The organism is Stenotrophomonas sp. 2619 (assembly GCF_040548725.1).
Taxonomy (GTDB): domain Bacteria; phylum Pseudomonadota; class Gammaproteobacteria; order Xanthomonadales; family Xanthomonadaceae; genus Stenotrophomonas; species Stenotrophomonas maltophilia_AP.
Window position 1 is genome coordinate 54,281 of the sequence record NZ_JBEPSF010000017.1, and the last position, 55,261, is coordinate 109,541.

49 protein-coding genes, 12 tRNA genes and 1 other RNA gene (2 of these 62 cut by a window edge) are annotated in these 55,261 nt (G+C 67.7%); 38 read left to right on the forward strand and 24 right to left on the reverse strand.

Going from position 1 to position 55,261, the window contains the following annotated elements:
- On the reverse strand, positions 1-1,267 hold the 5' portion of the coding sequence (locus tag ABIA71_RS16490; protein ID WP_354286614.1) for a T6SS phospholipase effector Tle1-like catalytic domain-containing protein. 221 nt of this gene lie to the left of the window's left edge; the window shows 1,267 of its 1,488 coding nt (coding positions 1-1,267); its start codon is at positions 1,265-1,267; its stop codon lies beyond the left edge, outside the window.
- A 218-nt stretch (positions 1,268-1,485) separates the two neighbouring features.
- On the opposite strand from ABIA71_RS16490, the gene ABIA71_RS16495 reads away from it, so the two are divergent.
- Positions 1,486-2,739, forward strand: a complete 1,254-nt coding sequence (locus tag ABIA71_RS16495) for a M12 family metallo-peptidase (RefSeq protein WP_354286616.1) — start codon at positions 1,486-1,488, stop codon at positions 2,737-2,739.
- A gap of 57 nt (positions 2,740-2,796) precedes the next feature.
- On the opposite strand, the gene ABIA71_RS16500 is transcribed toward ABIA71_RS16495, so the two are convergent.
- From ABIA71_RS16500 to ABIA71_RS16545, 10 genes are all read right to left on the reverse strand, one after another.
- Positions 2,797-3,447 (reverse strand): hypothetical protein, encoded by a 651-nt coding sequence (locus tag ABIA71_RS16500; RefSeq protein WP_354286618.1) that lies wholly within the window; start codon positions 3,445-3,447, stop codon positions 2,797-2,799.
- A gap of 18 nt (positions 3,448-3,465) precedes the next feature.
- The gene (gene lpxH / locus ABIA71_RS16505) at positions 3,466-4,209 is read right to left on the reverse strand and encodes a UDP-2,3-diacylglucosamine diphosphatase (protein WP_128096640.1); all 744 of its coding nucleotides are present in this window, start codon (positions 4,207-4,209) and stop codon (positions 3,466-3,468) included.
- Between the two features lie 52 nt (positions 4,210-4,261).
- On the reverse strand, positions 4,262-4,801 hold the full coding sequence (locus ABIA71_RS16510; protein WP_128096641.1) for a phosphatase PAP2 family protein: 540 nt from the start codon (positions 4,799-4,801) through the stop codon (positions 4,262-4,264).
- Positions 4,782-5,921, reverse strand: coding sequence for a glycosyltransferase family 4 protein (locus ABIA71_RS16515; RefSeq protein WP_354286621.1), 1,140 nt, complete (start codon positions 5,919-5,921; stop codon positions 4,782-4,784). The genes ABIA71_RS16510 and ABIA71_RS16515 overlap by 20 nt, the downstream gene beginning before the upstream one ends.
- Positions 5,922-6,347: 426 nt before the next feature.
- Positions 6,348-9,281 (reverse strand): TonB-dependent receptor domain-containing protein, encoded by a 2,934-nt coding sequence (locus ABIA71_RS16520; RefSeq protein ID WP_354286623.1) that lies wholly within the window; start codon positions 9,279-9,281, stop codon positions 6,348-6,350.
- A 453-nt stretch (positions 9,282-9,734) separates the two neighbouring features.
- On the reverse strand, positions 9,735-11,261 hold the full coding sequence (gene ppx / locus ABIA71_RS16525; RefSeq protein WP_354286625.1) for an exopolyphosphatase: 1,527 nt from the start codon (positions 11,259-11,261) through the stop codon (positions 9,735-9,737).
- Between the two features lie 164 nt (positions 11,262-11,425).
- On the reverse strand, positions 11,426-13,507 hold the full coding sequence (ppk1, locus tag ABIA71_RS16530) for a polyphosphate kinase 1 (protein ID WP_354286627.1): 2,082 nt from the start codon (positions 13,505-13,507) through the stop codon (positions 11,426-11,428).
- Entirely contained in the window at positions 13,504-14,844 is a 1,341-nt protein-coding gene (phoR, locus tag ABIA71_RS16535; RefSeq protein WP_038690180.1) for a phosphate regulon sensor histidine kinase PhoR, read from the reverse strand. The genes ppk1 and phoR overlap by 4 nt, the downstream gene beginning before the upstream one ends.
- 277 nt (positions 14,845-15,121) lie before the next feature.
- Positions 15,122-15,811 (reverse strand): phosphate regulon transcriptional regulator PhoB, encoded by a 690-nt coding sequence (phoB, locus tag ABIA71_RS16540; RefSeq protein WP_038690178.1) that lies wholly within the window; start codon positions 15,809-15,811, stop codon positions 15,122-15,124.
- A gap of 135 nt (positions 15,812-15,946) precedes the next feature.
- Complete coding sequence (locus tag ABIA71_RS16545) at positions 15,947-17,587, reverse strand: M48 family metalloprotease (protein ID WP_354286630.1); 1,641 nt, start codon at positions 17,585-17,587, stop codon at positions 15,947-15,949.
- Positions 17,588-17,740: 153 nt separating this feature from the next.
- Between ABIA71_RS16545 and grxC the strand changes: the two genes are divergently transcribed.
- From grxC to ABIA71_RS16575, 6 genes are all read left to right on the forward strand, one after another.
- Entirely contained in the window at positions 17,741-18,040 is a 300-nt protein-coding gene (gene grxC / locus ABIA71_RS16550) for a glutaredoxin 3 (RefSeq protein ID WP_137190923.1), read from the forward strand.
- Complete coding sequence (locus tag ABIA71_RS16555) at positions 18,037-18,429, forward strand: carboxymuconolactone decarboxylase family protein (protein ID WP_038690172.1); 393 nt, start codon at positions 18,037-18,039, stop codon at positions 18,427-18,429. The genes grxC and ABIA71_RS16555 overlap by 4 nt, the downstream gene beginning before the upstream one ends.
- A 229-nt stretch (positions 18,430-18,658) precedes the next feature.
- Entirely contained in the window at positions 18,659-19,666 is a 1,008-nt protein-coding gene (locus ABIA71_RS16560; RefSeq protein ID WP_256776272.1) for an isocitrate dehydrogenase, read from the forward strand.
- Between the two features lie 200 nt (positions 19,667-19,866).
- On the forward strand, positions 19,867-20,610 hold the full coding sequence (locus ABIA71_RS16565) for a cysteine hydrolase family protein (RefSeq protein WP_354286632.1): 744 nt from the start codon (positions 19,867-19,869) through the stop codon (positions 20,608-20,610).
- Between the two features lie 55 nt (positions 20,611-20,665).
- On the forward strand, positions 20,666-21,574 hold the full coding sequence (locus ABIA71_RS16570; protein WP_354286634.1) for a LysR family transcriptional regulator: 909 nt from the start codon (positions 20,666-20,668) through the stop codon (positions 21,572-21,574).
- Positions 21,575-21,600: 26 nt separating this feature from the next.
- Positions 21,601-22,362 (forward strand): sulfite exporter TauE/SafE family protein, encoded by a 762-nt coding sequence (locus tag ABIA71_RS16575; RefSeq protein ID WP_354286635.1) that lies wholly within the window; start codon positions 21,601-21,603, stop codon positions 22,360-22,362.
- 45 nt (positions 22,363-22,407) lie between these two features.
- Here ABIA71_RS16575 and ABIA71_RS16580 read toward each other — a convergent pair whose 3' ends face one another.
- The gene (locus ABIA71_RS16580; protein WP_354286636.1) at positions 22,408-23,166 is read right to left on the reverse strand and encodes a Bax inhibitor-1/YccA family protein; all 759 of its coding nucleotides are present in this window, start codon (positions 23,164-23,166) and stop codon (positions 22,408-22,410) included.
- 174 nt (positions 23,167-23,340) lie between these two features.
- On the opposite strand from ABIA71_RS16580, the gene ABIA71_RS16585 reads away from it, so the two are divergent.
- From ABIA71_RS16585 to ABIA71_RS16665, 17 genes are all read left to right on the forward strand, one after another.
- A tRNA-Pro gene (locus ABIA71_RS16585) sits at positions 23,341-23,417 on the forward strand.
- Positions 23,418-23,459: 42 nt separating this feature from the next.
- Positions 23,460-23,536 (forward strand) — tRNA-Arg (locus ABIA71_RS16590).
- Between the two features lie 35 nt (positions 23,537-23,571).
- Positions 23,572-23,648, forward strand: a tRNA-His gene (locus tag ABIA71_RS16595).
- Positions 23,649-23,729: 81 nt separating this feature from the next.
- Positions 23,730-23,805 (forward strand) — tRNA-Lys (locus tag ABIA71_RS16600).
- Positions 23,806-24,250: 445 nt separating this feature from the next.
- A tRNA-Lys gene (locus ABIA71_RS16605) sits at positions 24,251-24,326 on the forward strand.
- A gap of 268 nt (positions 24,327-24,594) precedes the next feature.
- The gene (locus tag ABIA71_RS16610) at positions 24,595-24,858 is read left to right on the forward strand and encodes a hypothetical protein (RefSeq protein WP_354286638.1); all 264 of its coding nucleotides are present in this window, start codon (positions 24,595-24,597) and stop codon (positions 24,856-24,858) included.
- 256 nt (positions 24,859-25,114) lie between these two features.
- Positions 25,115-25,199: transfer RNA gene (locus ABIA71_RS16615), tRNA-Leu, on the forward strand.
- Between the two features lie 237 nt (positions 25,200-25,436).
- On the forward strand, positions 25,437-26,732 hold the full coding sequence (gene tig, locus ABIA71_RS16620; RefSeq protein WP_354286640.1) for a trigger factor: 1,296 nt from the start codon (positions 25,437-25,439) through the stop codon (positions 26,730-26,732).
- Between the two features lie 65 nt (positions 26,733-26,797).
- Positions 26,798-27,424, forward strand: coding sequence for an ATP-dependent Clp endopeptidase proteolytic subunit ClpP (gene clpP, locus ABIA71_RS16625; protein ID WP_038690153.1), 627 nt, complete (start codon positions 26,798-26,800; stop codon positions 27,422-27,424).
- 125 nt (positions 27,425-27,549) lie between these two features.
- A complete protein-coding gene (gene clpX, locus ABIA71_RS16630; RefSeq protein ID WP_038690151.1) occupies positions 27,550-28,839 on the forward strand; it encodes an ATP-dependent Clp protease ATP-binding subunit ClpX in 1,290 nt (429 codons plus the stop codon).
- Between the two features lie 143 nt (positions 28,840-28,982).
- Complete coding sequence (gene lon, locus ABIA71_RS16635; protein WP_354286642.1) at positions 28,983-31,448, forward strand: endopeptidase La; 2,466 nt, start codon at positions 28,983-28,985, stop codon at positions 31,446-31,448.
- A gap of 205 nt (positions 31,449-31,653) precedes the next feature.
- A complete protein-coding gene (gene hbs, locus ABIA71_RS16640; RefSeq protein WP_038690141.1) occupies positions 31,654-31,926 on the forward strand; it encodes a non-specific DNA-binding protein Hbs in 273 nt (90 codons plus the stop codon).
- A gap of 11 nt (positions 31,927-31,937) precedes the next feature.
- Positions 31,938-32,012, forward strand: a tRNA-Val gene (locus ABIA71_RS16645).
- Between the two features lie 27 nt (positions 32,013-32,039).
- Positions 32,040-32,116: transfer RNA gene (locus ABIA71_RS16650), tRNA-Asp, on the forward strand.
- Positions 32,117-32,223: 107 nt separating this feature from the next.
- Positions 32,224-32,300, forward strand: a tRNA-Asp gene (locus tag ABIA71_RS16655).
- 90 nt (positions 32,301-32,390) lie between these two features.
- Positions 32,391-32,467: transfer RNA gene (locus ABIA71_RS16660), tRNA-Asp, on the forward strand.
- A gap of 686 nt (positions 32,468-33,153) precedes the next feature.
- A complete protein-coding gene (locus ABIA71_RS16665; protein WP_354286644.1) occupies positions 33,154-35,127 on the forward strand; it encodes a peptidyl-prolyl cis-trans isomerase in 1,974 nt (657 codons plus the stop codon).
- Positions 35,128-35,489: 362 nt separating this feature from the next.
- Here the strand turns inward: ABIA71_RS16665 and ABIA71_RS16670 are convergent, their stop codons facing one another.
- Both ABIA71_RS16670 and gloB read right to left on the reverse strand, forming a co-directional pair.
- Positions 35,490-36,719: a lytic transglycosylase domain-containing protein gene (locus tag ABIA71_RS16670; RefSeq protein WP_354286646.1), complete on the reverse strand. Its 1,230-nt coding sequence runs from the start codon at positions 36,717-36,719 to the stop codon at positions 35,490-35,492.
- Entirely contained in the window at positions 36,716-37,483 is a 768-nt protein-coding gene (gloB, locus tag ABIA71_RS16675; protein ID WP_128096571.1) for a hydroxyacylglutathione hydrolase, read from the reverse strand. The genes ABIA71_RS16670 and gloB overlap by 4 nt, the downstream gene beginning before the upstream one ends.
- A gap of 11 nt (positions 37,484-37,494) precedes the next feature.
- Here gloB and ABIA71_RS16680 point away from each other — a divergent pair, with 11 nt between their 5' ends.
- The 3 genes from ABIA71_RS16680 to dnaQ are packed head-to-tail and all read left to right on the forward strand — an operon-like array spanning position 37,495 to position 39,333.
- Positions 37,495-38,139 carry a methyltransferase domain-containing protein gene (locus tag ABIA71_RS16680; RefSeq protein WP_128096570.1) on the forward strand — a complete coding sequence of 215 codons (645 nt, stop codon included), beginning with the start codon at positions 37,495-37,497 and terminating at the stop codon, positions 38,137-38,139.
- Between the two features lie 11 nt (positions 38,140-38,150).
- Positions 38,151-38,603, forward strand: a complete 453-nt coding sequence (gene rnhA / locus ABIA71_RS16685; RefSeq protein WP_128096569.1) for a ribonuclease HI — start codon at positions 38,151-38,153, stop codon at positions 38,601-38,603.
- Between the two features lie 4 nt (positions 38,604-38,607).
- Positions 38,608-39,333, forward strand: a complete 726-nt coding sequence (dnaQ, locus tag ABIA71_RS16690) for a DNA polymerase III subunit epsilon (RefSeq protein WP_354286649.1) — start codon at positions 38,608-38,610, stop codon at positions 39,331-39,333.
- A gap of 78 nt (positions 39,334-39,411) precedes the next feature.
- Here dnaQ and ABIA71_RS16695 read toward each other — a convergent pair whose 3' ends face one another.
- The gene (locus ABIA71_RS16695; protein WP_038690130.1) at positions 39,412-40,116 is read right to left on the reverse strand and encodes a PP2C family protein-serine/threonine phosphatase; all 705 of its coding nucleotides are present in this window, start codon (positions 40,114-40,116) and stop codon (positions 39,412-39,414) included.
- 169 nt (positions 40,117-40,285) lie between these two features.
- Here ABIA71_RS16695 and ABIA71_RS16700 point away from each other — a divergent pair.
- Together ABIA71_RS16700 and ABIA71_RS16705 are read left to right on the forward strand one after the other, a co-directional pair.
- Positions 40,286-40,376 (forward strand) — tRNA-Ser (locus tag ABIA71_RS16700).
- Positions 40,377-40,907: 531 nt separating this feature from the next.
- The gene (locus ABIA71_RS16705; protein ID WP_128096766.1) at positions 40,908-41,315 is read left to right on the forward strand and encodes a DUF6165 family protein; all 408 of its coding nucleotides are present in this window, start codon (positions 40,908-40,910) and stop codon (positions 41,313-41,315) included.
- 104 nt (positions 41,316-41,419) lie between these two features.
- Here ABIA71_RS16705 and ABIA71_RS16710 read toward each other — a convergent pair whose 3' ends face one another.
- Positions 41,420-42,469 carry a glycosyltransferase family 9 protein gene (locus ABIA71_RS16710; RefSeq protein WP_354286651.1) on the reverse strand — a complete coding sequence of 350 codons (1,050 nt, stop codon included), beginning with the start codon at positions 42,467-42,469 and terminating at the stop codon, positions 41,420-41,422.
- 21 nt (positions 42,470-42,490) lie between these two features.
- Here ABIA71_RS16710 and ABIA71_RS16715 point away from each other — a divergent pair, with 21 nt between their 5' ends.
- From ABIA71_RS16715 to ABIA71_RS16725, 3 genes are read left to right on the forward strand one after another with little or no spacing between them, the layout of a single operon-like run.
- A complete protein-coding gene (locus tag ABIA71_RS16715) occupies positions 42,491-43,240 on the forward strand; it encodes a 3-deoxy-D-manno-octulosonic acid kinase (protein WP_128096764.1) in 750 nt (249 codons plus the stop codon).
- The gene (locus ABIA71_RS16720; protein ID WP_354286653.1) at positions 43,240-44,007 is read left to right on the forward strand and encodes an MBL fold metallo-hydrolase; all 768 of its coding nucleotides are present in this window, start codon (positions 43,240-43,242) and stop codon (positions 44,005-44,007) included. The genes ABIA71_RS16715 and ABIA71_RS16720 overlap by 1 nt, the downstream gene beginning before the upstream one ends.
- Before the next feature lie 2 nt (positions 44,008-44,009).
- Complete coding sequence (locus tag ABIA71_RS16725) at positions 44,010-44,390, forward strand: nuclear transport factor 2 family protein (protein WP_354286655.1); 381 nt, start codon at positions 44,010-44,012, stop codon at positions 44,388-44,390.
- A gap of 103 nt (positions 44,391-44,493) precedes the next feature.
- Here the strand turns inward: ABIA71_RS16725 and ffs are convergent.
- Positions 44,494-44,590: signal recognition particle sRNA small type (gene ffs, locus ABIA71_RS16730), an RNA gene on the reverse strand.
- A 133-nt stretch (positions 44,591-44,723) separates the two neighbouring features.
- The gene (locus ABIA71_RS16735) at positions 44,724-45,116 is read right to left on the reverse strand and encodes a hypothetical protein (RefSeq protein WP_354286657.1); all 393 of its coding nucleotides are present in this window, start codon (positions 45,114-45,116) and stop codon (positions 44,724-44,726) included.
- Positions 45,117-45,334: 218 nt separating this feature from the next.
- Here ABIA71_RS16735 and ABIA71_RS16740 point away from each other — a divergent pair, with 218 nt between their 5' ends.
- The gene (locus ABIA71_RS16740) at positions 45,335-45,652 is read left to right on the forward strand and encodes a DMT family transporter (RefSeq protein ID WP_141059295.1); all 318 of its coding nucleotides are present in this window, start codon (positions 45,335-45,337) and stop codon (positions 45,650-45,652) included.
- Between the two features lie 12 nt (positions 45,653-45,664).
- Here the strand turns inward: ABIA71_RS16740 and ABIA71_RS16745 are convergent, their stop codons facing one another.
- Positions 45,665-46,117, reverse strand: a complete 453-nt coding sequence (locus tag ABIA71_RS16745; RefSeq protein ID WP_354286659.1) for a GNAT family N-acetyltransferase — start codon at positions 46,115-46,117, stop codon at positions 45,665-45,667.
- A gap of 99 nt (positions 46,118-46,216) precedes the next feature.
- On the opposite strand from ABIA71_RS16745, the gene ABIA71_RS16750 reads away from it, so the two are divergent.
- Positions 46,217-46,906, forward strand: a complete 690-nt coding sequence (locus ABIA71_RS16750) for a hypothetical protein (protein WP_354286661.1) — start codon at positions 46,217-46,219, stop codon at positions 46,904-46,906.
- Positions 46,907-47,111: 205 nt separating this feature from the next.
- Here the strand turns inward: ABIA71_RS16750 and ABIA71_RS16755 are convergent.
- Positions 47,112-47,204, reverse strand: a tRNA-Ser gene (locus ABIA71_RS16755).
- 136 nt (positions 47,205-47,340) lie between these two features.
- Here ABIA71_RS16755 and dnaX point away from each other — a divergent pair.
- The 4 genes from dnaX (at position 47,341) to ABIA71_RS16775 (ending at position 50,838) form a co-directional block, all read left to right on the forward strand.
- The gene (dnaX, locus tag ABIA71_RS16760) at positions 47,341-49,302 is read left to right on the forward strand and encodes a DNA polymerase III subunit gamma/tau (RefSeq protein WP_354286663.1); all 1,962 of its coding nucleotides are present in this window, start codon (positions 47,341-47,343) and stop codon (positions 49,300-49,302) included.
- A gap of 6 nt (positions 49,303-49,308) precedes the next feature.
- Positions 49,309-49,629: a YbaB/EbfC family nucleoid-associated protein gene (locus ABIA71_RS16765; protein WP_038690110.1), complete on the forward strand. Its 321-nt coding sequence runs from the start codon at positions 49,309-49,311 to the stop codon at positions 49,627-49,629.
- A 99-nt stretch (positions 49,630-49,728) separates the two neighbouring features.
- On the forward strand, positions 49,729-50,328 hold the full coding sequence (gene recR, locus ABIA71_RS16770) for a recombination mediator RecR (protein WP_038690108.1): 600 nt from the start codon (positions 49,729-49,731) through the stop codon (positions 50,326-50,328).
- 150 nt (positions 50,329-50,478) lie between these two features.
- The gene (locus ABIA71_RS16775; protein WP_354286665.1) at positions 50,479-50,838 is read left to right on the forward strand and encodes a histidine triad nucleotide-binding protein; all 360 of its coding nucleotides are present in this window, start codon (positions 50,479-50,481) and stop codon (positions 50,836-50,838) included.
- A gap of 179 nt (positions 50,839-51,017) precedes the next feature.
- Here the strand turns inward: ABIA71_RS16775 and ABIA71_RS16780 are convergent, their stop codons facing one another.
- The 4 genes in view from ABIA71_RS16780 to ABIA71_RS16795 are tightly spaced (at most 1 nt apart) and all read right to left on the reverse strand, a layout consistent with a single transcriptional unit that may run on beyond the window.
- Entirely contained in the window at positions 51,018-51,542 is a 525-nt protein-coding gene (locus ABIA71_RS16780; protein ID WP_128096756.1) for a Slp family lipoprotein, read from the reverse strand.
- Positions 51,539-53,488, reverse strand: coding sequence for a transglutaminase TgpA family protein (locus tag ABIA71_RS16785; RefSeq protein ID WP_354286667.1), 1,950 nt, complete (start codon positions 53,486-53,488; stop codon positions 51,539-51,541). The genes ABIA71_RS16780 and ABIA71_RS16785 overlap by 4 nt, the downstream gene beginning before the upstream one ends.
- Positions 53,481-54,437 carry a DUF58 domain-containing protein gene (locus ABIA71_RS16790; protein ID WP_354286669.1) on the reverse strand — a complete coding sequence of 319 codons (957 nt, stop codon included), beginning with the start codon at positions 54,435-54,437 and terminating at the stop codon, positions 53,481-53,483. The genes ABIA71_RS16785 and ABIA71_RS16790 overlap by 8 nt, the downstream gene beginning before the upstream one ends.
- Position 54,438: 1 nt before the next feature.
- On the reverse strand, positions 54,439-55,261 hold the 3' portion of the coding sequence (locus ABIA71_RS16795) for an AAA family ATPase (RefSeq protein ID WP_354286671.1). It continues 104 nt past the right edge of the window; only the last 823 of its 927 coding nucleotides appear in the window; the start codon falls outside the window, past its right edge; it ends in the stop codon at positions 54,439-54,441.

Consider the following 55,261-nt stretch of genomic DNA (forward strand, 5'->3'; position numbering starts at 1 on the left):
GCCGCGCGGCGATCGGCCGCAGCACGTCGGGCAGGGTGAGCTCGGCCACGTCGTCGGCATCGGCCAGCCAGCGCACGCCCGCCGCGGCTGCACGCTGCTGCATCAGCCGCAAGGCCACCCACTGGTAGCGCCCGTCGATGTTGCGTTTCAACACCACCGCAGCATGGGCATACAGCACCCACTGCGGCAGTACGCTGGCACTGCCGGCCACCCGCTGGGCCTGCCAACGGTGCCATACATCCACCCACACCGCGTCATCGCCCAAGCCCAGCTCGGCTTGCCAACGCTGGCACGCCGCCCGCGCCTGCCGGTACACCTGCGTGCCCTGCAGCAGGTGCAGCGGCGGCACCTCGGTGTCGGCCAGGCCGTGCCCGGCAACGCGCTGGCCGAGCGGGCGGGTCAACAGCTTGGGCCCTTCGATGCGCTGGTCGTAGCCGCCGCCGATGTTGGCGTGCACGCCGGGCAGGGCGATCTCTTCGTGCTGCGGTGCCACCGAGGTCAGCGCGAAGTGGTAACGGTGTTCGTCGCGCGCGGCAATCTGCACCACCTTGGCGGCGCACCCGGCCGGAAGCGCGACATCGGGCAGTTCGTCGCGCTGCTGCGGGTTGATCGCCACCACCGTGTCGAACAGACCGACAAAGCGCGCCGGACGTGCGGGCACGGCCGCCTCGTGGGCCAGCTGCCAGCCGGTGCGGTGCAGCTGCTCACGCAGCCACGCGCGGCCGTCGGCGCGGTTGAGCCGGGTGAGCGCGTCGCGTGCGGATGCGGCGCCGCGCGAGAAACCGAACAGGTCGATATGCAGCGTCTCCAGCACCGCCTGCGGATGGGTTCGCGCCAGCGCCCGCAGCGCATCGGGCAGCAGTTCGTCCAGCGCCCGCCGCGACTTGGCACGCACCCCGGTGCGCCCGATGCCGAAGGCCAGGCCCATCAGGTCGTCATCGGTGCCGGTGCGGGTGCCGGCGCCTTCGATGTAGATCGCCAGCGACACTGCCGGGCCGCGCACCGGCTGCGCACGGTCGTCGGGATACAACGCATGCAGCCGCGCGATGTTGGTCAGTCCGTTGCTGTAGCTGCTGGTCAGCCGGCTCTGGTAGGGCGAGGCGTCATCGGCCACCAGTGGCGCCGGTGGCCGTGCGGTGGGGGTGGTGCTGCCGGGTGGGCGTGAGGCGTGCAGCAGGTTGTCGGCGTTGTTGCGGGTGCCGTCGAAGAACAGGCCGATCTGCAGCGACAGGGTCGCCGTGGGTGCCGGAGGGGGCTGTCCTGCCATGGCCATCTGATCCCGAGAGATGTGCCCAAAGTAGCGCGAAAACGACACGAACGCGACGTGGCTGAACCAGCCGGTCGGCGGTCACAGTTCGGAAAAGTGATCGAGTTTGTCTATTGAATTCACGCGATCAAGTGGAGCCATATGGGCGGGCCCGCTCGCAGGGGCAGCACCGTAACCACGATGTCCACCCCGTTTTCCACTCAAAGAGAGACGACACGATGTCCAGATCGATGAGCAAGGCCGCAGGTGTGATCACGTTGTGCCTGGTCGCGGCTGGCGCGGCCAGCGCTGCCCCGCTGTTTGAACCGGTGACGGTGCTCAGCCGTGCCGGCAGCGCCAACCAGGCCGCTGCGCAGGCGGTGCTGTCGGCCGCCTCCACGGCGGCGGTGCAGGAGGTGCGGATCGATGCCGCCGCAGTCAATGCCGGCCAGCGCCAGCTGGAGTTCGAGCTGCTGGGTACGCCGGTGCAGGCGCTGCAGCAGCGCGTGGAGGCCCTGCCCGACGGCGGCAGCGTCTGGTACGGCCAACTGCAGGCGCGCAGCGCCAAGCTGGGCGCGCGGGCCGCCGCCAACGACCCGGCCAATTCGGTGATCCTGGTGCGCAACGGCGACACGGTTACCGGCTCCATCCGCAAGGATGGCCAGCTGTACCGCCTGCGCCCGCTCAGCGATGGGCGCCATGTGCTGGTGGAAGTGGACGAGTCGCGCATGCCGGCCGACCACCCGGCCGATTACAACAGCCTGCCGCGGATCGCGATGCCGGTCAGCGACCGCGCCGGCATCGCGGCGGCCTCATCGGGCACGCCGGCCACCATTCGCGTGCTGGTCGTAGCGACCAACGGCGCGGTGGCCGCATACGGCGGCAACATGCAGTCGCTGGTGCAGCTGGCGGTGGCCGAATCCAACCAGGGCTACGTCAACAGCAACGTGGGCATCACCCTGCAGCTGGCCGGTTACGAGACCACGCCCTACGTGGAGTCGAGCAGCTTCTCCACCGACCTGGCGCGCTTCCGCAGCACCAGCGACGGGGTGATGGACAGCATCCATACCAGCCGCAATACCACCCGCGCCGACGTCGCCGTGCTGGTGATCAACAACGCCAGCTCGTGCGGCCTGGCCTCGGGCATCGGCTCCACTGCGGCCACCGCGTTCGCTGCGGTGCATTGGGACTGCGCCACCGGCTATTACTCCTTCGCGCATGAAATCGGCCACCTGCAGAGCGCGCGCCACGACATCGCCACCGACCCGAGCACCTCGCCGTACGCCTATGGCCACGGCTATCGCTACGAGCCGGCCACCGGCGCGCGCTGGCGCACGATCATGGCCTACGCGTGCACGGCAGGTTGCCCGCGCCTGAACTTCTGGTCCAACCCGAACATCAACTACAACGGCGTGCCGATGGGCATTGCCAGCAGTGCCGACAACCAGCGCGTGCTGGTCAACACCAAGGCGGCGGTAGCCGCGTTCCGCTGAGTCTGGCCAACGCCCTGCCCGCGACCGCACGCTGCGTTCGCGGGCAGGGCGACGGGGTCAGGCAGGATCGGTCGCGTCCGGGCGGCAGCGCCGCAGGGCGGTCTGGCCGTCGCCGGGCTCGATCCGGCCGGGCGGTAGGTCGCCGCCGGCGGAGGTGCTGTCGGCGTCGATGAAGAGCAGCAGATTCACGATCGCGCTGGTGGCCACATAGGCGGTGTCGCCCTCGGCCGTGGTCACACCGCGATACAGGCGCGGGGTCTTGCCGCACACCACCAGCTCGTAGGCCATCGCGCCGACGCCCTCGCCATCGCCGGCCTTCAGCTGCATGCGTTCGCCATAGGGACCGCTGCCGAAGCGCTCCAGCAGCACCCAGCCCTGCGCGGGAGGCGCCTGTTCGAACGCGAACACGGGCGTGCGTCCCTGTGCGTCGGTGATGCCCTGGTAGACATCCTTTTCCGCCGCCACGAACGGCAGGTCGAACGCGGTGTGCGACAGCGCGAACGGCCGCAACGCGGCCGGGTCGCCGCTGACCGTATCGCGCAGCACGAACTGGTAGTGGTGTGGGCCGCTGCCCACCTGCGCGGCGTGCGGGTCGGGGGCGATCTGTTCCACCTGCGGTGATGCGGCGGCGGGGGCGGCGCTGGCTGCCGCAGGCGCGCCCAGCGAAAGCAGCGCGGCCAGCAGCAGGGCCGGTGTGGAGTCGATCATCCGTGATCCTTGATCGGCTCAGCGCGCCAGCGTGTCCAGGCTCCAGCCCTGCGCGGTCACGCGCAGCACCGAGCCCTGTTCATACCAGTCGCCCAGGACAATCCGCGTGCACGGGCGACCGCCGACCTGCAGCGCATGGATGGCCGGGCGGTGGGTGTGGCCGTGGATCATGGTGTCCACGCCGTGCCGCGCGAAGGTGGCCTCCACTTCGGCCGGTGCCACGTCGGTGACGGTTTCGAAGCCGGCGCGGTCGTCCTGCTTCATTTCCGACTGGCGTGCCTGGCTGGCGTCGCGCGCCTTCTGCGCGAAGGCGATGCGCGCGGCCAGCGGCTGCGACAGGAACTGCGCCTGGAACACCGGGTCACGGGTCTGCGCGCGGAACTGCTGGTAGGCCACGTCGTCGGTGCACAGCAGGTCGCCGTGCTGCAGCAGTACCGGGCGGCCGTACAGGTCGATCACGCTGGGGTCGGGCAGGATGCGGAAGCCGGCGCGGCGCGCGTAGTCGTTGCCGACCAGGAAGTCGCGGTTGCCGCGGATGAAGTACACCGGCACGCCGGCATCGGCCACCGCATGCAGCGCGTCAGCCACCGCGTCGGCGGCGGCGGAGGGGGTGTCATCGCCGATCCAGGCTTCGAACAGGTCGCCCAGGATGTACAGCGCGTCGGCCTGCATCGCTTCATCGCGCAGGAACGCCAGGAACAGCTCGGTGATGGCTGGACGACTCGGGTCCAGGTGCAGATCGGAAATGAACAGCGTGGTCATGCGCGCATTGTAAAACGGGTCGGGCGGCTCTGCGGCGGCCCGCATCATCGGGTTACATCGGCAACGGCAGCCAGCGCAGGCTGGCACCGGCCAGCGCGGTGGCGATCGCCGTGGCGGCCAGTACGTCGCTGGGATAGTGCAGCCCCAGCACCACCCGCGACAGCCCCACCGCGGCGGTGAACGGCACCAGCAGCGGTGCCAGCCACGGGTAGTAGGCCAGGGCGACGATGGTGAACGACACCGCGTGCAGGGTGTGCCCGGACGGGAAACTGAATTCATCCAGCGGCGCCACCCAGGCGCGGATGCGCAGGTCGGCGGCATACGGGCGCGGGCGCCGGGTCCAGCGTTTGAGCCCCTTGTACAGCAGCAGCGCCATCAGCCCGGTGGCGGCCATGTGCAGTGAGGCCTGCAGCCCTTCAAACCCGTCCAGCAGCACCAGTGCGGCCATCAGCGCGTACCAGAACACGCCATCGCCCAGCCGGCTGACCACGGCGAACGCGCGGCGTACCCGGCGGCGCCGGCAGTAATGGTTGGCGCGGCGGCACCAGCGGGTTTCGTGCCCGCGCAGGGCCTCAAGCGGCGTGGTCGGCATGCGGCCTCCGGGCCTGGGCCAGTTCGGACAACAGGGCATCGAATTCGGCCACCACCTGCTGTGGGTGCAGCCGTTTCATCGCGGTGGCCGCGTTGCGTCCCAGCCGGGCCCGCAGCACATCGTCACCGGCCAGCTGCAGCGCGGCATCGACGAATTCGCTGTCGGTGTTCACCGCCATGCCATTTTCGTCAGTGCGCAGGTACTCGCGTGCTGCGCCGTAGTCGAAGGCCACTGTGGCCACGCCGCTGGCCATCGCTTCCAGGGTGACGTTGCCGAAGGTCTCGCTGCGGCTGGGGAACAGGAACAGGTCGCCGCTGGCGAAGTGACGCGCCAGGGCGTCGCCCCGCTGCACGCCGCAGAAGATGAAGTCGGGATTTTCATGCGCCAGTTTTTCGCGCGAGGGGCCATCGCCCACCCAGATGAAGCGTGCCTTGGGGCGGATCTGCTGCAGGCGGCGGAACGCTTTCACCGCCAGCCCGAGGTTCTTTTCCGGCGCGATGCGGCCCACGTAGATCGCCGCAAAGCCGTTGCCGTCGATGCCCCATTCTTCGCGCAGGGCGGGGTCGCGTCGCGGTGGTTCAAACTGACTGCTGTCCACGGCACGGGCCAGCAGGCGTACGCGGTCGAAGCCCTGTTCGCCCAGGAACTGCTGCAGTTCCTGGGTGGGCACCAGCGTGGCATCGGCCTGGTTGTGGAAGCGCCGCATCCAGCGCAGGGCCGCGGCCTGCAGCCAGGCCACGCCGTAGTCGGGCAGGTATTCGTCGAAGCGGGTATGGAAACCGCTGGCGACCGGAATGCCCAGCCGGCGCGCGGTGCGCAGTGCCGACCAGCCCAGGGGGCCTTCGGTGGCGATGTAGATCGCATCGGGGCGTTGCAGCTGCCAGTGGCGTGCCAGGCGCTTGGGCGCGGGCAGCCCGAAGCGCAGGCCGGGGTAACGCGGCAGGCCGGCTCCGCTGACCAGCAGGGTGCCGTCTTCGCTGTCGGCTTCGGTGGCCTGGCGCGGGCGTACCAGGTCCACCTGGTGGCCGGCCGCGCGCAGTCCCTGTTCCAGCCCCTGCACGGTCAGGGCGACGCCGTTGACTTCAGGGGGGTACGTTTCAGTGACGATGGCATAGCGCATGGCGGGCCTCCGGTATGCGGCCATGCTGGGCCCGCGCGATGTAGCGCCCATGACGCACGCATGACCGGCCGATGACGCCCGCTCGGCGCAGCGGTGGCCGTGCCTGGATAGAGGGGGCCACGGGACACGCTGCAAGTCCCGGCGCGCCATTCCTGGCGCTCACGGAAGGGGCCTGCGCTTCTTTGCGCACCGATAGCGTGTCCGGGGCAGGTGCGGGTGGAGGGGCGGGACCCTCCACCGCATGGATGCGGTGGCGGAGCCTACACGGACGTACTTGCGGCGTGTCCCGCCCCTCCGCCCGCACCTGACCACACACGTACAGCCCCGCACCCGCCGCTGGCGCGCCCGCGCAAACGGAAGAACAACCAAAAAAAACCACGGCCCCGAAGGGCCGTGGTTGGGTGTTGCGGTATTACCGGGCAGCGATCAGAACTGCTGCTTGTACTGCATGTACACGAAGCGACCGATGTCGAAACCGCCGTAGTACGAGTACACCGAGTTCGGCTTGGTGTACATCACCGGGCCGAGACGGTTGAACACGTTGTTGGCGCCGATCGACACGGTGGCGTTCCACGGCAGCTTGTAGCGGGCCTGCACGTCGTGGAAGGTAACCGAGCCACGCTCGTTGTAGTTGCGTGCGCCCTTGTACCACGGAGCGTACACGCCCGGATCGGAGCACTCGTCCGGATGGTTCGGCAGGCTCAGGCACTGCTCCTTCACACCGGAGTAGTAACGCGCGCTCCAGCTGACGCCGAAGTTCTCCAGGTCCCAGCCCACGGTGGCGTTGGAACGCACGCGGAAGCCGATGCCGGTGTTGGCGGCGATGCCGTTGATGGTGGTCGGCACGGTCGCCGCATCGTTGGACGAACGGTAGATGTTCGAGCTGACGTACGTGGTGGACCAGGAGGTGCTCAGCTTGCCGTAGTCGGTATCCAGACGGTAGCTCACGTCCATGTCGTAGCCTTCGGTCTCGGCGAAACCGGCATTGCGGTTGCCGAACTTCAGGCCGGTGACGATGCCGGTGACCGGATCACGCGTGAAGCGGGCGCAACGCGACTCGATGTTCTGCTCGTAGCAGTCGATCAGGATCTGATTCGGGCTGTCGGAGACGATCGTGTTGTCGATGCGGATCTTCCACCAGTCCAGCGACACATTGAAGTTGCTGATGAAGGTGGGGCTCCAGACCACGCCCAGCGTCTTGCTGGTCGAGGTTTCCGGCAGCAGGTCCGGGTTCGAGCCGGAGGTGAACGGAACCGGCGTGGCCGCGCTCGAACCGGTGGTGGGCTGACGGGTCGAATCGAGCTGACGGAAGCTGGCGACGTTGGCGATGTCCTGCGCACAACGGGCACGCACGCTGCTGCTGCTCTTGGCCGAGCCGTACACGCTGTCGCACGGATCGGTGAAGGTTGCGAACGTTTCCGAACCGCCACCGAACAGGTCGTTGATGGTCGGGGCGCGGAAGCCCTCGGCCCAGGTACCACGCACCAGCAGCTGGTCCAGCGGACGCCACTTGAAGCCGAACTTGCTGTTGAGGGTGTCACCGAAGGTGTTGTAGTCCGAGTAGCGCGTCGCGGCGCTGAAGCTCAGCTCCTTGGCGAACGGCAGGTCGGCCAGCACCGGCACGTTCACTTCCAGGTACGCTTCCTTGACCTTGTACGCGCCACCGGTCGGGCCAGCGGCCAGGTTGGTGGTCGCGCCGGTCTGGGCGAGCGCATCGGGGATGAACTTGCCGTTTTCTTCGCGGTTTTCCAGGCCGAAGGCGAAGCCCACATCGCCCGCCGGCAGGGTGAACGCACTGCCGCTGAGGTTGGCGAACCAGTTCTTGGTCGAGGTCTGACCGGTGGCGTTCTCTTCCGGGAACAGCCAATCCTGCAGCGCTTGGTTGCCGTCCAGGCCGTACGGGTCCTGCACGCCGTACGGCACCAGCGGGTTCCACACCATGCAGTTGGCCTTCGGAGCTGCCGCGCTGCCGCACTCGACCTTGCCGGTCGCGGTGTTCAGGTACGACGGGCCGACCGCATCAATGACGCGCTGCTTGTGCAGGTTGCCGGTGGTGTGCTGGGTCAGCTCGTTCTTGCTGTACTGGTAGCCCACTTCCCAATCGAAGTAGCGCTCGCCCAGGTCGAACGAGCCCTCAAAGGAGGCCACGGCGCGGTAGGTCTTCAGCTCGCTGGTGCTGGTACGCGGCAGTTCCCAGGTACGACGGTTCCACTGCATCGCGGTCGGGGCAGCGTAGCCGTTCTTGTTGCCGAACGGATTGAAGTAGCTGTCGATCGACATGTTGCCGACGTTGTTGGCACCCAGCGCGCTGGAGGCCAGCGGGTAGCCGGCGGTGACGCGGGTCGACTCACGCTTGTTGTAACCGAGTTCGGTCTTGAAGCGGATGTTCTCGGTGATGTCGGCCTGGCCGGAGAAGAACACCGAATCACGCTTGATCGGATAGCTCAGGTGCATCTGATCGTTGGTGTTGCTGGTGTCGCCGGTGAACGCGGCCGGGTTGGTCAGGTGGTAGTTGCCCGGCTTGGTCGGATCGGCGCCACGGTTGAGCGAGTAGTCGCACCCGGCAGCCTTGGTGCAGCCCGGGCCGCCCTTCAGGCCGGTGAACTGGCCCCACTGGCTGGTGGTGGTCCAGCCTTCGGTCGGGTGGCGGTCGGTGTTGCTGTACTGGCTGAAGCCGCGGTCACGCGCCCACACGGCCTTTTCTTCCGAATGCTCGGCGGCAAACGTGGCCGAGAGGCGATCGTTGGACCAGCCGGCAACCACGTCGAAGCGGTCACGCGCGCCGTCGCCTTCGCTGAACTGGCCGTGGTACACGTTGGCGGTCACGCCGTTGACGTTGCTGCGGGTGATGATGTTGACCACGCCGGCCATGGCGTCGGAGCCGTAAATGGCCGAGGCGCCGTCCTTCAGGATCTCGACGCGCTCGATCGCAGACACCGGCAGGACCGAGAGGTCCTGGTAGCCGGAGGTGCTGATGCCCAGGCGGCGACCGTTGATCAGCACCAGCGTGCGCTGGGTGCCCAGGCCGCGCATGTCGACGTAGGTACCGCCGGCATTTTCACCGGCGGTCAGCACGTTGGCGCGGCTGATCGTCGGGCTGCCCATCGCGGTGACGTTCTGCAGGATGTCCGAGACCGAGCTGAAGCCCTGGCGCTCGATGTCCATGCGGGTCAGGGCCAGCACCGGCTGGGCGGTTTCCACGTCGACCTGGCGGATGCGCGAACCGGTGATCTCGATACGGTCAAGGTTGGTAGCTGCCGGCGCGTCCTGTGCCATCGCCGGGGCGGCCATCAGGCCTGCGGTGCCGGCGACCAGGGCATAGCGGATCGCCTGCCCCAGTACGTTGGTGCGTGAATTCATGTGGCTCTCTCTCTCGTTTGGAACTGGATCAAAAAGAGTCGGCGGGCCCAAGTTCCCGCGTCCCCAAAAATCCGACCGTGTGAAGGCCGGTTCCTTGATCATAGTCTCGGTCGTTAATACTTTGTAAATAGTCCGGGAAGAAATTCTCACGGACTTCTAACGAGCGAGACAAAACTGCAAGAGAAGCAATGACTTGTCGTGGCGGTTCAGCGGCTACTTCGTATCGCAATGTGTCGAAATGTAGCAATTTGATGCAATGCGGCATGGTTCCCGCGCAAACCGGCGCCGCACACGGCGGTGGGACCGGCCCGCAAACAGACACGACGGTGCGGCGCCTGCCGGGGGTGTGGGCGGGCAGCGGAAGGGGGCAAGGTGGGATCGCCGCCGCCGGGTACGCCACGCGGCACTAACGGCGCAGGGAGGTGGCCCGCGCGGCTGCGCGGGCCGGTGAACTCAGGCCACGAACGGCCGGAACTGCACGCCCAGCCCGGCCATGCCCTCGGTTTCGCCGATCAGGTCGGCGCGCAGCAGCGGCCGCGCGTCGATGTAGGCCTGGGGCAGGATCAGCGACAGCCGGGTGTCGTCGGCGGTCAGTTCCAGCGCGGGCATCGGGGTTTCTTCGTGGGCCCGGTTGAGCAGCACCGCCAGCCGCAGCAGTGCGGTCATGCGCCGCGCCGGTTGCAGCAGGCGCTCGGGCAGCGCCTCGAACGCCGACTTGGAGATATTGCGGCGGTGGCTGCGCACCAGCGCGGCCAACAGCTGCTGTTCCTGCCGGGAGAAGCCGGCGATGTCCGAGTTCTCCAGCACGTAGCTGCCGTGCACGTGGTAACCGCTGTGGGCGATCATCAGGCCCAGCTCGTGCAGGCGCGCGGCCCAGCCGAGCATGCGCGCGTCGTCGGGGTCCAGCGCCCAGCTGTCTTCGACCTGGGCCAGCAGGTTCATCGCGGTGTGCTCGACGCGGTCGGCCTGCACGATGTCGATGCCGTAGCGCAGGGTCAGCGCGGCTACCGATTCGTCGCGCAGGTCGTTTTCGCTGGCGCGGCCCAGAATGTCGTACAGGATGCCTTCGCGCATGGCCGCCTTGCTGACCAGCAGCTTCTGCAGGCCCAGCGCCTGGAAGGCCGCCTCCAGCACCAGGATGCCGCCGGCGATGATCGGCCGGCGGTCGGCCGACAGTCCGGGCAGGTTGATGTCTTCGATGCGCTTGGCCTTGAGCAGCTCATCGCGCAGCTGCGGCAGGGCTTCGGCGGTGATCGCGCCCTTGCTCAGCTTCATGGTGGCGCAGATCTCGCTGATCGCCTTGTGCGTGCCCGACGAGCCCAGCGCTTCGTGCCAGCCCAGCGCCCGGTACTTGTTGGCGAACTGCTGGAACTCCGCGCCGATCTCGGTCAGTGCGTCCTTCCAGCGCTTGCGGCTGAGCTTGCCCCCCGGGAAGAACCGGCGCGTGCTGGCGATGCAGCCGGCCTGCAGGCTTTCCCGCTCCAGGGTCTGCATGCCCTGGCCGATGATGAATTCGGTGGAGCCGCCGCCGATGTCGATCACCAGCCGGCGCTGGTCCGGCTTGGGCGGTTGCGCGTGGGCCACGCCCAGGTAGATCAGGCGGGCCTCTTCGCGGCCGCTGACCACTTCGATGGCATGCCCGAGCGCGGTCTCGGCCGGCATCAGGAAGGCCTGCGGCGAGCGCAGCTGGCGCACGGTGTTGGTGGCCAGCGCACGCACCCGGACCGAGGGAATCGCGCGGATGCGCTGGCCAAACCGCGCCAGGCATTCCAGCGCGCGCTGGCGCGCTTCGGCGGACAGGCCGCCCTTGCCATCCAGGCCATCGGCCATGCGCACGGTTTCGCGCAGGCGGTCGACCACCCGCAACTGCCCGAGCGTGTAGCGCGCGATGACCATGTGGAAACTGTTGGAACCCAGGTCGATGGCGGCGAGCAGGTCGCCATCCTGCAGGGCGGGCGGAGTCGTGGAGGTATGCGGCATTTGCGAATGTTAGCCGAAGGGTGGGTCGCGAAGTCACCGCGCGCCCTTCACATGGGCAGGCTGCGACGACCGGTCGCATCGAAGGGGGTACCGGTGCCGACCGTCGGTCGGCACGCGGGCGGTCCGACCAACGTACTCGAGGCGTACCGACCAACGGTCGGTCCCTACAGCCCCTGCATCAACGCCATCTGCGCCGCGTGCGGCGGTTCGTCGTGGCCGGGGGTGCACTTCAGGTAGCTGCCGTCGGCCTGCAGCTGCCACGCGTTGAGGTTGTCGTCCAGGTAGTTCTGCAGCACGTCGCGGTAGACCTTGCGCGCCAGCTCCGGGTCCAGGATCGGGAAGCAGGTTTCCACCCGGCGCAGCAGGTTGCGCTCCAGCCAGTCCGCGCTGGCGCAGTAGAGCTCGGCGGCGCCATCGTTGCCGAACCAGTAAACACGGCTGTGCTCCAGGAAGCGGCCGACGATCGACCGCACCCGGATGTTGTCCGACACCCCGGGCACGCCCGGGCGCAGCGTGCAGGCGCCGCGCACGATCAGGTCGATCTGCACGCCGGCCTGCGAGGCGGCATACAGCGCACGGATCACCTGCGGCTCGTTGAGGGCGTTCATCTTGGCGATGATCCGGCCCGGACGACCACTGGTGGCCAGGCGGGTCTCGCGTTCGATCCGCTGCAACAGGCCCGGGTGCAGGGTGAACGGCGATTGCAGCAGGCGCTTGAGCTTGGTGCGCGGGGCCAGGCCGGACAACTGCTGGAACAGCAGGTGCACGTCGTTGCCGATGTCCGGGTCCGCGGTGATCAGGCTCAGGTCGGTATACGCGCGCGCGGTGCCGCTGTGGTAATTGCCGGTGCCCAGGTGCACGTAACGGCGCAGCTTGCGGCCCTCGCGGCGCACGATCAGCAGCATCTTGGCGTGGGTCTTGTAGCCCACCACGCCGTACACCACCTGCACGCCGGCTTCCTGCAGGCGGTCGGCCAGGCCCAGGTTGGCTTCTTCGTCGAAGCGCGCGCGCAGTTCCACCACCACGGTGACGTCCTTGCCGTTGCGCGCGGCCTGGATCAACGCGTCGACAATCTGCGAATCCTTGCCGGTGCGGTACAGCGTCTGCTTGATCGCCAGCGCGTTGGGATCCACCGCGGCCTGCTTGATCAGGTCCAGCACCGGAGTGAACGCATCGAACGGATGGTGCAGCAGCACGTCCTTGCGCGCCACCACGTCGAAGATGCCGTCGCCATCGCGCAGCACGCGCGGGCTGAGGGTGGGGTACTTCAGTTCCGGGCGGGCCAGCAGGTCGTACAGCTGGATCACGCGGTTGAGGTTGACCGGCCCGTCGATGCGATACACCGCATTTTCGGTCAGGCCGAAGTTCTGCAGCAGCGTGCGCACGATGTCGCGCGGGCAGTCCTGCGCGATCTCCAGCCGCACCGCCGGCCGGTAGCCGCGGTCGACCAGCTCGTCGCGCAGTGCCAGCGCCAGGTTCTCGACCTCTTCCTCGTCCACCACCAGTTCGGAATTGCGGGTCACGCGGAACTGGTAGGCCCCCTGGACTTCCATGCCCGGGAACAGTTCATCGACGAAGGTCGACAGCACCGAGGACAGGAACACATAGGTCTGGGCGCCGCCGAGCTTTTCCGGCAGCTGGATGATGCGTGGCAGCGAACGCGGCGCGCGCACGATGGCCAGGTGGCCGGCGCGGCCGAACGCATCGGTGCCCTTGAGCACCACCACGATGTTCAGCGACTTGTTGAGGATCTTCGGGAACGGGTGCGACGGATCCAGCCCCAGCGGCGACAGCACCGGCATGATCTCGTTGCGGAAATAGGCGCGCAGCCAGCGCTTCTGGCGGTGGTTCCAGGAGTGCCGGCCAAGCACGTCGATACCGGCCTCGTGCAGCGCCGGGCGCAGGGTTTCATTCCAGCAGCGGTACTGCTGGTCCACCAGCTGTGCGGCGCGGTCATGGATGGCGTTGAGAATCGCCTGCGGGGTCATGCCATCCGGGGCCGGCGGCAGGCCGAACTCCTGTGCATGGCGGACCGCGGCGGCGCGGATCTCGAAGAACTCGTCCAGGTTGGTGCAGGAAATGCACATGAAGCGCAGCCGCTCCAGCAGCGGCACCTGGGTGTCCATCGCCTGGGCCAGCACGCGGAAGTTGAAATCCAGCTGCGACAGCTCGCGGTTGATGTACAGCGCCGGGTCACGCAGTGGATCGTTGTCCACAGGCACGGCGATGGGAACGAGAGTGCTCATGCGGAAAGGTCTTCGGAAGAGGAAAGGGAGGCCGCGTCGGCGCGTTCGCGGACGTGGTCGGCATCGAAGTGGCACGCAAACACGCTGCCCTTGCCGACCTCGCTCTGGATCTCCAGGCGCGCATGGTGCAGGCCCAGGATGTGCTTGACGATCGACAGGCCCAGGCCGGTGCCGCCGCTTTCGCGCGAACGGCTGCTGGACACCCGGTAGAACCGCTCGGTCAGGCGCGGCAGGTGCGTGGCGGGGATGCCATAGCCGGTGTCGCGCACGCTGAGCACCACGCCCTGGCCCTCGCGCGCCAGCTCGACTTCGACCCGGCCACCGGCCGGGGTGTAGCGCACCGCGTTGGTGACCAGGTTGGAGAAGGCGCTGTGCAGTTCCTTGTTGGAGCCCTGCAGGTCGACCCCGGCACTGTCGATCACGCTGATCTGGTGGCGGCCCTGGCTGTGCGCTTCAGCCTCACGGCGCAGCGTGGCCAGCATCGGCGCCATCGCCACGGTTTCTTCTTCGGTATGTTCCTGCGATTCCAGCCGCGACAGGGTCAGCAGGTCCTCCACCAGCTGGGCCATGCGCTGGGACTGCTTGCGCATCTCTTCCAGCATCGGGCCGGTACCGGGGAAGTCCTCCGGCTCCATCATGTCCAGGTAGCCGTGCACCACGGTCAGCGGCGTGCGCAGTTCGTGCGACACATTGGCCACGAAGTCGCGGCGCACCTGTTCCAGCCGCAGCAGCTTGCTCACATCGCGGGCGATCAGCAGCCAGTAGTCGGGCGAGTAGGGAATCAGGCGCAGGTTGAGCCGGATCGCCGGGTCGACCGGGGAGGGCACGTCCAGGATCGGTTCGGCATTGCGCCCGCCGGCCAGCCAGTGGGCCAGCGGCATCGGCTGCAGGCGCTCGACCAGGGCCTCGCCCAGGTCACCGGGATGGTGCAGGCCCAGCAGCGAGGTGGCTGCTTCGTTGAACCACTGCACGCGCTGGCTGTTGCGGTCCACCACCACCACCGCGTCGGGCAGGGCGGCGGCGGCGGCGCGGTAGCTGCGCAGCATGTCCAGCAGGCGCCGCTTGCGCGTGCGCATTTCCAGCTGGTTGCGGTACAGCAGGCGGTCCAGTTCGTTCCACACGCCGTTGCCGCCGCCCATGTCCCAGCGCTGCCGGGCGGTCAGCCGGCGCAACACCCGGCGCAGCCGCCAGTAATGCCAGGCCAGTGCGCCGATGGAGGCCAGCGCGATGCACATCCACACATGGCCGGTGAGCAGCCCCAGCACGCCGGCGGCGAGCAGCAGCAGGGCGAGGGTGGCCAGTGTCTTCAACCAGGCAGAACGGATGTGGCGCGGCATTGCGGTCTCGCGGAAGGTGCGTTCCCCGGCGTGATCCGGGGAAAAGCGGGGCGCTGCTCCAGCATGCAGCGGGACTCTGCCCCGCTCCCGAAACGTAAAGCGGGGGCTCTGCCCCGCTGCCGAAACGTAGAGCGGGGCTCTGCCCCGCTGCCGAAGCGTAGAGCGGGGCTCTGCCCCGCTGCCGAAGCGTAGAGCGGAACGTTGCCCCGCCGAATCGTAGAGCGGGGCTCTGCCCCGCTGCTGGAGCAGCCCGAGCGTAGCAGAAGGCAGGCGGTGATCAGGTCGAAGTGGAGAAGCGGTAGCCGGCGCCGCGCACGGTCTGCACCATGTTTTCCGCCGCGAACGGTTCCAGCGTCTTGCGCAGCCGGCGGATGTGCACGTCGATGGTGCGCTCCTCCACGTACACGCTGCCGCCCCACACATGGTCCAGCAACTGGGCGCGGGTGTAGACGCGCTCGGGGTGGGTCATGAAGAAGTGCAGCAGGCGGTATTCGGTGGGGCCGATCGGCACCGGCTGGTCGCCGGCGAACACGCGGTGGGCGGCGCCGTCGATGCGGATCGAACCGACCGCCACGCTGCCGTCCTCGTCATCGTCGCGGGCGCGGCGCATCACCGCGCGGATCCGGGCCAGCAGTTCGCGGGCCGAGAACGGCTTGACCACGTAATCGTCGACACCGGCTTCCAGGCCGCCGACGCGGTCGTTCTCTTCGCCGCGGGCGGTCAGCATGATGATCGGCACCTCGCGGGTGAGGGCCTCCTTGCGCCAGCGACGGGCCAGGTCCAGCCCACTGGTGCCCGGAAGCATCCAGTCCAGCAGGATCAGGTCGGGGACGCGATCGGCGATCGCCGTCTGCGCTTCGCGCGCATCACCGGCATGGATGGGGTCGTAGTCGCCCTTGCGGAGGGCGAAGGCGACCATTTCGCGGATCGCGGGTTCGTCATCGACGATCAGAATGCGTTTCTGCACGTGCGCACCGTATTGCTTATCAGACCGGGATTGAGCCCAGTAGACTACGGTTTCATGACATGTTTGTGACGACCTGGGCGGCGATCGATGCCGATTGCCATGCGGTGGTCATCTGGCGACCGCGCCGCCACGGGCTCAGCGCCGTTCCAGCTCCGGGTCGCGGACGCCCTGGCGGCGCATTTCGAGCACGGTCGGGGTGATGCTCTCGATGCGTGCATCCACCCGCGCGCGGCCCACGTAGTCCAGGCCGGGCTGCTTCTTCAGGGCCTGCAGCTGGATCAGGGCCTGCTCCGGCCGGCCGTTCAGGTAGGCCGCCTCCGCGTAAGCCTCGCTGGCCCGCACGGTGTCGCCGGCCAGTTCGCTGGCCCGGGCGTACCGCAGCTGGAATACCGGATCATTGCCGCTTTGCGACAGCAGCGGACGCAGCATGGCCTGTGCGCGCTGGCCGGCCTCGCGGCCGCCCTGCTCGTTGAGGATTTCGGCGTAGGTCAGCGCCACCGGGCGGCTGCCGGGGTGCTGGCGCAGCAGCGTCTCGAAGCGGGCGTTGGCCTGGGCGGGCTGGCCGGCGCGCGACTCGGCCTGCCCCAGTGCTACCGCGACCCACAGGTTGTCGGGGTGGTCGCCCAGCAGCGCCGCCAGGTCGGTACGGGCCTGGGCGGCGCCGCTGTTGCGCAGCCGCGCCAGGGCCAGGCCGTAGCGCTGCGCCGGGCTCAAGCCGTCCTTCTGCGCGCGCTGCAGGTTTTCGTACTCGCGCACCACGTCGCCGGGGGTGTCGGCGCTGAGCACGCGCAGGCGTTCGCGCGCCCACTCGAACTGGCCGCTGGCGCCCCGGCTGAGGGCATTCACCGACAGCTGCATCGAGGCCGGCAGCAGCGGGTTGCCGCGCCGCACGATCGGGTCGGACAGCGCCGGGTCGGAAGGGTTCACCCGTTCCTGGCGGACCCCGCCGGGAACCTCGGTGGTCAGCAGCACGGTGTCCTTCTTCATCTGCTCGGCGCGGGCCTTGGCCTCGCTGATGCGGGTGGTATTGACCGGGTGGGTCTGCAGGAAGTCGGGCACCGAGTAGCCGCCGGCGTTGCCGCGCATCGAGGCGGACATGCGTTCGAAGAAGCCGGCCATCGCATCCACGTCGTAGCCGCTGCGGGCCAGGGTGCGGATGCCCAGGCGGTCGGCTTCGGATTCGTTGCTGCGGGTGTAGTTGATCTGGCGCTGCTGCATCAGGCCCATGCCCGAGGTGATCGCGGCCATGGTCGCATCGCCGGAGGAGCTGCCGCCGGCCTGCTGCGCGGCCACCACCGCGGCCAGCATGCCCAGCAGGATCGGGATCTGGTCGCGCTGGGCGCGCTCCACCCCGCGCAGCACGTGCTGCTGGGTGACATGGGCGATCTCGTGGGACAGCACCGCGGCCACCTCGTCCTCACGCTCGGCGGTCAGCACCAGGCCCGCGTTCACCCCCACGTAGCCGCCCAGCGTGGCGAAGGCGTTGATCTGGCGGTCCTTGAGCATGAAGAACGTGTAGGACTGGCGCGGCTGGGCACTGTTGGAGCCCAGCCGGGTGCCGATATTCTGCAGCCAGTCGTCCACCAGCGGGTCGTCCAGCAGGAACCCGTAGTTGCGCAGCTCGCGCAGCATCATCCCGCCGTACTCGGCCTGGCGGGCCGGGGTCAGCAGCTCACCGGCCGACGAGCCGATGTCCGGCAGCTTGCTGTCCTGGGCCGAGGCCAACGGCGCGGCCAGGGCGAGGGTGAGCGCGGCGGAGAGCAGCAGAGGGCGCAATCGAAGCTCCAGGACGGGCAGGGCGGGGGACCAGGCGGCAGCGTGACAGGCTCCATGCCAATCTGCGGTTAATCCACAGTGTTGCGGTCATGACATGGAAAAACCAGCGGCCAGCTACCATATACAGACACTCGTTTGTCCGTGGAGTTTCCCGTGAGCCAAGATGTTGCGTCCAACCCGGGTGGGGCCCCCGCCATCACCATCTATTCCACCGCTGTCTGCCCCTACTGCGTGGCCGCCAAGAACTTCCTGAAGAGCAAAGGGCGCGACTGGACCGAAGTGCGGATCGACCTGGACCCGGTCGAGCGCGACAAGATGATGGCCAAGACGCGCCGCACCAGCGTGCCGCAGATCTTCGTCGGCGAGGTCCACGTGGGCGGCTATGACGACATGATGGCGCTGCACAGGGCCGGCAAGCTGGAACCGCTGCTGGCCGGCGAGGGCCAGGCGTGAGCGCGGCCGACGACGGCAGCAAGGACCGCATCGCCGAGTTCACCGAATTCCGCCAGCGCATGAACCAGCGCATCCTGGGCGAGCCCAACCAGGTGGTCCGCCGCTTCTTCGCGCTGGACACCCAGACCTACCAGGCCGGCGCGCTGGATGTGAAGACCAAGGAGCTGCTGGGCCTGGTCGCCTCGATGGTGCTGCGCTGCGATGACTGCATCAGCTACCACGTGGCCCAGTGCAAGGACGCCGGGGTGACCCGCGAGGAATTCTTCGAGACCTTCTCGGTGGGCCTGGTGGTCGGCGGTTCCATCGTGATTCCGCACCTGCGCCGCGCGGTCGATTTCCTGGACCAGCTCGAAGGCGGTGCCGCAGCGCCGGCGGTTCACGAGCATTGAGGGCGGGGCCGCGGTGCGGCCCTGGCTCCGGGTGACGCCGGCGACGCGGCGGTGGGTATCCGTTCATGTTCGATATAACGTGCCCACCGACCAACGGTCGGTGGCTACCACCAATGGCGGATTTGGGTCCGTTGGGCGGCTCAGGCATAATTGCCGATGAAACTTCCCTTGCGCCCGTGCTCCGCGTAGCTGACGGACGGCGCTCCCCCTCGGTTCGGAATACACATCAATGACGCAGAAAATCACGGTCATCCGCGGTGACGGCATCGGCCCGGAGATCATGGACGCTACCCTGTTCGTGCTCGGCAAGCTGGACACCGGCTTTGAATACGAAGACGCCGACGCCGGCCTGGTCGCGCTGGAAAAGCACGGCGACCTGATGCCCGCTTCCACGCTGGAATCGATCGCACGCAACAAGATCGCCCTGAAGAGCCCGCTGACCACCCCGGTCGGCGGCGGCTTCACCTCGATCAACGTCAGCCTGCGTCGTCATTTCGACCTGTACGCCAACGTGCGTCCGGCCGTCTCGTTCCCGAACACCAAGTCGCGCTTCGGCGACGGCGTGGACCTGATCACCGTGCGTGAGAACACCGAAGGCGCCTACCTGGCCGAAGGCCAGGAAGTGTCGGCCGACGGCGAGACCGCCTTCTCCGGTACCCGCATCACCCGCAAGGGCTCCGAGCGCATCGTGCGCTACGCCTTCGAGCTGGCCCGCAGCACCGGCCGCAAGAAGGTCACCGCCGTGCACAAGGCCAACATCATCAAGTCGACCTCGGGCCTGTTCCTGGCCGTGGCGCGCGAAGTGGCGGCCAAGTACCCGGAGATCGAGTTCCAGGAAATGATCGTCGACAACTGCTGCATGCAGCTGGTGATGCGTCCGGAACAGTTCGACATCATCGTCACCACCAACCTGTTCGGCGACATCATCTCCGACCTGTGCGCCGGTCTGGTGGGCGGCCTGGGCCTGGCCCCGGGTGCCAACATCGGTGAGAACGCGGCCATCTTCGAAGCCGTGCACGGCACCGCGCCGGACATCGCCGGCCAGGGCAAGGCCAATCCATGCGCGCTGCTGCTGGCGGCCGCGCAGATGCTGGACCACGTCGGCCAGACCGACAACGCCGAGCGCCTGCGCAAGGCCATCGTCGCCACCCTGGAAGCCAAGGATTCGCTGACCGGCGACCTCGGCGGCACCGGCAACACCATGGGCTTCGCCCAGGCCATCGCCAGCCGCCTGTAAGCGGTCGGTCGACATCGGCAGAGTCCACAACGGGGCGCCTTCGGGCGCCCCGTTGCGTTGGGGCGGCGGCGCTGGCCGAGTCGCCGCAGCCATCGGCTAACTTGTGCGAGTTGTGCGCAAATGATGTGCGATAGAAGGGCTGGTTCGTGCGTGGCGGGCGCAGCATCCTGTGCCCACTTTCAACGCGCAGGAGCACCACGATGAACCCCACCGCCTTCGGCCTCGCCAGCCTGGCTGGCATGGCCGCCACCGCCCCGGTCGCCGTCGCCGAACCCGCCCATCCCACCATCCGCCACCTGGCCGGTGCCCCGGCAGTGGCCACGCTCGACGCCGCCAGGACCGCCGTGCTGGTGATCGATGTCCAGAACGAATACTTCGATACCCAGGCCGCGGCAGGCTTTGCCGGGGGCCGCATGGTCATTCCCGACGGCGTGGCCGCGCTGCGCCAGACCCGCCGCGTGGTCGACTTCGCCGATGCCCACGGCATCGGTGTCATCCATGTGCAGCATGTGCTGCCGGCGGGCGCGCCGCTGTTCGCGCAGGGCAGCGTCAACGCCGCCTTCCATCGCGACATGCAGCCGCGCCGTGGTGAAGCCGTCATTGCGAAGGACAACGTCAGCGTGTTCGCCGGCGCCTCCGCTCCGGTGTTGGACAAGGTACTCAAGGACGCCGGCATCGACACCTTGATCATCACCGGCCTGCAGACCCATGCCTGCGTCGTCGGCGCCGCCCGCGACGCGGCGGCCGCGCCGCGCGGCTATCGCGTCCTCGTGGTGTCCGATGCCAGTGCCAGCCGTGACCTGGATCTGGCCGACGGCACGCGCATCGGCCACCGCGCACTGCACGAGGCCTCCCTGGCGCAGATCCAGGACGCATTCGGCGAGGTCATGACCACCGACGCAATCCTGGCCCTGCCGGTGCGCGAGGCCGGGACCGGCGCTTGATAAGCTGGCGGGGCCCGCAACCGCGGTCCCGCCCCCCACCTGGAGCTGCCTGTCGATGGACCACTTCGCCGCCCTGCGCGCGCTGCGCGCCATCGTCGAGGCCGGCAGCTTCAGTGCCGCCGCCGAGCGGCAGGGAACCACCCACTCGTCCATGTCGCGGCAGTTGCGGCAGCTGGAAGAGCACCTGCAGGTCCGGTTGCTGGATCGCACCACCCGGCGGCTGTCGCTCACCGAGGCCGGCCGCGACTATTACCGCGACGCCGTGGCCCTGCTGGAGCGGCTGGAACTGGCCGACGACCGCGCCCGCGCCGTGCAGGCAGCGCCGAGTGGCCGGGTGCGCATCAGTGTGCCGCAGGTGGTCGCAAGCCAGGAGCTGCCCCACTGGTTACCCGGCTTCCTGGCCCGCTATCCGCAGGTGTCGCTGGACCTGTGCGCCGACGACCAGCTGGTGGATCTGGTCGGTGGCGGTTTCGACATGGCCCTGCGCATTGCCGCCGCCTTGCCCGACAGCCAACTGGTGGCACGCGAACTGGCGTGCTGCCCGCGCATCCTGGTCGCCGCACCGGCCTACCTGGCCCGGCACGGCCTGCCGCGCCACGTGGCGGATCTGCAGGCGCATACGCTGCTGGCGTTCCAGCCCGGCGCGGCCAGCACCCCGTGGCACCTGCAGGGGCCGCGTGCTGCGCAGGCCAGCGTGGAGGCCGGACAACGGCTGCGCGTGGATGCAACGCCCGCCCTGTATGCCGCCGTGCAGGCCGGCATGGGCATCAGCCTGTTCACCGCATTGACGGTGCAGGAGGACCTGCGCGCCGGCCGCCTGATCCGCGTGCTGCCCGGGTGGCATGCCGGTGAGCGCCGCTATTTCGCGCTGTACCCGCACGCCCGTTCGCTGGCACCGAAAGTGCGCGCGCTGGTGGACTACCTGGCTGCGCATTACGCTGGGCTGGTCAGCGCGGCTGCTTAGCGGTCGCCCAGCAACGGGACGCGTGAATGGAGTCGGTGTATCTGGTGGTCGCGCTGGGCGCGATCGTGGCGGGATTCGTGCAGGGCCTGTCGGGCTTTGCGTTCGGCATGGTGGCGATGTCGTTCTGGGCATGGACCCTGGACCCGCGGCTGGCGGCCACATTGGCGGTGTTCGGCGCGCTGGTGGGCCAGTTGCTGGCGGTGTTCACGGTGCGCCGTGGTTTCAACCTGCGGCTGCTGCTGCCGTTCGTGCTGGGGGGCCTGGCCGGCATTCCGCTGGGCGTGGCGGTGTTGCCGCACCTGGACATGGCGTGGTTCAAGGCGCTGCTCGGCGGGTTTCTGGCGCTGTGGTGCCCGGTGATGCTGATGGCGCGTTCACTGCCGCCGATCACCGTCGGTGGGCGCCTCGGCGACGCGGTGGCCGGCATGGCCGGCGGCGTGCTCAGTGGCATCGGTGGCTTCGCCGGGCCGGTGCCAACGCTCTGGGCCACGTTGCGTGGCTTCGGCAAGGACGAGCAGCGCGCGGTCATCCAGAACTTCAACCTGTCCATGCTGCTGGTCACCATGGGCGTGTACCTGGGCAGTGGCGTGGTCACCCGGCAGATGCTGCCGTACTTCGCCATCGTCGCGCCGGCCATGCTGGTGCCGACGCTGCTGGGCGCCCGTCTCTACATCGGCATCAGCGAAGCGCGCTTCCGTCAGATCGTGCTGGGCCTGCTGACCGCCTCGGGCGTGGCGCTGCTGGCCTCGGCACTGCCCACGCTGCTGGCCCGCCACGCCGGCGCATGAAAAAGGGCGCCCGAAGGCGCCCTTTGGTGTTTCCCTGGCGGTGAATCAGCGCTGCTGGATCTTCGACAGCAGGCGCAGGAATTCCACGTACAGCCACACCAGCGTCACCATCAGGCCGAACGCGCCGTACCACTCCATGTACTTCGGTGCGCGTGCTTCGGCACCGGTATCGATGAAGTCGAAATCCAGCACCAGGTTCAGCGCGGCCACCACCACCACGAACAGGCTGAAGGCAATACCGACCCAGCCGCCTTCATGGATCATCGGGATGTTGATGTTGAAGAAGCCCAGCACGAACGAGGCCAGGTACAGCAGCGCGATGCCGCCGGTGGCGGCGACCACGCCGAGCTTGAAGTTCTCGGTGACCTTGATCAGCCCGCTGCGGTAAGCGGCCAGCATCACGAACAGGGTGCCGAAGGTGAGCATCACCGCCTGCATCACGATGCCCGGGAACTTGGCGTTGAACAGGGCCGAAATCGAGCCCAGGAACAGGCCTTCGACCAGCGCGTACATCGGCGCGGTCACCGGCGACCATTCCTTCTTGAACACCGTCACCAGCGCCAGCACCAGGCCGCCGATTGCACCGCCCATCGCGTACAGCATGGCGCTGGAGGTGGGCAGCCCGGAGGCGTCGATGGCCTGGCTCCACGCGAATGCTGCGGTCAGCACGGTCAGCAGCAACAGCACGCCGGTCTTGTTGACGGTGCCATTGATGGTCATCACCTGATCGGGCGACGTCACCACCGAGCCGCTGGCCAGGTCGAGGAACGTCGATTCGGAAAGTGCGGGGTTGCCGCTGCGCATTGCCAATCTCCTTGAAGGGTAGGGTGCCGACTATCCGGCCGCTGTGCCGAGAATAGCCGATACGCTGTTGCCGGATCGGGGCATGCACGACAACGTGAAAAAACCGTTGACAGATGCCGCGCACATTCCCACAATAGCCGACTCTTTCGGGGGGAACCTCGAGGGATGAACCGCCGGGGTATAGCGCAGTCTGGTAGCGCGCCTGCTTTGGGAGCAGGATGTCGGGGGTTCGAATCCCTCTACCCCGACCAAGCCTGCTCAAAACAGGATTGAAATGCGATAATCCAGCCAGGGCGCCCGTAGCTCAACTGGATAGAGCACCGGCCTTCTAAGCCGGCGGTTACAGGTTCGATTCCTGTCGGGCGCACCATCGGGTGCATGCGTCAGGAAGCAAAGGTTTCAGTGGTGGCTGTAGCTCAGTTGGTTAGAGTTCCGGATTGTGATTCCGGAGGTCGGGGGTTCGAGTCCCCTCAGCCACCCCAATGATTTGAAACTGGTTCGCCGAAAGTGAATCAGGGTTGCAAAAGACGACACACCCGCTACAATGTGCGTCTGAGTTTTCGGGGCTGTTAGCTCAGTTGGTAGAGCAGTTGACTCTTAATCAATAGGTCCAAGGTTCGAATCCTTGACAGCCCACCAAGACAGAAGCCACCTGGTTATCCAGGTGGCTTTTTTCTTGCCTGGCGTTCGCGTGATGCCGACTGGAGAAGAGCCCCCTTGAGTCAAGGGGGCGCGGCGAAGCCGCGGGGATATGGGGGGTGGTGAGAGGGGCCCGCGTGTTGCGTAGCAAGACGTGGGGCTGCGGCGCGAATGCGCGGCAGCTACCCCACCAAGACAGAAGCCACCTGGTTATCCAGGTGGCTTTTTTCTTGCCTGGCGTTCGCGTGATGCGCCCCCGGTAGTGCCGCGCCACGCTCGGTAACCATGCGCCACCAGGCAGGATCGCGACGCGGCCGTTGGTGGGATCCGCTGCGCGCCAGCCAGGCAGAGCCCGGCTCTACCGTCGGCGGGTGTTTCTCATTCGTTTAGAAAAAGTGCTTGCATCCCCTGTGGGAAATCCAGCATAATTCGCCTCCCGATTTTCGGGCTGTTAGCTCAGTTGGTAGAGCAGTTGACTCTTAATCAATAGGTCCAAGGTTCGAATCCTTGACAGCCCACCAAGACGAAAGCCACCTGGTCATCCAGGTGGCTTTTTTCTTGCCTGACGTTCGGGTGCCACCGGTCCCGGTAGTGCCGCGCCACGCTCGGCACTATGCCCGCGCGCGCCAGAGGCGTCATCGCGCACGGTGGTGACATGACATCCCGCCGCCGCCGCGCCGAACACGTCATGGCGATGTCTCAACCTGCAACGCCGCGCACGGTCTGCGCTTGCCAGCCACGTTTCACTCGACGTACCGCGCCAACGGCGCCTGTTCGAGGTGAGCAACGATGACGCTTTTCCCCTTTGCCGGGCTCATGCTGATCGCCTGCGCCGGTACGGCGCTGGCCGCCGATGCGCCGCCGCACCCCGCGCCGCGCGACGTCCAGGCGCAGTACGCCACCACGGTAATTCGCCATGACAGGGCACCGGGCACATTCGTGCCGGCCATTCCGGTGGCAGATGCACCGGCCAATCCCTACGCACAGACCGTGCTGCGTACCGACCTTGCAGACGGTGACGTCCAGCCCGCCCAGGCCGTGCCAACCGACTGAGCCGGCCCCGCTGCCACCCACCACCGCCCATCCCGTGGATCGACCCCACGGCCCCCCTCGGCATTGATACCCCGTCAGCTTCGTCGCGGGTGTCCTGCCATCGCTGCCTTCCCCGGCGGGCTGTTCCCACCGGGGCAGGCCGCGCCGCCGGGCCGTCAAAATTCCTGAATGCGTGGCGCGCCGCCTGCCCGGTGGCGCCGGCAACGCTTTTTCTTTGCCTCCAGCCCTGCAACAATGGTGGGCTGAGCATCTGCTCGCGAAAGTGGCGGAATTGGTAGACGCCCTGGATTTAGGTTCCAGTGCCGCAAGGCGTGGGGGTTCGAGTCCCCCCTTTCGCACCATCCCATTCCCGGCGCTGGCCGGCACCATGACGATGGGCACGTCCCGGATCCCGGGAGACGGCGGCATGCTGCCCCGGTGCGCCTTCACGGCCGCGCCCGGCCCGCGCTGGCGGCGCTGGCCGTTATCGGCGAAACTACAGGGCTGCGGCGGGCATGCGCGTCAACGACCCCGCGTTCTAAACCCGTTCCATCCATCACATCGTGCCGGGGGCGTTGCCGCCGGTGGCAGGAGTCAACATGCAAGCTTCGATCGAATCCACTGGCAATCTGGAACGCCGCCTGACCTTCTCGCTGCCGGAAGACCGCCTGCAGACCCACATCAGTGGCCGTCTGGGCGAAATCGCCCGCACCGCGCGGATCAAGGGCTTCCGCCCGGGCAAGATCCCGGCCAAGGTGATCGAACAGCGTTTCGGCCAGCAGGTCCGCAGCGAAGCCGTCGACGGCCTGCTGCGTGAGACCTTCGATGCCGCCCTGCGTGAGCACGAGCTGCGCATTGCCGGCACCCCGCGCATCGACAAGGGCGAGGAAGGCGAATTCTCCTTCGTGGCCACTGTCGAGCTGATTCCGGACTTCGGCGACGTGGACGTCAGCAAGCTGACCGTGGTGCGCCACAGCGCCGAGATCAGCGATGCCGACATCGACCAGATGATCACCAACCTGCGCGAACAGCGCCGCAGCTGGAGCCCGGTCACCCGTGGCGCGCAGGAAGGCGACCTGGTCGCGCTGGAAACCTTCTCCCAGGCGGGCGATGAGCGCCTGCCGGCCGAGGGCAGCGAAAAGGGCAGCGTGATCGTCGGCCAGGGCATGATGTTCGAGCAGATCGAGCAGGGCCTGGTGGGCATGACCACGGGTGAAGAAAAGACCCTGGACGTCGAATTCCCGGCCGACTGGCGCGTGCCGGCCCTGGCCGGCAAGCAGGTCAAGGTCACCGTCAAGGCCGTGGACGTCTCCGCCCCGGTGCTGCCGGACGTGGATGAAGACTTCATCAAGAGCTTCGGCGTGAAGGGCGGCGACGTGGAGCAGTTCCGCAAGGACATCCGCGCCAACCTGGAGCGCGAGCTGAAGGGCGCCCTGATGAACCGCCTGCGCCGCGAAGTGGGCGAGCAGCTGATCGCCGCCTACGCGTCGGTCGAAATGCCGCCGCGCCTGGTCGAGAACGAAGCCCGTGCCATGCTGGGCCAGCAGATCGAGCAGATCCGCCGCAGCGGCCGCAACCCGGGCGAAATCCCGGCCGATGCCCATGAAGGCTTCAAGGACGCCGCCGCCAAGCGCGTGCTGGTCGGCCTGCTGGTGGGCGAAGTGGCCCGCAAGAACGACCTGCGCCTGGACCCCAAGCGCCTGAATGAAACCATGCGCCTGATCGCCTCCACCTACGAAGAGCCGGAGCAGGTCATTGAGATGTACCGCAATGACCCCCAGCTGATGAGTGGGCTGCAGAATCGTGTGATGGAAGAGCAGGTGATCGACTGGATCGCCGAGCGCGCCCAGCACACCGAAGAGAAGCTGTCGTTCCAGGACGCGATCCGCCAGTAAGCGGCCGCGTTTTACGCCCCGCGCCCCGGCGCGGGGTTGTTCCCCCCAAAATAGGTGCCTCACTAATGGACAACCGAACCACAGCCCTGAACATGGTTCCGATGGTGGTCGAACAGACCAGCCGCGGCGAGCGCGCCTATGACATCTATTCGCGCCTGTTGAAAGAGCGCCTGATCTTCCTGGTTGGCCCGATCGACGATCACATGGCCAACGTGGTGGTGGCGCAGCTGCTGTTCCTGGAAGCGGACAACCCGGAAAAGGACATCAGCATCTACATCAACTCGCCCGGTGGCGTGGTCACCGCCGGCATGGCGATCTACGACACCATGCAGTACATCAAGCCGGACGTGAGCACCATCTGCGTCGGCCAGGCCGCCTCGATGGGCGCGCTGCTGCTGGCATCCGGCGCGGCCGGCAAGCGCTATGCGCTGCCGAACTCGCGGGTGATGATCCACCAGCCGCTGGGCGGCTTCCAGGGCCAGGCCACGGATATCGACATCCATGCCCGTGAAATCCTGACCCTGCGCTCGCGCCTGAACGAGGTGCTGGCCAAGCACACCGGCCAGTCGCTGGAGACCATCGCGCGCGATACCGAGCGCGACAACTTCAAGAGCGCCGCCGACGCGGTGGCTTACGGTCTGGTCGATCAGGTGCTTGAACGCCGTCCGGAAGAGTCGATCACCCCGGCGTGATGACGCATTCAGGCCGGCAAATCGGCTTGTTTCCGCAGGGTCGGGCGGACTGGTGTCCTCCCGACCCTGTGTTATTCTCGAATCGAACCCCCGTTCAGCGGGTGGGGTAACTGGGTAAGCGAAGCATGAGCGAAGACCGCCAAGGTCGTTCCACGGACACCGGCAAGATCCTCTACTGCTCTTTCTGCGGAAAGAGCCAGCATGAGGTGCGCAAGCTGATTGCGGGCCCGAGCGTGTTCATCTGCGATGAGTGCGTGGAGCTGTGCAACGACATCATCCGTGAAGAACTCGAGGAAAAGGCCCAGTCGGCGCGCAGTTCGCTGCCCAAGCCGCGCGAGATCCTCGAGGTCCTCGACCAGTACGTGATTGGCCAGAACCGGGCCAAGCGCACGCTGGCCGTGGCTGTGTACAACCACTACAAGCGCATCGAGAGCCGGCAGAAGAACGACGAGGTCGAACTGGCCAAGTCGAACATCCTGCTGGTCGGCCCGACCGGTTCGGGCAAGACGCTGCTGGCCGAAACCCTGGCCCGCCTGCTCAACGTGCCGTTCACCATGGCCGACGCCACCACGCTGACCGAAGCCGGTTACGTGGGCGAGGACGTGGAGAACATCATCCAGAAGCTGCTGCAGAAGTGCGACTACGACGTCGAGAAGGCACAGCAGGGCATCGTCTACATCGATGAAATCGACAAGATCTCGCGCAAGAGTGAGAACCCGTCGATCACCCGTGACGTGTCCGGCGAAGGCGTCCAGCAGGCCCTGCTGAAGCTGATCGAAGGTACCGTGGCCAGCGTGCCGCCGCAGGGCGGGCGCAAGCATCCCCAGCAGGAATTCCTGCAGGTGGACACCAAGAACATCCTGTTCATCTGCGGCGGTGCGTTTGCCGGGCTGGACAAGGTGATCCAGGCGCGCTCCAACGATTCGGGCGGCATCGGCTTTGGTGCCAAGGTCAAGAGCGCCGAGCGCAAGCAGGAAATCGGCAAGGTGCTGGCGGAAGTCGAGCCGGAAGACCTGATCAAGTTCGGCCTCATCCCCGAGTTCGTCGGCCGCCTGCCGGTGGTGGCAACCCTGGAAGAGCTGGACGAGGCCGCCCTGGTGCGGATCCTGACCGAGCCGAAGAACGCCATCACCAAGCAGTTCAAGAAGCTGTTCGAGATGGAGCACGTCGAGCTGGAGTTCCGCCCCGACGCCCTGGCCGCGATCGCCCGCAAGGCGCTCAAGCGCAAGACCGGTGCCCGTGGCCTGCGGACCATCGTCGAATCGGTCCTGCTGGACACCATGTACGACCTGCCGTCGGCCGAGAACGTCAGCAAGGTTGTCGTGGATGAATCGGTGATCGAGCACAAGTCCGAGCCGTACCTGATCTACCAGACCCCGCCGGCCCCTGAACAGAAGGCCGCGGGTGCGGAATAATCGGTTCAAGCAATTGAATTGATAGAAGTTTTTCAGAACAGCTTGCATCTAGAAGCCGATGGCCCCATAACGAGGCCATCGGCTTTTTTTGTATCCGGGCGAGGCCGCCCGGAGGCCATCCCCACTGTTCCACTGGAGCCCACATGGCCCGTTCCCCAACTGAGACTCTCGACCTGCCGGTACTGCCGCTGCGTGACGTGGTGGTGTTCCCGCACATGGTCATTCCGCTGTTTGTCGGCCGCGACAAGTCCATGCACGCGCTGGAACAGGCGATGGCGGCGGACAAGCGCATCCTGTTGCTGGCGCAGAAGTCGGCCGAGACCGACGATCCCACCGCCGCCGACCTGTACCAGGTCGGCACGCTGGCCCAGGTGCTGCAGCTGCTGAAGCTGCCCGACGGCACCATCAAGGTGCTGGTCGAAGGCCTGTCGCGGGTCAATGTCACCCAGGTCACCGAGCGCGACGGCGCGCTGCAGGGCATCGCCACCGAAATCGAATCGGACGAGTCGCGCGAGCCGCGCGAGATCGAAGCGATCGCCCGGTCGCTGATGTCGCTGTTCGAGCAGTACGTCAAAACCAACCGCAAGCTGCCGCCGGAACTGCTGCAGACCCTGGCCGGCATCGATGAACCGGCGCGCCTGGCCGACACCATCGCCGCGCACATCAGCGTGCGCCTGGCCGACAAGCAGCGCCTGCTGGAAACCCTGCAGATCGGCGACCGGCTGGAAATGCTGGTGGGCCTGGTCGACGGCGAAATCGACGTGCAGCAGATGGAAAAGCGCATCCGCGGCCGCGTGAAGTCGCAGATGGAAAAGAGCCAGCGCGAGTACTACCTCAACGAGCAGATGAAGGCCATCCAGAAAGAACTGGGTGACCTCGATGACGCGCCCGGCGAGCTGGACGAACTGGCCCGCAAGATCGCCGAGGCGGGCATGCCCAAGCCGGTGGAAACCAAGGCCAAGGCCGAGCTCAACAAGCTCAAGCAGATGTCGCCGATGTCGGCCGAAGCCGCGGTCGTGCGCAACTACCTGGACTGGCTGCTGGGCGTGCCGTGGAAGAAGCGCACCAAGGTGCGCAAGGACCTCAAGGCCGCGCAGGACACGCTGGATGCCGATCACTTCGGCCTGGACAAGGTCAAGGACCGCATCCTGGAATACCTGGCGGTGCAGTCGCGCGTGAAGCAGATGAAGGGCCCGATCCTGTGCCTGGTCGGCCCGCCCGGCGTGGGCAAGACCTCGCTCGGCCAGTCCATTGCCAAGGCGACCAACCGCAAGTTCGTGCGCATGAGCCTGGGCGGCGTGCGCGACGAGGCCGAAATCCGCGGCCACCGTCGCACCTACGTCGGCTCCATGCCGGGCCGCATCGTGCAGAATCTCAACAAGGTGGGCAGCAAGAACGCGCTGTTCGTGCTGGACGAGATCGACAAGATGTCGATGGACTTCCGTGGCGATCCGTCGTCAGCGCTGCTGGAAGTGCTGGATCCCGAGCAGAACAACGCGTTCAACGACCACTACCTGGAAGTGGACCTGGACCTGTCCGAAGTGATGTTCGTGGCGACCTCCAACTCGCTCAACATTCCCGGCCCGCTGCTGGACCGCATGGAAGTGATCCGCATCCCCGGTTATACCGAGGATGAAAAGCTCAACATCGCCATGCGCTACCTGGTGCCCAAGCAGCTCAAGGCCAACGGCCTGAAGCCGGAGGAACTGGAGATCGAAGCCGACGCCATCCAGGACATCGTGCGCTATTACACGCGCGAATCGGGCGTGCGCAACCTCGAGCGCGAAGTGGCCAAGATCTGCCGCAAGGTGGTCAAGGAAATCGCCCTGGCCGGCCCCGCCGGGCTGCCCAAGCCGGCCAAAGCCAGCAAGAAGGCCGGTGCGAAGAAGAAGGCACTGGTGGTGGTCACCGGCAAGAACCTGGACAAGTACCTGGGCGTGCGCCGGGTTGATTTCGGTCGCGCCGAGGAGCAGAACGAGATCGGCCTGGTCACCGGGCTGGCCTGGACCGAAGTGGGCGGCGACCTGCTGCAGATCGAATCGACCCTGGTCCCGGGCAAGGGCCAGCTGATCCTGACCGGCCAGCTGGGCAGCGTGATGAAGGAATCGGCCTCGGCCGCCCTGTCGGTGGTGCGTTCGCGCGCCGAGCGGCTGGGCATCGACAATGAGTTCCTCCAGAAGCACGACGTGCACGTGCACGTGCCCGACGGCAGCACCCCCAAGGACGGCCCCAGCGCCGGCATCGCGATGGTCACCTCGCTGGTGTCCACGCTGACCAAGGTGCCGATCCGCGCCGAAGTGGCGATGACCGGCGAGATCACCCTGCGTGGCCGCGTCACCGCGATCGGCGGGCTGAAGGAGAAGCTGCTGGCCGCGCTGCGTGGCGGCATCACCACGGTGATCATCCCCGAGGAGAACCGCAAGGACCTGGCGGACATCCCGGCCAATGTCACCCGTGATCTGAAGATCATCCCGGTGAAGTGGATCGAAGAAGTGCTGGACCTGGCCCTGGAGACCCCGCTCACTCCGAAGAAGGCCAAGAAGGATGGGGCGCGCGTCACAGTGCGCGGCAAGAGCAAGACAGCTTCCAACACGCGCGTCAAGCATTGACGTGTGCTGTCGAAATGCCCGAAACCCGCGTCGTTATTGGCTTTTCAGCTTGCGCGGGTAGGGGTGCACTGGTATAAAAGCACCACTCGCGAGTCAGTACGCACTGATGTCGGCGAATCGAGAACTTCACTGGCATCCGGCCGCAGTCTGGGTCGGATGCTTCACTGTCGAACATGCGGAATCCCCGCCAAAGGAGCTGTACAGAATGAACAAGACCGAATTGATCGACGCCGTTGCCGAGGCCGCCGACCTGACCAAGGCCGAGTCCAACCGCGCCGTCGATGCCGTCATCGCTTCCATCACCAAGGCCCTGAAGGGCGGTGACGCTGTGACGCTGGTGGGCTTCGGTACGTTCCAGGTTCGCGCGCGTGCTGCCCGCACCGGCCGCAACCCGAAGACCGGCGACACCATCAAGATCGCTGCATCGAACAATCCGTCGTTCAAGGCTGGCAAAGCCCTGAAGGATGCCGTAAACTAAGCGGCTTGCTGGGGTGCTTAGCTCAGCGGTAGAGCGTCTCCTTTACACGGAGAGGGTCGGGGGTTCGAAACCCTCAGCACCCACCACAGCACCGCAGTAGCAGTTTGAGATTTGGAGCGGTAGTTCAGCTGGTTAGAATGCTGGCCTGTCACGCCGGAGGTCGCGGGTTCAAGTCCCGTCCGCTCCGCCAGTTTCAAAAAGGCCCCTGAGCAATCGGGGGCCTTGTTTTCTCCGCCGATGCATGTGGCGGGGAAGGCGGTAAAGCCGACCGTTGGTCGGCTGAAAAAATTAAAACATGGAGCGGTAGTTCAGCTGGTTAGAATGCTGGCCTGTCACGCCGGAGGTCGCGGGTTCAAGTCCCGTCCGCTCCGCCAGTTTTAAAGAAATCCTCGAAAAAAGCAGTCTTCGGGGTAGGTTTTCTGAATATCTTCGGATAGAATGAGCGCCTGCAAAGTTTCAAGCGCGGAGCGGTAGTTCAGCTGGTTAGAATGCTGGCCTGTCACGCCGGAGGTCGCGGGTTCGAGTCCCGTCCGCTCCGCCAATCTTTGAAGAGCCCCTGGTGAAAGCCAGGGGCTTTTTTTTTTGGTTTTTTCCCCACGGATGGGAGCGTCTTGCTGCAATGGCCGGAGCAGATGACGTGCATCCGTGCACGTGCGTCTTGGTTGTCCAGGCGACGTTGTGGATCGGGGCGCGGCTCCGTTTGTGACTGCCGCGAGCGTGAGGGCCCCGCAGCGGCCGGTAGGCCCCTGGCGCAAATGTCCCCCGGCCTGGCGGCCTCCTCCTTTACTTTGCCCAGGGGCCTACCGGCCGCTACGGGGCTCGGCATGCGGATAGCCCCGAAGCGAGGCATCTCTGGCTCCCGTTGGTGGGTCGGGCGCTGGGGCCCATGCCCTTGGAGGCGAAGTAAAGGGGGAGGGGGCGGCCGCAGGCCGACGCCGGAGGACATTCGCCGGAAAGGGCATGGGCCCCAGCGCCCGATCCGCCAGCCACCGCGCCCGAAAAGAGGCAGAGCACGCTCTGCTCCCGCCACGCCGATGGCCGAAGGAACCGGTGTGTCTGCCGCGACGGCGTCAAGTGCGTCATGCCCGCCTGTGATCAATGTGATGGCGACATCCGGCGGCCCGCAGCCGTTGCAATGGCGGCGCCGCGCCTGCCTGCGATGGTTTTGGAGCCACGCCGGAAGCGGGTTACACTGCCCGGCTCGCCACTCAGGCCATGATTTTTCCCATGCTGCAGAAACTTCGCGACAAGACCTCGGGCTGGATCGTTACCGTGATCCTGGGGCTGCTGATGATTCCGTTCCTGTTCGTGATCGACTCCAGCTACCTCGGTGGCGTGGGTGCGCAGAACGTGGCCAAGGTGGCGGCACCGCCGACCTGGTGGCGCTCGGCGCCGTCGTGGTGGCCGATGTCGTTCCTGTGGCAGCACCACGAGATCAGCTCGCAGGATTTCCGCGTGCGTTTCGAGCAGGCCCGCCAGCAGGCGCGCCAGGAGCAGGGCGAGAACTTCGACCCGCGCGAATTTGAAAGCACCGAAAACAAGCTGGCCGTGCTCGACCAGATGATCGACGAACAGGTCGTGCGCCTGGCCGGCGAACAGTCCGGCATCGTGATCGGCGACAACGCCGTGCGCGAATACATCGCCGCGATCCCGGCCTTCATCGGCGCGGACGGCAAGTTCAACGACAACCAGTATCGCCTTGCGCTGGCCGGTGGCAACCCGCCGCGTACCCCGACCCAGTTCGAGGCCCTGGTGCGTGAAAGCATCCAGCAGTCGGTGATTCCGTCGGCGCTGCAGGTGTCCGGGTTTGCCACCGCCGCCGAAGCCGAGCGCCTGCTCAAGCTGCTGGGCGAAACCCGCGACGTCGAACTGGCCGCGCTGCCGGAGCTGCCGGCCGACACCGCCGAGGTGACCGACGCGCAGATCAAGCAGTGGTATGACAGCCACACCAAGGATTTCCGCCAGCCGGAAACCGTCTCGCTGGAATACGTGGAAATCAACGGCGCGAACCTGCCGGCGGCCGCCCCGGCCGACGAAGCGGCCCTGCGCAAGCGCTATGAAGACGAGAAGGCGCGGTTTGCCACCCCGGAACAGCGCCTGGCCTCCCACATCCTGATCGCCGCCGATGGCAGCGACCCGGCCAAGCTCAAGGCCGCCGAAGAAAAGGCCACCCGCATTGCCGCCGACGCGCGCAAGCCCGGTGCCGATTTCGCCGCCCTGGCCAAGGCCAACTCCGAAGACCCCGGTTCCAAGGAACACGGTGGCGATCTGGGCTGGGTCGAGCGCGGCGCAATGGTGAAGCCGTTCGAGGACGCGCTGTTCAACATGCAGGCCGGCGAAGTGACCGGCCCGGTCAAGACCGACTTCGGCTACCACGTGCTGCTGCTGCGCGAAAAGAAGGGGGGCGAAGGCCGTCCGTTCGAAGACGTGCGCGACCAGTTGGCCGCCGAGGCGCTCAAGGCCGACAACGAGCGTGCGTTCACCGACCTGAGCGGCCGCCTGGTCGACCTGGTGTACAAGAACCCGACCTCGCTGGAAGGCCCGGCCAAGGACATGGGCCTGCCGGTCCAGACCCTGGGGCCGTTCACCCGCACCACCGCCAGTGGCATCGCCGCCAACCCGGCCGTGCTGCGCGCCGCGTTCTCCGACGTGCTTACCCAGGACGGCACGGTCAGCGACCCGATCGAACTGGAGCCGAACCACAACGTGATGATCCGCGTCACCGAGCACAGCCCGGAACAGGCGATGCCGCTCGCCAAGGCGCGTGACCAGGTGATTGCCGCCATCCGTGGCGAGCGTGTCCGCGTGGCGTCGGAGAAGGCCGCCGATGCGGTGCTGGCCAAGCTCAAGGCCGGCCAGACCCTGCAGGCGCTGACCGCCAGTGACAAGCTGCAGGTGACCCCGCTGCCGGGCCTGCCGCGTACCCAGCCGGTGCCGACCCCGGAAATCAACCGCGCGGTGTTCAGCGCGGCACTGCCGGCCGACGGCAAGCCGAGTTACGGCAAGGTCGCCATGCAGGGCCGTTACCTGGTCTTCGCGGTGAACAAGGTCAATCCGGGCAACCTGGCCGAGATCCAGCCGGAGCAGAAGAAGGCCTTCACCGATCAGCTCAACCAGATCGATGGCATGGCCGCCGCCAAGGCCTACATCGACGCCATGCGCAAGCACTACAAGGTGCAGACCGAAGAAGCCAACCTGTAACCGATCCGGTTGCAGCGGCAGCAGAAGGCCCGGCATTGCCGGGCCTTCTGCGTTGTGGGGCCGGCCCGACGCCCCACGCACCGTCCAGCGGTGGTCACGCCGCCACCGCGCTTTGGGCCGAGGCCGGTACGACAGCCTGTCGGCCGCACCAGATGACCTGCACGCAGGGTGGCCCGGTAGGGTCGCGCCCCAGCCGACGGCCGACCCAGCCGATCAGCGCGATGTCGGCATGACCCGAACCGGCGCTGCCGTCCGCGGCAGATCCGCAGCATGCCGGCGCCGAAAACGACGATGCCCGGCAAGGCCGGGCATCGTGGGTACCGCATGGAAACGATCAGGCCGGCCGGGGCCGGCGTGGCGTATCAATCTTCGACGCGCAACACCGCGCCGGGCTTCAGCACGCTGCTGCCGGTGAGCCCGTTCAGCGACAACAGCGCCTTCAGCGGCATCCCGTAGCGGCGCGCGATGGTCCACGGCGACTCGCCGTCACGTACGGTGTGGCGGCGGTTGCGTGGCCGGTCGGCACTGCTGGCCACGGTGCGGGCCGCGCGCGCGGTCGGCGCGCTGGCCTTGGCGGTCGGCGCGGTCTCGGTGCGGTCCGGGGACTCCACGGCGGCCACGGCGGCCATCACAGCGGCGCTGGCGTCGACCGGCGCGTGCGTGGCCGGGGCCAGCACCGTCACCTGGCCGCTGGGACGGCCGCTGCCGCTCGCCAGGGCCGGGTTGAGCCGGGCAATCCGCGCCGGGTCCAGCGAGCGCTGTGCGGCCCACTGCTGGACGCTGGTGCCCGCGGGCAGGGTGTGACCCTTCAGCACCGGCACGGTGCGATCCAGCGAGGCCATCACGCCGGGCTTGGTTTCGGCGTTTTCCAGCACACAGGCCAGCGCGTGCAGCTTCTCGACGTAAGCATAGGTAATAGGCGACAGCCCCGGCAATTCGGCCGGGCGCGCGTTCTGCGCGTTCATGCCGGCCTTGCGCAGCGATTGCAGCACCCGGTACTCGCCGGCGTTATAGGCCATGGTGGCCAGGCGCCAGTCGCCCCCGAACATGCCGTGCAGGGTCTTGAGGTACCGCACCGCAGCCTGGGTGGAATCCACCGCGGACAGGCGGCCGTCGTACCCCGGGGTCATCTGGACGCGGTGGTTCTTGGCGGTGGTGGCGATGAACTGCCACAACCCGGCCGGGCCGCTGCCATTGCGGGCATTGGGCCGGTAGCCGCTTTCCACGAACGGAATCAGCGCGAATTCGGTGGGCAGGTTGGACCGGCGCAGTTCTTCGACCACGTAGCCAAACAGCACCAGGGCATCGTCATCGGTATTGGCCAGCCGTGACGGGGCGTGCGCGAACTGCTTCTGCCACCGCGGGCTGGTGGCCTCGGCGTTGCAGGTGGGTTCGGCCAGGCCATCGCGGAAGCTGGCGAAGATCTCCTGCCCGTTGCGCACCGAGACCGGCGGCAGGGCGGCGGGGTCCAGGGGCAGCTGGGAAAGCCCGGCCACGTTCTGCGACATTCCCGCACTCAACGACTGGGCGCTCGCGCCGCCGGCCAGGGACAGTGCCAGGCCGAGCGCGAGCGGCAACAATCGCCGGCTCATGTACCGAATCCGTCTTTCCAGCCGCGCAAGCCTGCGACGACATCGACTTCATCGGTGACGGGGCGACCCAGGTGGGCACTGACGGCCTGCTGGATCGACGGCGTTCCGGTACGCAGGAACGGATTGCAGTGGAGCTCGCTGGCCAGTGACACGGGCAGCGTAGGACGGTCATCGCGGCGCATGGCCAGGGCCTCCTCATGGCGCTGCAGCAACGCAGCGTTGGTGGGGTCGACATGCCGCGCGAAGACGGCATTTGACACGGTGTATTCGTGCCCGCAGCACAACAGCAGGTGCGGGGGCAGGGACGCCAGCTTGTGCAGGGATGCCAGCAGCTGGGACGGCGTACCTTCGAACATGCGGCCACAGCCCAGGCTGAACAACGCATCGCCACTGAAAAGGTGTTCAGCGGTGTGAAACGCGATGTGGAACCGGGTGTGGCCGGGCACGGATACTACGTGGAACCTTTGGCCCGCTGCCTGAATGCATTCACCTTCAGCCACCCGATGGGTGGCCATCGGGATGCGCGGATCGTCCGGTGCATACACCGCAAGCCCCGGATACCGGGCCTGCAGGGCGGCCACGCCGCCGATATGGTCGTTGTGGTGGTGGGTGAGCAGAATCGCCGTGGGGGTCCATCCCTGCTGCGTTGCGGCAGCCAGAACCGGGCCGGCGTCGCCGGGGTCGACCACGACCGCCTGGCCGTCATCGGCGACCAGCGCCCAGATGTAGTTGTCCGCAAATGCGGGTAGGGCAGTGAGTCGCATAGAATTGGACCATGCCCGCCACGCCGAGCCCCCGTCAAGCGTCAGTCGCATCCTGGTTTGATACTGAACCGGCACATGTGCTGTGCCAGTTGGAATTCCAGCGGCTGATGCCGTTGCTGGCCGAGCGCCCGGTCACCCCGTGGCTGTGGGTGGCGCCCACAGCCGCCTGGGCGGCCCTGCCGGACCTTCCCGGGCGCGGACTGCGCCTGCACCGCGACGGCGCAGGCTTCGCCGGCGACACCCGCTGTGGCCTGCCGCTGCCGCTGCCGGACGAGAGCGTCAACGCCATCGTGCTGCAGCACGTGACCGCCCGCGATGCCGAGCAGCTGATCGGCGAGTGCGAGCGGGTGCTGATGCCCGGTGGCCGGTTGTGGCTGTCCACGCTCAACCCGTTCAGCCCCTACCGCCGCCAGTGGCGCCAGCATGGCCTGGTCGTGCGCAGCCCGCAGCGGCTGCGGCACACCCTGGAGCAGGCCGGCCTGAGCTGTGACGGGCTGAGCTACCTGGGGCCGATGTGGCGTGACCGCGCCCCGGGCCAGCGCAGCTTCGCGCCCCTGCGCGCGGCCTGCCTGTTCACCGCCGAGAAACGCACCCCGGCCCTGCCGGGACCTACGCCGCTGCCGGTCCGTCGATGGGCCGGTACCGTGGCGACCTGATCTGGACTGCAATGAAAACAATTGAAATACACACCGACGGTTCCTGCCTCGGCAATCCCGGCCCCGGTGGCTGGGCGGCATTGCTGCGCTACAACGCGCACGAGCGTGAACTGAGCGGTGGCGAAGCGCATACCACCAACAACCGGATGGAGCTGATGGCGGCCATCTCCGGGCTGGAAGCGCTGACCGAGCCGTGCAACATCGTCCTCTTCACCGACTCGCAGTACGTCCGCCAGGGCCTGACCCAGTGGATGCCGGGCTGGATCCGCAAGAACTGGAAGACCGCCGGCGGCGACCCGGTCAAGAACCGCGAACTGTGGGAACGCCTGCATGCGGCCACGCTGATGCATACCATCGACTGGCGCTGGGTGAAGGGCCATTCCGGCGACCCCGACAATGAACGCGTGGACCAGCTGGCACGCGACGCCGCGATCCGGATCCGCGCCGCCGGCCCGGTACACTGAGCCCATGCGTCAGATCATTCTTGATACCGAAACCACCGGCCTGGAATGGCGGAAGGGCAACCGCATCGTCGAAATCGGCTGTGTGGAACTGCTTGAACGCCGTCCCAGCGGCAACAACTACCACCAGTACATCAAGCCGGACTGTGAATTCGAACAGGGCGCGCAGGAAGTCACCGGGCTGACCCTGGAGTTCCTGGCCGACAAGCCGGTGTTCGCGCAGATCGCCGAGGAGTTCCTCGCCTTCATCGATGGCGCCGAGCTGATCATCCACAACGCCGCGTTCGACATCGGCTTCCTCGACAACGAGCTGTCGTTGCTGGGGGACCAGTACGGCAAGATCACCGACCGTTGCACGGTGATCGATACGCTGAAGATGGCGCGCGAGCGCTTCCCCGGCCAGCGCAACTCGCTGGACGCATTGTGCAAGCGGCTGGGCGTGGACAACGCGCACCGCCAGCTGCACGGCGGCCTGCTCGATGCGCAGATCCTGGGCGATGTGTACATCGCGCTGACCTCGGGCCAGGAGGAAATCGGCTTTGGTTCGGCCGACGACGGACAGCGCGGCACCGCGCATGCGCAGGCCTTCGATACCTCGCGCCTGCTGCCGCGCCCGCGCGTGGTGGCCACGGCGTCCGAGCTGGAAGCGCATGAAGCGCGGCTGGCCAAGCTGCGCAAGAAGGCCGGCCATGCCATCTGGGATGGCCCGAAGGTGGAAGAAGCGGTGGCGTGAGGGCATCACGACCAACGGTCGTGATCCACTCATGCGATGAAACGGCAGGTCACGATCGTTGGTCGTGACCGGGGTCAATCAATGGCAGCGCACCAGGATCACGGTGATGTTGTCCGACCCGCCGCCATCCAGCGCGGCCGCCACCAGGGTATCCACGCATTCCTGCGCGCTGGCGTCATCGAAGGCCAGGGTGCGGGCGATGCCGGTGTCCTCGACTTCCTCGGTGAGCCCGTCGCTGCACAGCAGCAGCTGCATGCCCGGGCGCAGTTCGCCGGTGGTGGTGGCCACGTTCAGATGCGCCGGGTCGGTCACCCCCAGCGCCTGCGTCACCACGTTGCGGTGCGGATGGGCACGCGCCTGCTCGGCGGTCAGGTTGCCCTGGGCCACCATTTCCTGCACCACGCTGTGATCCTGGCTGAGCTGGGCCAGCTGGCCGTCGCGCCACAGGTAGGCGCGGCTGTCGCCGACCCAGGCCACCTCGTACCGGTTGCCCTGGACCCGCGCGGCCACCACGGTGGTGCCCATCGGCAGGCTGTCGTTGCGGCGGCGCGAGGTACGGATGATCTCTTCATCAGCCACCCGGATGGCGTGCGCCAGCGTCGCGCCGTGGCGGATCTCGCGCACGATGGTCTCGCGTGCCAGCGCGCTGGCCACTTCGCCGCAGGCGTGCCCGCCCATGCCATCGGCCACCAGCCACAACGCCAGTTCGCCATCGCCGTAGTAGGTGTCCTCGTTGAGGTCACGGCGCAGGCCGGGGTGGGTGAGATGTCCGAATTCGATCATGGGTGGGCTGCAGCCAAAGGGACGTTGCGGGGGATAACGGCATGATCGCGGCCCGCCGGACATCCGGCAAGGTATCCATACAGAAGAAATTCACTTCCCGCGTGCGGAATGACTTGTCGTCAGCGCGTCCTGCCCGTATCATTCGCGTCCCGGTTCGCCGGGACCATCTGGAGAGGTGGCAGAGCGGTTGAATGTACCTGACTCGAAATCAGGCAGGCGTTTATAGCGCCTCGGGGGTTCGAATCCCCCCCTCTCCGCCAGACACGCAAAAAAGGCCGCCCATTGGGTGGCCTTTTTTGCGTGTCTGGCGGAGAGGGGCTGAGGCGAAGCAGCGCCGGGGTTCGACGGATTCGTCTGGAACGAATCCGGACAGACGAACGTCTGGCCCTGGAGCGCGCAGCGCGGAAGGGCTGGGCCCATGGATGGGCCCAGCAATCCCGGCAATGACGCGGCCACCCTCGACCCAGGTTCGATCCAGCCGCAGGTGAGGCAATGCGGGGGGGGGGCGCACGCTAGCGCGGGATGCGACGGCGCTGCGCGCCGTCGCCCCAAACGCTGCTGTGCAGCGTTTGGGCCCGTCCCTTTGCCTGCCTCTCCCCGCCCCTGTCGGGGCAGCCCCTCAACAGAGGGGCTTGCTGCTCCAGAAAGGATGTGTGGGGTGAAGCGGACGGAAGGGCGGGGAAGGGAGGCCGCGGCGGGTGGGGTTCTGGTGGGCGACGCAGACGGACCGTTTGGCGTGAGTTGAATGCCGGGTCCGTTAAACTGGCGGCCTCACGTAACGGATGGCCCCCATGACCGCTGAAATCCTTGTTCCCGTGTCCTTTGGCGAGCTGCTGGACAAGATCTCGATCCTGCAGATCAAATCCGAGCGCATCGACGATGCGGCCAAGCTGGCCAACATCCACGCCGAGCTGAGCGCGCTGGACAAGACCTGGATGGCGCACCCGGCCGCAGTGAAGGACATCGCGCGCCTGCGTGCCGACCTGAAGGCGGTCAACGAGCGCCTGTGGGACATCGAGGACAACATCCGCCTGCAGGACAAGGCGCAGGCCTTCAACGAGGACTTCGTCGCGCTGGCCCGCAGCGTGTACCTGCAGAACGACGAACGCGCCCGCATCAAGAAGGCCATCAACCTGGCGCTGGGCTCGGGCTACGTGGAAGAGAAGTCGTACAAGGATTACGCACCCAAGGGCGCGTAACTCCGTCGGCCTGCGATGCGCAGGTGGTAGTGCCGGCCGCTGGTCGGCAACCCCGCATCACCTGACGTCGGAGGATGTTGCCGGCCAGCGGCCGGCACTACCGGCTACGCAGGCCGGTGATCGGCCACGTAGCGCTCGAACGCGGCAATTCCGTCGTCCACCGTGATCAACTGCATCACGTCGTCGAATTCGATCTTCGTGCCCCACTTGAGCGCACTGGCCGGTTTGCCCAGATACTTGCGCGCGGCATCGTCGTAGCGGTCCACGCAGTAGCGCCGGTCCGAATAGGGGCCGCTGCGGTGCGGGTTGCTGGCCGCGTGCAGGCCCAGCACCTTGGTGCCCACCGCGTTGGCGATGTGCATCGGGCCCGAGTCCGGGGTCATCACCAGCGCGGCGCGCGCCAGCAGCGCCGGCAGCTGTTTCAGCGTGTCCTTGCCGACCAGGTCCAGTGCCGGGGTATCCAGCTGGGCCAGGATGGCATCGCTCATGCCGCGCTCCAGTTCGCTGCGGCCCCCGCACAGCACCACCCGCCAGCCGCGCGCGGTGGCATGGTTGGCCACCGCGGCGTAGCGGTCGGCGTACCAGTTGCGGCGCACGTGGCTGGAGCAGGGCGAGATCATCAATACCGGGCGGCCATCGTCCTGCCACTGGGCCTGCGCCCATTCCACCGCGGCAGGCGGTACGGCCAGGTCCCAGCTGACCTGGGTCTGCACGATCCCCAGCGGTTCGCCGAAGCTGCCGATCGCGTCGAGCACGTGGATGCCGGGGCGGTCGGGAATGCGTTCATTGATGAAAAGCCCGTGAAGGTCCTTCGAGCGCGCCTTGTCGTAGCCAATGCGGCGCACGGCCGGGACGAACGCCGACAGCACATTGGCACGGAAGGCCACCTGCATCTGCAGCAGCGCTTCGAAACGGCCGGGCGGGAAGGTGGCCTTCAGCGCCCGCATGCCAGCCAGGCCGGTCTTCTTGTCGTACGGGTGGAACACCACCCCGGGCAAGCCATCGAGCAGTTTGTGCCCGGCCTTGTCGATGATCCAGTGCAGCGGCGTGCCCGGCCTGGCCTGCTGCAGGGTCCGCACCAGCGGCACCACGTGGGTGACATCGCCCAGGGCGGACAAACGCAAAAGACACAAGGAAGAGGACGTTGGTGCCATGGTGTTGTTAGACTCGAAGGAATGGTCGCATTCGACGCCAATGAAGCGCTGACGCCCTGCCGTGATGGACGCGGACTGGGTGCCATTCTGTTCGACCGCGAACGGCTGCGGCAAGCCGAGATCGAGCTGTTCTCGCCGGCCCACTGGGCCGAACGGGCGCGGCCGGTCGGCGATGGCGGCCGCGGCGGGGCCTGGTTCGTGGATGCGCCCTTCGGCCAATGCGTGCTGCGCCAGTACCTGCGCGGCGGCATGGCGGCCAAGCTGAGCCGCGACGCCTACCTGTGGCGCGGTGCCGACCGCACCCGCAGTTTTGCCGAATTCCGCCTGATGCGCGCCCTGCGCGCGCTGAAGCTGCCGGTACCGCGCCCGATCGCCGCGTTCTACATGCGCGAGGGCATGCGTTACCGCGCCGCGATCCTGATGGAGCGGCTGGAAGGCGTGCGCTCGCTGGCCGACCGCGCGCTGGTGGCCGGGCGCGGCGCGCCCTGGGAAGAAACCGGCCGGCTGATCGCGCGCTTCCACCGCGCCGGGCTGGACCATGCAGACCTCAACGCACACAACATCCTGTTCGATGCCAACGGCCACGGCTGGTTGATCGACTTCGACCGCGGCGTGCAGCGCATTCCGGCCACGCGCTGGCGCGAGCGCAACCTCAAGCGCCTGCTGCGGTCGCTGCTCAAGCTTCGCGGCGAGCGCAGCGTGGAAGACGTGGAAAAAGACTACGCACGGCTGCGCCGCGCCTACGACCTGGCCTGGAACCGGGGCTACTGATGGACTGGGCACTGCGCTTCATGGGGGTCGGCAATGCGTCGGCCGTGCAGCTGGGCTCGCCGATGGCGGTGATCGAGCGTGACGGCCGGCCCTGGCTCACCATCGACTGCGGTGGCGAAGGCCTGACCGCCTTCCTGGCGCACTACGGGCAGGTGCCGCAGGCACTGTTCGTCACCCATGTGCACCTGGACCACGTGGCCGGTTTCGAGCGCTTGTTCGTGGATGCGTATTTTTCGCCACACCGGCGCGGGCGCATCCGCGTGTATGTGCCGGCCACGGTGGTGCCGCTGCTGCACAAGCGCGTGGCCGACTATCCCAACGTGCTGGCCGAGGGCGGCGCCAACTTCTGGGACGCCTTCCAGCTGATCGTGGTCGGCGACGCGTTCTGGCACGACGGGGTGCGCCTGGAAGTGTTCCCGGTGCGCCACCACTGGCCGGAAACCGCCTATGGCCTGCGCCTCAAGGGCGCGGTGACCTGGAGCGGCGATACCCGCCCGATTCCGGAAATGCTGGCCCGCTACGCCGACGACAACGAACTGATCGCGCACGACTGCGGCCTGCACGGCAACCCGTCGCACACCGGCGTGGACGACCTGGAGCGTGAGTACAGCCGTGAGCTGCAGGCGCGGATGATGCTGTACCACTACGCCAGCGAGGCCGATGGCGCCGCGCTGCGCCAGCGCGGGCATCGCGTGGCGCTGCCGGGCGAATGCGTGGCGCTGGCCGCGCCGACCGCCCTGCACGTGCTGACGCAGGATCCGCCCTGAACATGGCGACGGCGACGGACACCGCCGCGCTGGCCGCCCACCTGGAAGCGCTCGAGCGCGCCCTGCATGACCCGGTGGTGCGTGCCGATGCCGCGCGCCTGGAGGCGCTGCTCGATCCGGATTTCAGCGAAATCGGCAGCTCGGGCAGCTGTTACGGGCGCGCCGCCGCGCTGGTCGAGATTCCCGCCGAGCGCGCCGTGGTGGAGATCGTCTCGGACGACTACCGCGTTGCCCTGCTGGCCCCGACCGTGGCGCAGGTGCGCTATCGCAGCTGGTATGTGGTCGACGGGGTGCGCCAGCGCACGGTGCTGCGCAGTTCGCTATGGCGGCTGCACGGCACGGCGTGGCGCGTGCTGTTCCACCAGGGCACGCCCGCGGCGTAGAGCCGACCGTTGGTCGGCTGACGTCGATATCCGGGGCGCGTTGAGGGCAGCCGAGCAACGGTCGGCGGTACGTGCGCGATGGCAGGGGCCCAAAAAGGTGGCGGCCCCGCCGGCTGACCTCGGCGCCCGCGTCGATCGATACCGTTGCTGCCTTCCGGCCCTGGCGGGATTTTCGACCTAGCGTCGCGAGGGGCCGACGGGGCCACCATAGAGACGTTCCAGGCACCGGGTGATCGAAATCAGCGGGTGCCGGAGGTGCAGTGCAGGGACAGCCCCGCAGTGCAGTCGCGCATTCTAGCGCATGCGCCGCGTGCAGTGCCAGCGGCGCGCTACTCAGCCGGCACGCCGCCAGAGCAGTTGCAGGTCGCCATCTACAAAGCCCAGGCCGATGCCCTGCACCTGCGCGGTCAGGCGCGGGCCGAAGCGGGGCGTGGCCAGGGCCTGCAGCAACTGACCGCGCACCGCCACCAGACACACTTCCCAGCGTTGGCCGGTCAGTGCATACGGCAGCTCGATCTCGCGTTGCGGCGGCGCCCAGATTTCATCGCAGGGCCAGTCGCTGTCGCCCGCGTCGAAACGGTCGGTACCGACCAGTTCGATGCAGAAGCCGGCATCGTCGCCGACCGCACCTTCGCTGAGGTTGAATGACAGGCCCACCACCTCGTCGGGCAGTGGCGACTGAAGCGCCTGTTCCAGCCAGGGGGCGAGCGTCGAATCGAGCGTCATGCGGGCATTCCTGTGCCAGGGCGGGTCAGGATGCCACGCCCGCCGCGCGCCTGCGTGGCTGAATCGGCGGTAGCCCGGGGCTGAACGCCGTGAGCAGCGGCGACACCGCAGACGCCGGCGGTGGTGCGGCGTTGCTAGAATCGCCGCAGGAGGAACGGCCTCCCCCGCAGCGGGACACACTGACCAGGACGGCCTGGCCCCTATCAAAGGAGGGCCACATGGCCTGGATTTATCTGTTGGCAGCCGGCGTACTGGAAATTGTCTGGGCGTTCGCGATGAAGCAGTCCGACGGCTTCAGCAAACTCACCCCCACCATCATCACCCTGGTCACCATGATCGCCAGTTTCTGGCTGTTGTCGCTGGCCATGCGCACCTTGCCCCTGGGTACCGCGTACACGATCTGGACCGGTATTGGCGCGGTGGGTGCGTTCGTCATCGGCATCACGTTCCTGGGCGAGCAGGTGAGTGCGATGCGCATCGCCGCGGCGGTACTGATCGTGAGCGGGCTGGTGCTGATGAAGCTGTCGAGCACCTGAGTCCTTTGGTGCTCACTCCAGTGGCAGCATGCGTTGCATGTCCACCGCGTCCAGGCCCGGGCCGTGGCCATCGGTCACGACCCGGGTGATGACGAACCCCAGCGCGGCATAGAAGTCGCAGGTGTGCTGGCTGGTGCTCAACACCACGCGGCGCGCGCCACGTGCGCGTGCCTGCTGCAGGCGCGCCTGCGCCAGTTCACGGCCCAACCCCTGCCGGTGCACGGTGTAGTCGACCATGCCCCAGCAGAACGCGGCGGTCAGCGCATCGTCTATCGCCACTCCACCGCAGGCCACCACCTGGCCGTGGCGTTCGATCACCAGATAGTCCGCAGATCGCGCGGGTTGCTGCAGGTAGCTGGAAAAATCCGCACGTTCATGCACGCCGAAAAACTGCGGCACGTTGCCATCGAAGATGGCCAGGCAGGCGGGTGCATCGGCAGCGGTGAAGGCGCGGATCGTGGACATGGGACTGCAGGCAGTGACGGGGTAGCACGACTGTGCCACGGAACCCGCTGTTGGTCCGCCGCGCTACCATCGGGGCGGACAGTGAGGCAGGAGGCCGGAATGTTCAGAGCGAAGATCGCCGCCTGCGTGGTGCTGGCAGCGTCGGTGTCGGGGTGCACGTACGTGGTCAAGGACACGGCCGTGGTCTGCGACACGGTGGGTCAGGCGCCGGTTCAGGCGACGCTGCCGGCGCTGGCGGGGCAGCCGGCACGCGACATCGCGCTGGTGCTGGACTACTGGCTGGTGGAGACCGCGCCGGGCCAGGAGGACAACGTGGTGTGGCTGGCGCTGAGCGCGAGCAATGCAGGACGGCGGCGCTACGACACGCGCCAGCACGGTGCCTATGCGCCGACCGTGTGGGGCCCGGGCGAAGCGCCGGTGCTGCTGTGGTACTCCTCGGCGGGCGCGTATCTGGTGCGGGAAGACGGCCAGCGCATCGCCGCCGATCCGGCGTTGTATCGCGGATTCAGCACGGCCTTGAGCGCCCGCCAGCGCCGCCCGGCCCGGTACGACGCGCGCCGGCTCGACCTCAACAGCGATGTCATCTGGGGGCCGCGCCAGGGCGGAGACCTCAACCAGGCCATCATGATCCGCTTCGATATTCCGCCACCGGGGCCGGACGCGCGCTGGACCCTGCATCCCGGCGAGGTGGCCGTGGGTGACACCGGCACCGTCGTGGCCTTTCCCGCGCGCGCCTTGTGCCTGCGCAAGGGCCATCGTGGCAAGGTGCACTGGAGCATGTTGCCGTGACGGGGTGGGGATCGGCGTCGCCCGTTGCTATGCCGGCGGGGTAGAGCCACCCCATGGGTGGCTGCACTGCGCAAACGGGGTAGAGCCACCCCATGGGTGGCTGCGCGCCGGGAACCAAAGCCACCCATGGGGGGGGCTCTACCGGGGATTCTTTTGCGTCGCGCAAAAAAAAAGGCCGCCCCGTAGGGCGGCCTTTTCATGTGTGTGGCGGAGAGAGGGGGATTCGAACCCCCGAAGCGCGGTTTAGACGCTTACACACTTTCCAGGCGTGCTCCTTCAACCGCTCGGACACCTCTCCGGACCTGCTGCGATAACCCGCTGCAGGGGCGCAGATTCTAGCGGGGGAATCGCAAACGCACAAGCGGCACGAGACGGAGGGCAGGGGGGCTGGACAGGCGTGGCACAATGGACGTCCCGATGAAGACGGTGGCCTGATGTCCTATCTCGTCCTTGCCCGCAAGTGGCGTCCGAAGCGTTTTGCCGAGCTGGTGGGCCAGGAACACGTGGTCCGTGCGCTCAGCAATGCGCTGGACAGCGGCCGGGTGCACCATGCGTTCCTGTTTACCGGTACCCGCGGGGTGGGCAAGACCACCATCGCGCGTATTTTCGCCAAATCGCTGAACTGCGAGCAGGGCACCAGCGCCGACCCGTGTGGCCAGTGCCCGGCCTGCCTAGATATCGATGCCGGGCGCTACATCGACCTGCTCGAGATCGATGCCGCGTCCAACACCGGCGTGGATGACGTCCGCGAGGTGATCGAGAACGCCCAGTACATGCCCTCGCGGGGCAAGTACAAGGTCTACCTGATCGACGAAGTGCACATGCTCTCCAAGGCGGCGTTCAATGCGCTGCTGAAGACGCTGGAAGAGCCGCCGGAGCACGTGAAGTTCCTGCTGGCCACCACCGACCCGCAGAAGCTGCCGGTGACGGTGCTGTCGCGCTGCCTGCAGTTCAACCTGAAGCGGCTGGACGAAGACCAGATCCAGGGCCAGATGACCCGGATCCTGGCCGCCGAGGAGATCGAGTCCGACCCGACCGCGATCGTGCAGCTGGCCAAGGCGGCCGACGGCAGCCTGCGCGATGGCCTGTCGCTGCTCGACCAGGCTATTGCCTACGCGGGCGGCGCGCTGCGGGAAGACGTGGTGCGCACCATGCTGGGTACGGTCGACCGCACCCAGGTGGCCGCCATGCTGGACGCTCTGGCCGATGGCGACGGCGTGCGCCTGTTGCAGGTGGTCGCCGCGCTGGCCGAGTTCTCGCCGGATTGGAGTGGCGTGCTCGAGGCGCTGGCCGAGGCCCTGCACCGCATCCAGGTGCAGCAGCTGGTGCCGGGCGCGCAGTCCGACGGCGAGGGTATCGATGCTGCGGCGTTCGCCCAGCGGCTGCGCCCGGAAGTGGTGCAGCTCTGGTACCAGATGGCGCTGGGTGGCCGGCGCGACCTGTACCTGGCCCCGAGCCCGCGTGCGGGCTTCGAAATGGCCGTGCTGCGCATGCTGGCATTCCGTCCGGCTGCCGCGGTACCGCCGGTGCCGCGCGATCCGGGTACCGGCACCGAGCTGAACAACGGCGCCGGCAGCCCCGCCCAGGGCAGCGGCATGGCCGCGGCGCCTGTGGCCGCGGCGGCTGCGCCGGTTGCCCGGATGGTACCGGCCGCAGCCAGCGTCACCCCGGTGGCGCCGGTAGTGGCCGTGGCCGCCGCCGTGGCCGCCCCGGCTGCGGCGCCGGAAAGCGCCCGGCCGACCCCGCCCCCGGCCGCCGAGCCGGCGCCGGAAGACGACCTGCCGCCGTGGCACCCGTCCGGTGCCGAGGCGCGTGACGAGGCGCTGGCCGCCGAGCTGGCCAGCCCCGATGCGGCCATGGTGGCCCCGTGGGAGGCGCCGCCGGCGCGTCCCGCCGCACCGGCCCCGGCCCCGGTGGTGGCGCCGGCTGCCGTGGCGCGCCCGCAGGGCATCGCCATTGCGCCTTCGGCGCCTGCCGCCGAGGCGGGCGCTGCTGCGCCCATCGCCTTGGCCTCGCCCGAAGCCTGGCTGGAACTGGTTGCCCAGAGCCAGCTCAACGGCCCCTCGCGGCAGCTGGCGGCTCACGCGGCGTTCATCAGTTTTCAGCACGGCATCTTGAAACTGGCGGTATCGCCCGGATTTGAGTATCTGTGTTCGGACCGTTCGCTGGCAGCGCTGACCGATGCGCTGTCCGGCCCGCTGGGGCAGACCCCGCGGATCGTGATCGAACATGGCAACGCCGAGGCCGAAACGCTGCACCAGCGTTCCGACCGCCAGCGTGGCGAGCGGCAACAGGCGGCCGAAGCCGCCTTCATGGCCGACCCGCAGGTGCAGGTGCTTATCCAGCAGCACGGCGCGCGGGTCGTGACCGATTCCATCCGTCCTTTTGATGAGTAACACGACATGCGCGGCAACATCGCCCAATTGATGCAGCAGGCCCAGAAGATGCAGGAAAACCTGCAGAAGGCCCAGGAAGACCTCGCCAAGCTGGAAGTCACCGGCAGCGCCGGCGGTGGCATGGTCAGCGTGACCCTGACCGGCACCAAGGAGTGCCGCAAGGTGCGCATCGATCCGTCCATCCTGGGCGATGCGGAAATGACCGAAGACCTGGTCGCGGCCGCCTTCAACGATGCGTCCAACAAGATCGACGCCGAATCGAAGAACCGCATGGGTTCGGCCACGGCGGGCATGCAGCTGCCGCCGGGCATGAAGCTGCCGTTCTGACCCACCGCAGGTGCCGGGCCCGCGCCCGGTACCGGTGGGGTGACCACGACGCGAAGCCTTCGGGCTTCGCGCGTTCGTTTCTGAGATGAGCCCATCGCCATGAGCCTGCCCCTGCTCGAACAATTGATCGAGGCCTTCCGTGTGTTGCCGGGCGTCGGCCAGAAAACCGCCCAGCGCATGGCCTACCACGTGCTGGAGCGCGAGCGTGTGGGCGGGCAGAAGCTGGCCGAGGTGCTGGCCAAGGCGATCGAACGCATCGGCCATTGCGTGCAGTGCCGCGATTTCAGCGAGACCGAGACCTGCGCGGTGTGCGCCAATGGCAGCCGTGAGCGGCAGCAGCTGTGCGCGGTGGAATCGCCCGCCGACCGGCTGGCGATCGAACATGCGACCGGTTTCCGTGGCGTGTACTTCGTGCTGCAGGGGCGGCTGTCGCCGCTGGACGGCGTGGGCCCGCGCGAGCTCGGCCTGGACCAGCTGGAGGCCCGCCTGAAGCAGGGCGAGGTGCAGGAGCTGATCATCGCCACCAGCGCCACGGTGGAAGGCGAAGCCACCGCGCATTACCTGGCGCAGCTGGCCCGCGCGCACAAGGTGCGCCCCAGCCGGTTGGCCCAGGGCCTGCCGCTGGGCGGTGAGCTGGAATACGTGGATCGCGGCACGCTGTCGCACGCGTTCGGCACGCGCACCGAAATCCAGGAATGACCCCGGGCAATCGCGCCGCGCCAGCAGGGTAGAGCCGACCGTTGGTCGGCAGGCCGCGCGGACCGCACCTCGCCTGCACCCCGCCGCACCCGTCGAAACCGGCGGCGCATCCGCGCTACTCTCCTAGCCCGTGTTCCAGAGAGGCGCCCCATGAGCCAAGACACCCTGTTCGGCAAAATCATCCGCCGCGAAATCCCGGCGACCATCGTCTATGAAGACGACGATGTGCTCGGCTTCAAGGACATCGCCCCGCAGGCACCGGTGCACGTTCTTTTCATTCCCAAGAACGACGCCATTCCGACCCTGGACGACGTGCAGCCCGCGCAGGCGCACCTGATCGGCAAGCTGGCGCTGGCGGCGGCCGAGTACGCCCGTCGCGAAGGCTTCGCCCAGAACGGCTACCGCATCGTCATGAACTGCCGCGAAGACGCCGGGCAGACCGTGTTCCACATCCACCTGCACCTGCTGGCCGGCGCACCGCTGGGCCACTTCGGCACGCCGAACCCCTGAGGGGGTAGAGCCACCCCATGGGTGGCTGCGCGGCGCCGGATCCAAGGGCAGCCACCCATGGGGTGGCTCTACCTCATCGGCGTGTCCGTTGGGGGTTGGTCCACGGTGCAACAAAAAAAGCCGCCCTTTGGGCGGCTTTTTTTGCAAGGCACACCGACCAACGGTCGGTATCTACCCGATTACCACCAGCCCCAGCCGCGGTAGCCCCAGCCCGGGCCCCAGCCCGGACCCCACGGCCCGTACGGGTAAGCCGGCACCACGTCCACCTGGCGCTGTTCCGGCCACAGGTAGATGACATCGGCGTCCAGCTTGGGCAGGCGGTAGTCGTACTCGCCGATGCGGGTGTTCTCGTACCCGGCGATCTTGCCGATGAAGGTCACATCGCGGCCCGGCTCGAACACCGCCGGGTCGTAGAAGCCGGCGCGGCAGGCGACGAAGCGGCCGTCGCTGGCGTCGGCCGAGGTGGTGCTCGGGCGGCCACTGCCGTTGAGCGGGCGCGAGATCATCTGGAAACAGGTCTGGCCTTGGGCCGGATTGGTTTCGATGATGCGGCCACCCCAGCGCACCGGGGTACCCACCTGCTGGGTGGGCACCGCATCGCGCGGGCTGACCATGCTGAACTGGCCTTGCAGCGGTTTGGGGGCGGTCGCACAGGCGGCCAGCGCCAGCGAAGCAGCGAGGGGAAGCAGAATCTGGATCTTCATGGGGATGCTCCGGAGGACGGGCGATGCCTGCGCAGGTCGCGCAATAATGAAGTGAGGTCGACGTCCGCGCCAGCGTAGCGCGCGAGAACGAAACGGCTGCTGAGCGACAACAGCGCCGGGTCGGGCCGCTGCTGGTGGACGCGCCGGGCCCAGCGATCCGCTGGCTCGGCACTGTCACGCGCCAGGCCAAGCCGGGCGTAGCGCCGCCCCAGCCGGTGCCAGGCGCGCAACAGCGGGTCGCGCTCGCGTTCGCCACGGCCCAGCAGCCACGCCATCCAGCCTAGCGTGGCCAGCGCGAAGACCGTGAAAACGGCAATCAGCTGCGCCGGCTCCAGCTTGTCGATGCCCAGCGGGCGGAGCATGCGCTGCTGGCGATCGGCATCGAAGGACAGCACCAGGTCGTTCCAGCCCCGGCGCAGCCAATCGGTGGCTTGGCCAAGCTGCAGCCAGCGGCTCTGCAGAGTGACGTCGCCGCTGCCCTGCAGCCGGTCTTCCAGGGTGTCGTAGATGCGCTCGGGGGCGACTGCGGCGGTCGGGTCCACGCGCACCCAGCCGCGCTCGGGCAACCATACTTCGGCCCAGGCATGGGCATCCATGCGCCGCACCACCCAGTAATTGCCGTAGGGGTTGCGCACGCCGCCGGCAAATCCGGTGACCACGCGCGCGGGAATGCCGGCGTTGCGCATCAGCACCACGAAGGCCGAGCTGAAGTGCTGGCAGAAGCCAACCTGCTGGTCGAACAGGAACTCGTCCACGCCATCGCGACCGGGCAGCGGCGTGGTCAGGCTGTAGGCGAAGCGGGCGCGGATCCAGTCCAGCGCGCGCGCCACGATGGCCGCATCGTTGTTGCCGGCGTCGGCGCGCCACTGCCGGGCCAGGGCGGCCGTGCGCGGATTGAAGCCGTCCGGCAACTGCAGGGCCTGCTGGCGCTCGTACGGACGCAGTGCGTCGCGGTAGCGGCTGGGTGGGGCGGACTGCAGGCGCCAGCGGGTGAGGGTGCTCAGGTTGCTGCGGCTGCGCAGGCTGTGGTCGGCATCCAGCGCGCTGCCTGGCGGGGCCTGCAGCGGCAGGTCCAGCGCCACCAGCTGGCGGCGGTCGGTGGGCTCGTAATCGATCTGGTAGTCCCAGCGCAGCGTGCCCGAGGTGACGGCGGCGGGGGGGCGCTGCCGGGCGTCCTGATCCCGGGTCCAGCTGCGGCCATCGAAGCGGCTCATCACCGGGCCGCGCCAGTAGCGCTGCTCGGGCGCCGGCACCGCGCCGAAGAACGTCACGCGCAGGGCGGGCGCGTCGTCGGCCATCAGGTCCAGCCACTGCCCCGGTTCCATGCGGTCGGACAGGCCCGGCTTGCCCACTGCCCGGTCGGGAATGCCCCACAGCGGCTCGCTCAGGCGCGGGAACAGCCAGAAGCCGGCCAGCGCCAACGGCAGGCCAAGTGCGACCAGACGGCCGACGCCGCGCAGCTGGCCGCCCAGGCGCGGGCTGGGCGCCTGGCCTTCGGCATGGGCCAGCCGCTGCAATGCGAGCAGGGCGGTAAGCGCGGCCAGCACGGCCAGCGCCATGGTCAACGGCCCCTGGTCGAGCAGGAAGGCCGCGAACGGTGCGAACAGGGCAAATCCCAGCAGGCTGCGGGCATCGCGCAGGCTGTGCAGTTCGCTGGATTTCAGTGCCAGCATGGCCGCCAGCAATGCGCAGCCGGTATCGCGGCCGGGGCGCGCGCCCATCTGCCAGTAGATGGCGGCCAGCATGCACAGCACCAGTGCCAGGCGCAGCACGGCAGGCAGCACGCGTTGGCGGGCCGCCAGGGCGGTGACCAGCGCGACCAGCGCGATGATGGCGGCGAGCAGGTCAGGCAACTGCAGCAGCAGCGGCACCAGGCCCAGGCCGGCGCTGGCCAGGGTCCAGCGCCGCGCGCTGGGGCTCAGGGTGGGGGACGTGGGCTCAGCCATGCGGCATCAGCGCCAGTGCGCGTTGGCACAGGTGGTGGTGGGCGCTGCCATTTCCCGGCCCCAGTACCGGCTGCCCGGGCAGCTGCAGGGTGTAGCGGCGGCCATCGCGCTCGGCAAGGTCCACCCAGCGTGCCAGCCGCGCGATGCGTGCTTCGACCGGCAGCGCGGCCAGCTGTCGCCAGTCCAGCAGCACGTCCACGCCGACCGGTTTTTCATACTCGCGCACCAGCAGCGTGTCGCGCCGGGCCGAGTGCTTCCAGGCGATGCTGCGCGGCGGGTCGCCCGCGCGGTAGGGGCGCAGTTGATGCAGTTCATCGCCGCTGGCATGCACGCGGGTATGCAGCGGGTCGCCGCCACTTTCCGGCAGGGCGGGCGCCTGGAGTTCGGGGGCGGCGTAGACCAGCAGCGGTGCTTCGGGCCAGACCCACGACCAGGCGCGCACCAGGCCCAGCGGCTGGGTAGTGGAGATGCGGATGCGTGCCAGATCGAGCCAGCCGCGTCGCACGGTGGGCAGCATCAGGTCCACTTCGACCTGGTCGGTGTCCAGTAGATGGCCGAAGGCCACCGCCCGATCAAGGGCCAGTTCGAGCCCGCGTCGTGCGCGTGCGTCGGGCCGCGACAGGCTGATCCGCAGCCGCATCGGCTGGCCGGCATGCACTGGTTCGGCCGACACCGCATCGATCTGCAGCCCGGACAACTGCAAGTGCGCGCTGATGGTGCTGGCGATCGCGACGGTGGCCAACAGCAGCGCCAGCAGCAGTGCCGGGTTGTTGTTGTAGTTCAGTGCGCCCAGCAACATCGCCACCAGCAGCGTGGTCACGAACATGCCGAAGCGGGTGGGCAGCACGTAGATGCGGCGCCGGTCGAGCCGGCGCGGCAAGGCTTCGGGCTGCCGTGGCCGCGCCAACAACTGCAGCTTCTGCCAGCGGTCTCCCCAGCCGCGGCGCATCTCAATCCACCGCGACGGTCTGGAGGATCGCGCGGGCCAGTGCCGGGCCGGTGCTGGCTTCCGCTTCCGGCACCAGGCGATGGCCGGCGACGGCCACGAACAGGGTCTGCACGTCCTCGGGCACCACGTGGGTGCGACCGAGCAGCAGCGCATGCGCCTTGGCCGCGTGCAGCAGGGCGAGCCCGGCGCGGGGCGACAACCCCACGCGCACGCCGGCGTGCTGGCGGCTGCGGGTGAGCAGGGCCTGCACGTAGTGGATCAGTGCGTCGCTGGCATGCACCTGGCGGGCCGCTTCGCGCAGCGTGCGCACCTGTGCGTCGTCCAGGCGCGGCTGCGCCTGTGCGATCAGGTGGCGGCGGTCGGTGCCGCGCAGCAGCTCGCGTTCGGATTCGGCATTGGGGTAGCCCAGTGCCAGCCGCAGCAGGAAGCGGTCCAGCTGCGAGTCGGGCAGCGGGAAGGTGCCCGACAGGTCCACCGGGTTCTGCGTTGCGATCACGAAGAACGGATCGGGCAGCGGGTGGGTGACACCGTCCAGGGTGACCTGTTGCTCGGCCATCGCTTCGAGCAGTGCGCTCTGCGTGCGCGGTGGCGCGCGATTGATTTCGTCGGCCAACAGCACGTGGGTGAACACCGGGCCGGGATGGAACTGGAATTGCCGGCTGGCCGCATCGTAAACCGAGACGCCGAGCACATCTGCGGGCAGCAGGTCCGAGGTGAACTGCACGCGCTGGAAACCCAGCCCGAGGCTGGAGGCCATGGCATGGGCCAGCGTGGTCTTGCCCAGGCCCGGCAGATCTTCGATCAACAGGTGGCCACCCGAGAGC

Excerpts from the sequence above, each read along its gene's own strand:
- lon (WP_354286642.1), top strand. The coding sequence starts at position 28,983 with ATGGCCCGTTCCCCAACTGAGACTCTCGACCTGCCGGTACTGCCGCTG.
- ppk1 (WP_354286627.1), bottom strand. The coding sequence starts at position 13,507 with ATGAGCACTCTCGTTCCCATCGCCGTGCCTGTGGACAACGATCCACTG.
- ABIA71_RS16750 (WP_354286661.1), top strand. The coding sequence starts at position 46,217 with ATGTTCAGAGCGAAGATCGCCGCCTGCGTGGTGCTGGCAGCGTCGGTG.
- ABIA71_RS16610 (WP_354286638.1), top strand. The coding sequence starts at position 24,595 with ATGACGCTTTTCCCCTTTGCCGGGCTCATGCTGATCGCCTGCGCCGGT.
- ABIA71_RS16720 (WP_354286653.1), top strand. The coding sequence starts at position 43,240 with ATGGACTGGGCACTGCGCTTCATGGGGGTCGGCAATGCGTCGGCCGTG.
- gloB (WP_128096571.1), bottom strand. The coding sequence starts at position 37,483 with ATGCGACTCACTGCCCTACCCGCATTTGCGGACAACTACATCTGGGCG.
- lpxH (WP_128096640.1), bottom strand. The coding sequence starts at position 4,209 with ATGACCACGCTGTTCATTTCCGATCTGCACCTGGACCCGAGTCGTCCA.
- ABIA71_RS16515 (WP_354286621.1), bottom strand. The coding sequence starts at position 5,921 with ATGCGCTATGCCATCGTCACTGAAACGTACCCCCCTGAAGTCAACGGC.
- ABIA71_RS16560 (WP_256776272.1), top strand. The coding sequence starts at position 18,659 with ATGACGCAGAAAATCACGGTCATCCGCGGTGACGGCATCGGCCCGGAG.
- ABIA71_RS16705 (WP_128096766.1), top strand. The coding sequence starts at position 40,908 with ATGACCGCTGAAATCCTTGTTCCCGTGTCCTTTGGCGAGCTGCTGGAC.
- dnaQ (WP_354286649.1), top strand. The coding sequence starts at position 38,608 with ATGCGTCAGATCATTCTTGATACCGAAACCACCGGCCTGGAATGGCGG.
- ABIA71_RS16790 (WP_354286669.1), bottom strand. The coding sequence starts at position 54,437 with ATGCGCCGCGGCTGGGGAGACCGCTGGCAGAAGCTGCAGTTGTTGGCG.
- ABIA71_RS16495 (WP_354286616.1), top strand. The coding sequence starts at position 1,486 with ATGTCCAGATCGATGAGCAAGGCCGCAGGTGTGATCACGTTGTGCCTG.
- ABIA71_RS16520 (WP_354286623.1), bottom strand. The coding sequence starts at position 9,281 with ATGAATTCACGCACCAACGTACTGGGGCAGGCGATCCGCTATGCCCTG.
- phoR (WP_038690180.1), bottom strand. The coding sequence starts at position 14,844 with ATGCCGCGCCACATCCGTTCTGCCTGGTTGAAGACACTGGCCACCCTC.
- ABIA71_RS16570 (WP_354286634.1), top strand. The coding sequence starts at position 20,666 with ATGGACCACTTCGCCGCCCTGCGCGCGCTGCGCGCCATCGTCGAGGCC.
- ppx (WP_354286625.1), bottom strand. The coding sequence starts at position 11,261 with ATGCCGCATACCTCCACGACTCCGCCCGCCCTGCAGGATGGCGACCTG.
- ABIA71_RS16580 (WP_354286636.1), bottom strand. The coding sequence starts at position 23,166 with ATGCGCAGCGGCAACCCCGCACTTTCCGAATCGACGTTCCTCGACCTG.
- ABIA71_RS16565 (WP_354286632.1), top strand. The coding sequence starts at position 19,867 with ATGAACCCCACCGCCTTCGGCCTCGCCAGCCTGGCTGGCATGGCCGCC.
- hbs (WP_038690141.1), top strand. The coding sequence starts at position 31,654 with ATGAACAAGACCGAATTGATCGACGCCGTTGCCGAGGCCGCCGACCTG.
- recR (WP_038690108.1), top strand. The coding sequence starts at position 49,729 with ATGAGCCTGCCCCTGCTCGAACAATTGATCGAGGCCTTCCGTGTGTTG.
- tig (WP_354286640.1), top strand. The coding sequence starts at position 25,437 with ATGCAAGCTTCGATCGAATCCACTGGCAATCTGGAACGCCGCCTGACC.
- dnaX (WP_354286663.1), top strand. The coding sequence starts at position 47,341 with ATGTCCTATCTCGTCCTTGCCCGCAAGTGGCGTCCGAAGCGTTTTGCC.
- ABIA71_RS16665 (WP_354286644.1), top strand. The coding sequence starts at position 33,154 with ATGCTGCAGAAACTTCGCGACAAGACCTCGGGCTGGATCGTTACCGTG.
- ABIA71_RS16780 (WP_128096756.1), bottom strand. The coding sequence starts at position 51,542 with ATGAAGATCCAGATTCTGCTTCCCCTCGCTGCTTCGCTGGCGCTGGCC.
- ABIA71_RS16725 (WP_354286655.1), top strand. The coding sequence starts at position 44,010 with ATGGCGACGGCGACGGACACCGCCGCGCTGGCCGCCCACCTGGAAGCG.
- ABIA71_RS16680 (WP_128096570.1), top strand. The coding sequence starts at position 37,495 with ATGCCCGCCACGCCGAGCCCCCGTCAAGCGTCAGTCGCATCCTGGTTT.
- ABIA71_RS16500 (WP_354286618.1), bottom strand. The coding sequence starts at position 3,447 with ATGATCGACTCCACACCGGCCCTGCTGCTGGCCGCGCTGCTTTCGCTG.
- ABIA71_RS16765 (WP_038690110.1), top strand. The coding sequence starts at position 49,309 with ATGCGCGGCAACATCGCCCAATTGATGCAGCAGGCCCAGAAGATGCAG.
- ABIA71_RS16740 (WP_141059295.1), top strand. The coding sequence starts at position 45,335 with ATGGCCTGGATTTATCTGTTGGCAGCCGGCGTACTGGAAATTGTCTGG.
- ABIA71_RS16745 (WP_354286659.1), bottom strand. The coding sequence starts at position 46,117 with ATGTCCACGATCCGCGCCTTCACCGCTGCCGATGCACCCGCCTGCCTG.
- clpX (WP_038690151.1), top strand. The coding sequence starts at position 27,550 with ATGAGCGAAGACCGCCAAGGTCGTTCCACGGACACCGGCAAGATCCTC.
- ABIA71_RS16670 (WP_354286646.1), bottom strand. The coding sequence starts at position 36,719 with ATGAGCCGGCGATTGTTGCCGCTCGCGCTCGGCCTGGCACTGTCCCTG.
- rnhA (WP_128096569.1), top strand. The coding sequence starts at position 38,151 with ATGAAAACAATTGAAATACACACCGACGGTTCCTGCCTCGGCAATCCC.
- ABIA71_RS16785 (WP_354286667.1), bottom strand. The coding sequence starts at position 53,488 with ATGGCTGAGCCCACGTCCCCCACCCTGAGCCCCAGCGCGCGGCGCTGG.
- ABIA71_RS16510 (WP_128096641.1), bottom strand. The coding sequence starts at position 4,801 with ATGCCGACCACGCCGCTTGAGGCCCTGCGCGGGCACGAAACCCGCTGG.
- ABIA71_RS16715 (WP_128096764.1), top strand. The coding sequence starts at position 42,491 with ATGGTCGCATTCGACGCCAATGAAGCGCTGACGCCCTGCCGTGATGGA.
- ABIA71_RS16695 (WP_038690130.1), bottom strand. The coding sequence starts at position 40,116 with ATGATCGAATTCGGACATCTCACCCACCCCGGCCTGCGCCGTGACCTC.
- ABIA71_RS16775 (WP_354286665.1), top strand. The coding sequence starts at position 50,479 with ATGAGCCAAGACACCCTGTTCGGCAAAATCATCCGCCGCGAAATCCCG.
- ABIA71_RS16735 (WP_354286657.1), bottom strand. The coding sequence starts at position 45,116 with ATGACGCTCGATTCGACGCTCGCCCCCTGGCTGGAACAGGCGCTTCAG.
- clpP (WP_038690153.1), top strand. The coding sequence starts at position 26,798 with ATGGACAACCGAACCACAGCCCTGAACATGGTTCCGATGGTGGTCGAA.
- ABIA71_RS16575 (WP_354286635.1), top strand. The coding sequence starts at position 21,601 with ATGGAGTCGGTGTATCTGGTGGTCGCGCTGGGCGCGATCGTGGCGGGA.
- ABIA71_RS16710 (WP_354286651.1), bottom strand. The coding sequence starts at position 42,469 with ATGGCACCAACGTCCTCTTCCTTGTGTCTTTTGCGTTTGTCCGCCCTG.